The organism is Nannocystis pusilla (assembly GCF_020073745.1).
In the GTDB taxonomy this organism is placed as follows: Bacteria; Myxococcota_A; Polyangia; order Nannocystales; family Nannocystaceae; genus Nannocystis; species Nannocystis radixulma.
In genome coordinates this window covers 173,014-230,684 of record NZ_JAIRAU010000011.1, presented here as the reverse complement: position 1 = coordinate 230,684, position 57,671 = coordinate 173,014, and the positions used below count along the sequence as shown (strand labels likewise).

The following is a 57,671-nucleotide window of genomic DNA, read 5'->3' as shown; positions in this document are numbered from 1 at the left end:
GGCGGAGAGGGTGAGGCTGGGCGGCTGCATGCTACCGACCTTTCTGCTGGACCTGCACCTGCCAGCGCAGCGGACCGGGCGCGGCGAGACCGGCGGCGCGCAGCTCGGCGAGCAGGGCGTCGAGTTCGTTCGCGCCGACGGTGACGAGGTCCCAGCGGCGCGGGACGAGCCCCGAGTTCGGCGCCGCCGGCTCCGGCGGCTCGGCATCGACGCCGGGGTCCCAGCGGCGGGTACCGGACGTCGATCGCGAGATGTCCGGAGGGACAGGTCGTGGTGGGGCGCGCTCGCCGGGTGGCTGCACCGCCTGCAGGTTGAGTCGGGTGGCCCGCTCGGCGAGCTGTTGCAGCTGCCCGACGAGCGAACGCTCGTGTTCGCCGGCGTGGAGGAGCTCGGCGAGCTCGTCGAGCAGCGCTGCGGTCTGCGGCGGCGGGTCCGGACGCAGGTGCAGCTGTTCGAAGCTGGCGCGTACGAGGGCGGAGCCGAGCTGCTCGACGAGCCGGCCGGCGGTGGCGAGGCTGGCGCCCACGGCTCTGGCGCTGACATGCGGGGTGAAGCTCGCCAGGACCTCGACTTGCTCGAGCGGGCGCCGGCCGGTGAGGGCGCGGACCAGGTCGGAGGCCGAGCGGGCGATGTGCAGGCGCGGCGCGTCGTCCGGGAGGCCGAGGGCGGTCGACCAACCGGCGAGGAGGTCGGGGAGCGCGAGCGCGGCGGGGCCGAGCTCGCGGAGGCGCTGCTCGAGCGCGGAGCCGAAAGCCTGCAGGTTGTCGGCGGTGTTGGAGGCGCGGACCTGCAAGCCGAAGGCGGCGCCGGCCAGCCGGAGGGCGCGGCTCCATGGTTCGTCGCGCGGGAGCTCCGGCTTCTCGAGGACGACGAGACCGGGGAGCGTGGGACCGGGCGTCCACGGGCGACCGCCGGAGACCAGGGTCCGCGCGTGCAAGCGGGCGTAGCAGCGGACCAGCACGGCGAGGGCCTCGGGCTGGAGGCCGAAGCGAAAGCCCTCGCCGTGCCAGGCGGCGACCTCGTCGACGGTCGGGTTGTCGACCGCGGCCTGGTCGCGCCGCCGCTCGACACGCTGCAGCGGGCCGTCGGTGACGAGGTTGACGGCCGACTCGTTCACGCGCACCACGCCGAGTGGACCGAGAGTCCCGCGCAACACGTCGAGCTCGTCGCGCTTGAGCTCGGCGAGGCGGTGGTCGGGCTGGTCACACAGGACGTCGAACCAGTGCAGCACCGACTCGATCACCGACTTGTTGGCGAGGCGGAGCCCGAAGTGAGGATGGTGCGGCCAGCGGGTCTCGAGCAGCGCCGGGATGTAGCTGGCGAGCGCGGCCTTGAGGTTGGGGGCGAACAAGGACGGGGCGAGCCGCTCGCCGGGGACCAGCAGGCGGAGCGGCTCGGGGACGCAGCGGGCGCGGTCGAGGGCCGGGTCGCTGTCCTTGACCGGGGCGAGGCCGTAAGCCTTCTCGAGCGCGTCGAGGAGGAGCGACCGCTTCTCGCGTTGGAGGTTGAGCAGGAGGTTGCGGGCGGCCGCCTGCTTCTCGACGCTGAGGTGTTGCAGGTAGATGAGCGGCTCGCTCTGGACGATGTCGATCGCCACGAGGTCCTCGAGCGCGCGGTAGGTCTCGCCGGAGAAGAAGCTCGGCAGCCACACGAGTGTCCACGAGCCGGGCCCGCGGGCGGTGAACTCCTCGAGCGCGTTGATGTCGTGGAGCGGCCCGTAGCTGCCTTCGTCGAACGGGTAGTCGATGACGACGCGGAAGTCGTGCTCGTCGGGGCAGCGCAGTTGCTCGGGCGACATGCGCCGGACGTTGCCGAAGACCAGCTCGCCGCTGCGTCGGGTGTTGCGCCAGTCGAGCTTGTAGTCGACGACGGGGCGGAAGTCGTCGGGGAGCGCCAGCGCCTCGAACAACAGCGCGCCGAGGACGCTCTGGCACAGACCCGTCTTCACGCCCTCGCGGGCGCGGTTGACGATCGACTGCACGTCGACCTGATCGAGGACGATCGAGATGGAGGGGTCCGACTCGCGGCCGACCTCGATGTGGCCGGTGGCCTGGCCGAGGCGGCGCAATCGGGTGGCGACGTCCTGGATCTCGAGGCCGGGGATCAGGCTGCGGATGTGGCCGTGGTTGAGCTGGATCAGGCGCTTGACGGTCAACGCCTGGAAGGCCGGGAGCGCGGGGATCAGCGCGCTGATCAGGAGGGTCTTGACGATACGGTTGTCGTTGCGGCACGCCCGCACCGGACAGCCGGAGCAGCCGAGATCCTGACGCGCGCCGTCGCGGGCGCGCTGGCAGCGGTCGGGGGTAGTGGTGCCGTTGGCCTCGCGCAGGCGCGGCAGGAGGTCGTCGGTGTAGATCTGGCGCGCTGCCCGGAAGCGCGCGGCCTGCAAGTTGTCGTCGGGCGGGGGGCCGAAGAGCAGCGGGTCGAACAGGTCGCCGACGCCGACCAGATCGCCGAGCTCGACGTCGTCCATGTGGCCGTGCAAGAGCTCGACGAGGAGGCGCAGGGCGGTGCGCTGCCGCTGCAACAGCTGCGAGAGGCGGATGAGCGCGTCGACGAGGACGGGGCTGAAAGGGTAGACCTGGCGGAACGCGTGGCGATCGTGGCCGCCGCCGAGCAAAGTGTTCCAGCTGGCGCCGGCGCTCTTCTCGAGCGCGGCGAAGGTGCGGTCGATCGCCGCGACGGCGGCTGCGTCTCGTGGGATGAGGACCCGCTTCTCGACGATCGCGGGCAGGTTCTCGTCCTCGAGCCTGATCTCGCCGAAGCGCCCCTTGGCCAGCTTCAGGACCTCCTCGGCGTGGGCCTGCTCGGGCCCGACGTTCTCCTCGCCGATCATGAAGCGCAGCTCTTTTTGCCGGGCGACGAAGCTGACGAGCGGGATGTGACGGCGGGCGTGGTCGCCCTGGACGAGCTTGACCATGCGCCCGACCCAGGTGCTGATGAAGTCGGGGCTGCCGGCGTTCATGCTGAGCCAGAGGATCAGCTCGTCGAGGAACAGGACGACGGCGGCGTATCCCAGCGCCTGCGCGTGGCGGGTGAGCTCCTGCAGGCCGGTGTCGAAGTCGACGTAGGTACGGCGGTGCTCGTCGGCGATGCTGCGAAAGAAGGGAGTGCGCGCGAGGGCGGTGAGGAGGTCGGCCCGCTCCTGCGGCGAACCGGAGGTGCGGGCGGCGTCGAAGCGCGCGCGGTCCCAGGTGCTGTTCGCCAGCTTGCCCCACCGCCCCGTCTTCTGCGGAGGGCCGAGCGCGGCGAAGAAGGCGGCGTCGCCGAGTTGCTCGCGCAGCGCGTCGGCGTCGTTGAACAGGCCGGTGTCGGCGAACAGCAGCGGGAGAGGTGCGTCGGGGTGATGGACGCGGAGATGGCCGAGGTAGGCGCCGAAGATGGCGCCCTCGAAGCTGGGCTGGTCGAGCATGTGCAGCCGCAGCTGCAGGAGCTCGCGCTCGCCGGTCCACGGGTGGCCGCTGCGCAGGGAGGCGAGCTCCGGCAACGACCAGGCGTGGCGGTCGCCGGCGAGCAGGAGGCTGAGGAGGGCCATGAAGTGCGACTTGCCGGTTCCGAAGCTGCCGTGCAGATAGGCGGCCTGGCTGCGACCGTCGCGCAGCGCGGTGGCGACGAGGTCGAGGCTCTGGGTGAAGGCCCGCTGGAGCGCAGGCGTGACCCGATAGGTGGCGACGGTGTCCTCGGGCCGGCTGATGCCGTCGGCGAGGACGACGGTGAAGTCCATCGGGCGGATCTCCGCCGGGAGCTGGAAGAGGTCGCGGATCTGGGTCGACATGGTTTATCCAATCTCGGACTTGCTCGGCCGTCCGCGGCGCTTCTTGGCAGGGTCGTCGAGTGGGGTGGTGGAGGTGGGGGCGCGGGACGAATCGGGGACGGGGGTGTTCGCGGTCTCGTGCGTGCGACGACGTGTCTTGTTGGCGAGGGGTCCGTCAGGGGTCATGACATTGGCGGGAGCGGGCGCGCGCCGAGAATTGACATTCGCAGGCGGCGCGGCGCGGGTCCGGCGATGGTCGGGCGGGGCCCAGGTCTGCAGCTGGCCGCGGCTGACGCCGAGTTCGATGCAGCCGGCGGCGATGTGGGCGTCGAGGGCGTCGAGGTAGCGCTCGCCGGTGTCGGGGTGACGCTCGTCCGCGTGCCATTGCTTGATCCACGGGAACAGCTCGTCCAAACCGGCGAGGAGCGGGACGAGCCGATCGGGCGGCCAGCCCTCGTCGAGCTTGCGGTGATAGTAGAGCTGCAACAACGCGAGGGCGCGCTGGAGGTGATTCCAGCCGGCCCACCCGTAGACGGGGTGGCGATCGACGGCGCTGGCGGCGTCGGGATAGCTGATGAATCGCTCGTGAGGGACGTCGAGCTTGCCGCGCAGGCGAAAGTAGGCAGGGCTGCGGAAGTCACCGGGCTCGTACTTGCTGGGGACGGGGATCAGCTTGCGGACCTTGCGGTGGTGGTTCTCGGCCCACTCGAGCTCGTCCCGTGCGGCCTTCTGGGCGGCTTGAGCGGCAGCGGAGCGGGCCTCGGCGGCCTGCAAGGCGGGGGAGGTCGGAGCGGGAGGGCTGGGCGGCGACTCGTCGCTGGAGGTCTTCCGAGTCCGACCGCCGCGGACAGGGGCTCCGGCGAGTTTGCTGCGCTCCGCGACGGCCTGATCGCTGGCGATCCGGGCGGCCTCGCTGGCAGCAGCGAGGGCGTCGCGTAATCCGGGCAGGGCAGCCTCGCTGACGTCGGCGATCCGCTGGAGGTCCCAGACCTCGCGCCAGCGGGCGTGACGCTCGCGGCCGGAGGGACTGTAACGATAGCCGGCGAGGAACGGGACGGACTCGCGCTCGAGTCGATCGCGCAGCGGGTCGAGGCGCGGGTCACGGGCGACGAGGAATTCGCGGAGGGCTTGATAGCGCGGCTCGGCGTCGAGCTCGCGCTCGAGGTCGCGGGCGGTGAAGACGGTGGGCAGGCCACGCTCGCAGCGGGCGCGCAAGAGCTGCTCGGCGAGATCGGCGAGCTGCTCGGCCGCAGCATCTGCGACGCGCTCGCCGAAGGAGGCGACCTTGTGCGCAAACACGCCACGAGCACCCCACCAGCGCCGCTTGTTGACGGGGTTCTCGATCAGACGAAGATCGCGGGAGGCGGCGATCGCTGCGGCGCGAGCGTGCCAGAGGGCGCGATCGGCCTCGCCGAGGTGGTCAGGCGGGGTCGGAGACTTGAAAGGGCGCTGCTCGGGGGTCAGCTCGAGGTCGGGAGTCCAGCGGCCGGCCGTGGCGGGCGGGGCGAGCTCGAAGATGGCGTAGACGGCCCAGTCGAGGTCCTCCTGCACGCCGACCATGCGCGCGAGCAAGGCCGCGTCCTCGCGCTCGGCGCGGGCCGTGGCGGCGGCGAGATCCTCGCCGCTGGCGAGGGCGGTTTTAATGAGAGGGTGGGGGGCGAGGCGGTCGCGCTGAGCCTGGAGGTGCTCCAACTGGCGGGCGTAGGGGATGAGTGGGGTGAAATCCTCTGTTGCTGTTATCGGGAGCTCGCTGATTGCTGTCGCCGAAAATGCGTAGCGATTGCCCTCAGGGTCCCCTTTTTCGGGCCTTGATTCAGAATGGGTGCCCTTCGGGTAGGCCACTTGCTTTATCCAGAAACAGACTGTTGAGCTATTGAGATAGGCGAGAAGGGCTAAGTGCTCTTCCTCGGTTGTGGTTTGTGGGAGTTTGATGATCGGTGCGGTCCGGTTGAAAACTTTGCCCCCTCGATCGAGAACAAAATGATTATGAGATGCCACTTCTGCATATGTTATCGTCAGCCAAAAAGCGAGCTTTGAGGCTGCCAGCTCGTATAATTCGTACCAGACGCCATGACGCTTGCCATGAATAACCGCCGCTCGGTAGGGCCAGAGGAATTTGATTTCAAGCGCTAGTTCGATTTCGGGGCGAAGAAGATGAGTGTCGGGATTGTAGAGGAAAAGCACGGCGTCGTTTATGCTCATGCTCCAATCTCTGAGATTCTCTCCCGTGACCAATGGCATTCGCCCTCCGACGTTGAGGCGATTGGCGACAGCTTCGGACATTACGTAGAGTGAGTCCTCTCCGGTGACGCAAGATATCCCGATGCTGTGTGACATTTTTCGTAGAGAGGTGCGAGCTTTGCGTTCGATGCGAGCCTTAAGAGGGGCCGCTCCGCCACCCTCAAGAGGCCATGGATGAAAACGGAGAATGGATTGTAATATTGTTTCAACTGAAATAAAATCGTTCTCAAAGTTGTGTTCGGCGTAGTGATCTGCGATGCTGCGCCAGACATGGCCCCGTGCCGGTTCTGCGGGCACGCCTGGTTCGCCGCGTTTTGCGAGTACCGCGTCGACGTGGTCGCCGCTCGGGGGGCGATTGCGGCCGAAGATGAGGATCGTCGGCGTGCCGTGGCCAGGGATGAAAGCCCCCGCGGTGTTGACGATGAGCTCGAGATCGACGGTCGGAAGGACCTTCTCGATGAGGGCAGCTCCGAACTCGCGCTTGGTGAACGAGTTGGAGGTGATCTGCCCGACGTAGCCGCCTCCGCGCTTGGCGAGCTGGAAGAAGCGCTCCATGAACGGGGCCGAGAGGGCGTACTTGCCGGACGCAGATGTGTAGCGCTTGCGATAGTATTCCCGGAGCGCTGGGTCCTTGCAGGTGATGTACGGAGGATTGCCGACGACGGCGGCGTAGGAGCGCTCGACGAGGACGCGGCGGGCGGCGGCGGGGTCTTCGAGGGAGAAATTGGCGCCGTACCAGGCGGCGGTCTGTTCGCGGGTCTGGTGGGGGCGTTCGCCGAGGTCGCCCTGGCCGCCGGCGAAGCCGTAATACAGCGAGTCGGCGACGATGACATGGAGGACGGGGGCAGGGGCGCCGAGGAGACGGGTGTACTCGCCGCGCTCGAGGAACCGCAGGGTGAGGCGGAAGCGGGCGATGCTGACGGCGTAGGGGTTGATGTCGACGCCGTAGATCCGTTCGAGGGTCCTCGCGGCGAGTTCGCGGTCATGGAGGCCGGGGTGGGCGAGGCGGAGGTGGTCGAAGATCCGTTCGAAGGCGCCGAGCAGGAAGTGTCCGCTGCCGCAGGTCGGATCGATGACGTCGGCGTCGTCGACGCCGTACTCGCGGATCGCAGGCTCGAGCGTGCGGTCGAGGATGAAGCGCTCGACGAAGTCGGGGGTCTGGAGGAGGGCGAATCGTTCGCGGACGCCGTCGTCGAGGTCCTGATAGAGGTCGCCGAGGAAGCGGGTGTCGGGTTGGCCGAAGCGGAAGGCCGGAGCTTCGGGATGAGGGGAGCGGAACAGCTGGAGCAGCTGCTTGCAGCCCTCGGCCGACGGGCCGAGGCGCCAGACGAGGTTGTGAGCGGGGTCGAACAGGGCGGTCGCGGCCGGCAGATACGTGAGCTCGCGGAACACGATCCACAAGTACTCGCGCTCGCCCAGCGAGGGGGCGATCCGGAAGAACGAAGACTGGCCGTCGAGCGCGCCGGGCCCGGCGATCCGCGCTCCGACGAGGCCGCGATCCTCGAGCACGCGCACGAACACGCAGGACAGCAGCCAGGCGGCGGCGACCTGAACGACGACGCCGCGGCGCCACACTGCATAATCGTCGGCGGTGCGCGAGTCGGCGAGGTCGGCCTGATGATGCCGCTCGAGCGCGTTGCGGATGCCGGGGTCGGCGTCGGCGCGATGCAGCAGGTCGGCGGTGAGGCTGGCGAGGACCGGGCGCGCGACGCTCAGGAACGCGGCGGTGTCCAGCGGAGTGCGAGGGTCGGGCTGAGCGGGGAGGTCGTCCAGACGGAGTTTGCGCGGGCGGGACATACGGTCACGGGCGGCTTTCGGAGGGGACCCGAGGTGACCGGTGGGGACTCGCGCTGGCAAGAGAGCCTCGAGCCCACCGTATGGTCTCGAGGTCAAGTGTTGGAGGATGACGAATGATCGGTCCGGGCCCTGCGGCCCTCGTTGAGGAGCCACGGCTCGGGGATGTGAAGTCGTTGGGCTGCGGCGAGACCGGGGACGGGCAAGATGTCCTCGATCATGTGGGAGCGATGACATGGTACGAGGAACAGCAGAGACGCCGCGTCGCGGTCTCGGGTGCCCTGGACGGCGCGGTGAAGGAACGCGCTGAGGCGGTATCTGGCCAAAAGACCAGGTCGCGCGAGCAGCAGCGGCTCGCGGTTCGGGAACAGCTCGTCGGCGACATGATCGGCGGCCTCGGCGGCGAGGCGGCACAGGTTCGGCCACTCCGGGCTCGACTCGCCGGCGCGATCGGTCTCTTCGAGGACCGCGCGATCGATCTCGTAGGTGCGGGCGAGCGCCTCGATCGCGGCGATGAGGCGGCGATCGAGGAGGCAGGGCGGACGCCGGACGACGCGGGACAGCTCGGCGGCGGCGCGATCGGCGAGGCGCGGGCTGACGGCGAGCAGGAGCGTCTCGCGGCCGCGGATGGCGAACTCGAGGCGTGCCTCGAACTCGCGGCTGTGGACGGCCTCGTGGGTCGCGGCGGGGAGCTGGTGCGGGTGCGCCGTCGGGCGGCGCGTGGTGAGGCGCGCGTGGGTGTTCAGCGAGCTGCGGGGTTCGTCGCCGCGCCGGCGGTAGCGATCGCCGGTCCACAACAGGCCGAGCGGAGCGAGCAACGCGTCGAGCTCGGGGCGACACGGCAACGGTGCGGCTTCGGGGTAGCGAGCGCGTACGCGTTGATGGACTTCGTCAGGGGTGAGGTCGCCGGTGAGCGCGGGCGCGGCGTGGAGGATCGCGCGGTCGGCAGGAAGCTGCCGGTGATACAATTCGAGGCGGCTCGAGCAGACGGCGGTGCTGCTCGCCTGCGCGGCGAGATCGATGAGCCGACTCTGTGGGAGCTGCTCGAGCGGGGTGCCGCGGACGATCTCGTGGAGGGCGACCTCGGCCTCGCTGGGAGCGGCGAGGACGTCGCGGGCGGCCAGACCGTCGGCGGCGTGCCCGAGGCGACGCACCAATTCGCTGCGCTCGTGATCCCGGCTGACCCACGCCGCGGCCTCCGGTCGATCGTCGCCGAGGCGCACGATCCAGAGGCTGCGCGGCGGGGCGCTCGCGTCGAGGCTGTGTTGCGACAATTCGGCTGCCCAGCGAACGAGGGCAGAGGAGCGGGCGAGGGCGTCGCGGTCGTCGGTCGACTCCCCGAGGCCGGCTCGCAGGGCCTCGGCGGCGCGCCACAGGGGTGCGATGCCGCCGAGGTCGTCGACGACGCCGCAGACGAGCTCCGTGAGCTCGGCGAGCGCGGGGTGCTGCAGGGTGCGCTCGCGGGCGCGAGCGAGCTCTTTGTGGACGGCGCCGGAGACCGCGCCGGGAGCGACGGGAGCGCCGTCGAGCCCGAGCCAGCGGCGGACCAGCGGAGCATTCGGGAGGAGCGCGTCGATCCAGCTGCGGCTGGTGGTCGGACGTTCGCGGGTATCGGCGCTGCTGTGGCGAGCCTGGAGCTCGGCGCGGATGTCGGCGAGGTCGAACCCGTGGCGCCGCGCGAGGGTGAGGAGGTGCTCCTCGGGAGCCGAAGCGACGGCCGCTAGACGATCGAGGCCGGCGTCGGCGAGCGCCTGGGCGGCGACGGTCGGCAGGTCGGCGAGGTCGATCCGCAGATCGGCGCCGCGGTACTGCGGAAAGAAACTCGGCGTATTCGGAGCGGCGCGCTCACGCAACCACAACTTGCGGAGCTCGTCGATCTCGCGGGCGACCTTGCTGCCGGCGCCGCGGATCGCGGACAGGCGATTGTCGGGGAGCGAGAGCAGGTCGATGGCGCGGGTGAGTCCGGCGCGGTCGAGGGCGTTGCGGGCACGCACTCCGAGCGGCAAAGCGTCGAGCGGAGCGTCGACGGGTAGAGCGGCGAGCACCTGCCGACGAGCCTCCTCGGTCTCACAGAGGCGCTCGGGCCGGCGCGGGGAAGGCGGGGGGGAGCCGAGCTCCTCCCAGGCGCTGCGCATCGCTTTGGCCGATGCGAACCGCTGCGGTAGCTCGCGCGCGAGGGCCGTGGCGAAGAATGTGGTGAGTCGATCGCGGACGGCGGGCTCGAATCGTTCGCTGGCGATCATGAGGATCGCGTCGTGGGCGAGCGGGGAGATCCCGCGCGGCTTCCATGCGGGACGGACGCCGGTGAGCATCTCGTGCAGGACAATGGCGGCGCTCCACCGGTCGGCGGCGCTGTCCCACTGGCCGCGGAGCGGGAGGTAGGGATCGCGGTAAGGCTCGGTGCCGACATCAACCTGCGTCGCATCGGCGCCGACGAGCGAGAAGTCGAACAGCGAGAGTCTCTTGCTCTGCTTGCCGAGAGAGCCCTCGCCCAAATTGGCCGGCTTGATGTCGCGATGGGCGATGTTCTTGGCCTCGATGTGCTCGAGCGCGGACAGGAGATCGGAGCCGTAGCGGAGCGCGAGGTCGAGGTCGATGCTGCCTTGTTGGTCGATCGCTTGCTGCAGGGTGCGAGTGCCCGCGAGAGAGATCAGCAGGCACTGGCGCTCGCCGAGGACGAAGGATTCGTGGAGCTGGACGATGCGGGGATGACGGACCCGCTGCAGCGCGCGCGCCTCGTTGAGGAGGCGCTGGTCCTGAGCCGGGCCGAGGCTGACCTTGAGGGCGAAGCGCTGGCCGGCGCGCGAGACCTCGAGGACGCAGGCGCTCGCACCGCGGCCGAGCACACCGACGACCTCGAGATCGTCGCGCAGCCGATCGCCGGCGCGGGCCTGGAGCGGCGGCACGAACCCGTCCTCGGCCCGCGTCGGGCACAGCCCCGCCTTGATGCCCTCGATCCAGGCGCCGAGGTCGGCGCCGTGAGCGGTCGAGCCGCGGGCGCTGCGGGACAGGCGGGTGGCCTGGACGATCGCTCGGGCGACGACGTCGGGCACGCTGTCGGTGACGCTGCGCGGGTCGAGGGCGCCGTCGCGGACCAGGCGCTGCTGCAACTCGATCCCGCTCTGAGCGGGCGCTTGATTGGTGAATAGATAATAGGAGAGCGCGCCGAGGCTGAAATGATCCGTGTCTGCACCGATGGCGTCGGCGGCGCTGAACAGCTCGGGGGCTTGGTAGGCGCCTCCGGGCTCGGACGCGAAGCGCGAGCGATGGGCGGTCGGCGAGACGTCGAGGCTGCGTCCGGCCTGGAAGTTGTACAGGCGGACTTCCGGCGGCAGGTCGGGCGCCAGCTGGCGCACGAGCACGGCGTCGGGGCCGAGGCTGCCGTGATAGACGATCCGCCGGTGACAGTGCGCAAGCGCGAGCGCGATCTGCTCGAGGATCGCCATGCGATCGGCGAAGGAGAGGGTCGGCCGCCGCTCGAGGAATTCGCGCAGCGAGACGCCTCCTTCGAATGCGTCGAGCATGAGGACGGGACCGAGCGCGGCGTCGCCGACGTACTCGTGGAGGGCGAGGACGGCGGGGTGCTCGCGCACGCTCCACAACAGGCTGTGGTCGCGGTCGGCCTCGCGGCGCAGGGCGAGCCGGGCGGCCTGATCGGTCTGGTCGGGGACGAGGTAGATGCGCGCGCGCCGGCGCACGTTCGGCTGCTCGCTATGGATGGCCTCGCGATCCTGGTATCCGCGACCTTCGGCGAGCGCAGGGCCGAGCACATAGGCTCCGATGCGGATCGGGCCGCGCCGGGGACGGAGACCGATCGTGTCGAGCCCCGCTTGAATGGCATGCGCGCGGATCGCTGTGACGCGCTCGCGGCGTTCGGCGGTCGCGCCCGGGAATTCGTGGCGGCGAAGCGCAGCGGCGATTTCGTTGCGCTGGACGACGCACGCGCGGCCGGGGACGTTGAGACGAAGGTCGCTCGGCTCGGCGTTGCCGAGGAGCACGAGCGGCTGAATCGGGGGCAGCCGCTCGCCCCGGCGCAGGCTGCCTCGCTTGCGCAGAGCCGTGTCGAGGCGCGCGGCGAGGGCGTGGGCCCTGGCGTGCAGCGCTCGCAAGGGATGCTCGAGGTGACGGACCTGACCCTGCGGTGAGGTCCAGCACCAGGCGAGATCGTCGCCCTCGATGCTGCCCGGGCAGTCGCGGAGCGCGATCAGGTAGAGCGCAGAGTCGCCCAGGACCAGGATGTCGATATCGTGGACGGAGCCGGTGGCGGGGTCGCGGAGCTCGACGAGCGCGCGCGCGTGGAATGGATCCTGGTCGGGGAGCTGAGAGAAGACGAACTCGATCGTCTCGAGCTCCCAGGCCGAGGCCACGGTGCCGGTCACTGCGAAGCGTCGACTGGACATTCAGCGCTCCGTGAGGTCCGAGGTGATCCGCTGGTAGCCGGGGTGCTCGCTGTCCTCGGGGACATGCCCCAAGAGCTGGGTGGGACCCTGCTGGCTCAAGAGGCCGCCGGCCAGGGTGGCGAGCTGGCGCGCGAGGGCACGGACGCGGCGCTGGTGGGGGCGCAGGCCGTCGACGAGCGGGGGCTCGGCGATGACCACGACCTGCGTGTGCCAGACTGCGCCCTGGCTGGCGGAGAACGCCAGGAGCGCGGCCGCGACGGCGTTCGGGCCGTGCAGGAGCCAGCGGGAGCTCAACTGCAGTGCGGGGAGCCGCGGGGGGACGAATGCGACGTCCCAGACGGCGAAGAGGCGCGCGACGAGCCGGGCGAGATCGGGGTGCTTCGTGGCGGCGACGTCGCGCCACAAGGCGTGGGCCTCGGCGATCGGGGTCCATTCGGGACCGAAGGCGTCGTCCCGGGCGACGGCCGGGAGGTCGAAGACGACCCTCGCACCAAAGGCGCCAGGCCACTGGGCGTCAGCGTCGCGCAGGAGGAGCTCGATGCGGTCGGCGTCGTCGAGCACGCGGACACGCGTGCCGGGATGCCGGACCTCCCCGAGGTCTTCCCCGGCGAAGGCGCGCCACCGGGCGTCGGCGTCAGGTCCGAAGCGGCGGCGGCCGGTGCGCTCGTCGAGGAAGCGCAGGGCCGTGAGCGCGGCGACACAATAAGGCCTGGCGAGGTCGTAGTCTACCGACATATAGACACCATTCCTTGGTGTTCGAGAGCTGCGTACGTGCAGCTCGGCGGCGGCGCCGACCGTCGTGATCGATAGACGGCGCCGCAGCGCCGGCGTCATCCTTGACGCGATATTCACGATCGGTCGACGCCGCCGGAGGTTTGTCAGCGGGTTGGGAGCAGGACCGGTAAGCTAGGCGAGGGCTAATTCCGTGGCCGATCAGACAGGAGGGAGATCACCGAGGTTGTCGGCCCTGGTGTCGTTGGCGTCGGAGCGGAGGTAGCGCCCGTCGTTGACGCGGACGTCGGCGGTACGGCCGTCCTTGTAAGTCTTGGCGGTGTTGCGCCCGGGCGGATCGAGCAGCCGAATCATGTCGGCCTTGGACATGACCAGGCCGCTGACGGTCGGCGAAGCCTCCGAGGCCTTGAGCCTGACGATGGCGCCGGAGGAGTCCTTGGTGGCGTTGGTGATATAGTAGAGGGACATTCGCGGTTTATGGTGCCCGGAGATGACAGGATAGATCACGGACCCTGCCGCGGATCACGGAAAAATTCATCCGGGCCAGAGCGTAGAGCGTGGTCGGGGGAGCGAGCGGGTCGGCGAAGGCCTCGTGGATCGAGCGCGCGATCGTGTCCACGGCGATCGGCCTGTCGCTGATGAGAACGACCAGCGCGTGCGCGCCGGGCGGCTGTCCCTTGGACCATGCGAGGGTGTCGGCGTGTGCCAGGCCGTGCGCGAGCCGGGAGGCGAGCAGGAAGTCGTGATCGCAGGGTAGCATCAGGCCCTGGGGATGAGCCGGACTCAGCGGCGTCAGGCGGCCGTCCGGACCGAGGTGAAAGACGGCGAAGTACAGCCGGTAGGCGTACTTGCTCCTCCTCGTGCCGAAGGCGATCCACAGGTCGTCGTCGGAGCCGATTCGGCCGCCCTCCTCGGGGAGCTGGGTCAGGGTGTCGTGGTCGATGTGACCCCAGCGGAGGGCGAACGCTGCGGGAGGCAGCCGGGGGGAGAGAGCGATGGCGTCGAGGAGCTGCTGCCAGCGCGAAGGCGGGGGATGCCGGGTCGGCATCGTTCGCACGGCTCGCAGCGGGAGGCCGAGAGGCAAGGGTGGTGAGTCTCCGTCGGGGGTCAAGACTGCATGGTCGGGGCCCAGCTCGGTGACGCTCGCCAGCGGAGCGGCGGCACCGAGCGGAGTTCCGAGGGCTCGCATGGCGAATCGGTCGGTGGGGGTAATTCCGGCGAGTGCGCCGGCCTCGACGTGAATACCTGAGCGGAGGAGCGTGCAGGCGAAATCGTCGTAGTTCAGCGAGGATTCTCGCTCGCTGAACGGGACGCGGCGAGCGTGACGGCCGCCGAGGGTCGGGGACTGCTCGCGTCCGCCCGGGCGCGTGCGCATGCGCAGGCGCATCTCGTCGAGCACCTCGTGCCAGGCCACCTCCGAGCCGACGCAGTGCTCGAGGACGTCGGCGAGGGCGCTGGAGAACAGGCCGCAGGCCCGCTCGTGATCCTCGAGGGCGTTCTCCGGCGCCGCGGCGGCGAGCAGCTGGACGACGTGCTCGAGCGGAGCTTCGTCGGGAAGGGCCTCGAAGCGGTCGATCCGCTCACACTGGGCGGCGACCATCCGGCACAGGGCAGTGGCGTCGAGGTGCGAGGGATCTTCGAGCACGCCGGCGGCGTGGCAGCAGTCGAGCACGAGGGTGACGTTGCTCGTCGTGGGGAGAAGAGCGGCGAGCCGGGCGCCGAGCTCGAGACCGACGACGGGCCGCAGGCCGGGGCTCGGCCGGAGATAGCCGAGGCCATGGCGGTGACCGCCGTGGCCGACGTAGACGACGGCCACGGCGTCACCGACTTCGACGGTCGCCGCGAAGCGCTCCAGCCTGGCGAGGAGCGCTTCGGGGGCGAGGTCGAGGTGGCGCTCGATGGGGCGAAAGCCGTGCTTGCCCAGCGCAGCCTCGAGACGATCGAGGCTGCGCGGGACGTGCAGCAGCGAACCATACGCCGCACCGAGCAGGAGCGCCCGGTGGGTCATCGGCGCCGGCCGTCCGGATCGGGGCCTCCGGCGGTCTTGACGATGTAGTGTCCGCCCCGACGCAGGTTGACGCACAGGGGCTCAGTCAGCGGCAGGTCTTCGTCGACCGGGGTCAGCTCGACCTCGATGTAGAGCTGGCTTCCGGACGCGAACGGCACCGAGCAGAGATAGCTGCCGGAGGCCGACCACGGGCTGCTGGTCGTCCCGCCGATCGTGTGCGTGGCGGTGACGTTGAACGGACCGTGCACGGGATGGACGACCTGAGTCGGCACGCGAAACTGGACTTGATCCCGGCCCTGGGCCTCCGTGAGCGTGAAATCCCACGCATAATTGGCGGTCTGGGTGCTCCAGCGTGCGTCGGTTCCGGGTTGCATGGGGACGGTCCAAGCGGTGGATCCCGTCTCGAGGGAGAGGAGCACGTCGGCATTATGAACGGTGGGCATGATCGGTATACCTCCTGGTAACTCAACGCAGCCGGCATGCGGCCAGCCGCTGCTCCAGAGAGTGCCGCTCGCCGGCATCGTCGATCACGGAGAGCGAACGCCGTGCCTCATCAACCACTCGACGAGCCTCGTCTTCACGACCGGGGAGGTGAACGAGACTCTCGGCGAGTCCCGTCCAGGCGTAAGGTAGGAGATCGAATCCATTGTCACGCCATCCCCAAATGGCGACGGCCTGCTCGAATGGGAGTATGGCCTCACGCCAGCGACGCTGATCGTTCAGCGTCTCGCCGAGGACGAGATTCGCATTGGCCCTCAACAAGTGGTCCGGCGTCAGGCCGGCCTCGTCAAAAAAGACGAGAGATTGACGCGCGTGGCGCTCGGCGTCTTGATGGCGCCCTAGTCCACGGAGGGCTTCCCCGCGTTTGAGCGCGATGGAACCTCGTCGCTCGGCTCGGTGCTCGGCTGCACCGAGCAATCGTTCGGACTCGTCGAGGGCGGGGAGAGCTTCGGCGAAGCGCTCGGCGGCGAGCAGAGCCTGAGCGAGGTTCTGGAAGGCTTCGCTGCGCTCGTTTTCATCCGTGTATACATACACGGCGCCCTCGGCTGCTTTCACGGCGCTTTTGAAGTCACCCACGTGATCATATGCCATGACAAGTGTGGCGTAATATTCGCCGAGATACGGGGCGCTGGCGTCTAGTCCTTTTTTGGCCCGCTCCAGAGCGTCCTTGAGGTGGCCAAGGCCCCTGGCGGCGTCACCGAGGCTCATTGCAATGAGGCCGCGGTTACGCAGGTGCTTGGCATGATCGGGGTGTTCCGGTCCGACTGCTGTGGAGCGACGAGTGTCGGCCTTGGCGAGCGCATCCAAGGCCTCATCGTACCTCTCAAGCTTGTAGAGGACGCTGGAGAGGTTGAGATAGCTGTCGGCCTGTTCGGCGGTTTGGTCGCTTTCGGGCTGACGGAGCTTGATGGCTTCGCGTAGAAGCCGTTCGGCGCGGGGGAGATCGCCGATGCGACGCTCGGCGAGCAGGGCGCGGTTGTTCAGGACGTTGGCCTGAGCGGCCCGGTCTCCGTCGGAGATACGATACCGGTGATATTGAGAGTACCATTCGGCACGCGAGAGAGGGATCTGCTCCTCGAACGCGGCCAGCTTCACGAACCAGTGGTACGCCTCGGCGGTGGCGGTCAAGCAAGCGTTGTGCTCCGCGAGGTCGATAGCCTGTGTGAGGTGATGCAGGGCGCGAGGCTTGTCGCCTCGCGCGTAGGCGATCCGTCCGAGGAGGATGTTTGCCCGAGCGCGCGAGCCCATCGTGCCGCTGCTCTCTGCTTCTCGTAAGGCGTCTTTCGCTCGTGCGAGGGCGCGGTCGGTGTCTCCGACCAAAAGAGCAGTTGTACTGTCGATGCGCGCTTGCGCGGAGAAGCCGCTTTCGGCACAGTTGAAGCGGAGCCGGATGAAGTCGTCGCAGGAACTGACGGGCGGCAGATCTTTGAGGTTCTTCAGAAGTTCGGAGATGTGCTTCTGATCGCTGCGCTCGATCTGCTGGATGAGCGTGGCGAGCTCGCCCTTTCGGAGTTGAAAGCACTCGTCGCGGACGTCATCGGTCTCCCGCACTTGACCGCGAGCATCCTCCTTACATGCGTTGTGTTGGGCTGTCGCCAGACCTGTGACTGCCGCATTGAGAGCCTTGCCAGGCCCGTCCCCGAATGCACTGAGATTGGCTTTGACTTGAGCTCGCATTCTATCATCCCAGATCTGCGCCTCATACTCGTCTTGAGGGGGGCAGCGCTCGGGGCGGAGCGCGGCGTACATGCCGGTGGTGAAGGCCAGCACGCCGGCGATGCCGAGGAACGCGCGGCGTCGGCTGCGACGGGGGTCGCGGCGGAGCTCGGCGAGGAGCGGGTCCATGCAGTCGAAGCGGTCCTCGGGCGCGGGGGACAGGCCGCGGAGGAGCGCGGGGACGACGTTGGGCGGGAGGCCGGGGGGGACGCGCTCGGGGCGGCGGGGCGCGCCGACGAGGATCTGGTCGAAGATGGTGGCGCGGGAGGCCTGCTCGGCGTCGGCGTCGAAGGCGTTGGGGTTCTGGTCGGCGTTCGGGGTGTCGTCGCGCGACAAATAAGGATGGGCGCGGAACAGGGCCTCGTAGAGGGCGACGCAGAAGCTGAATTGATCGCAGCGGGCGTCGACCTGGCGGCCGTCGATCTGCTCCGGGGCCATGTAGCGCGGGGTGCCGGGGCGGTCGTCGGGATCGTCGGGACGACGCGACTCGGGCCGCACGGCGAGGCCGAAGTCGATCAACTTGACGACGCCGCCGGGGCCGACGACGGCGTTGGCCGGCTTGAAGTCGCGGTGGACGAGGCCGGCGCGGTGGACCGCGGCGAGGCCCTCGCCGGCCTGGATGAACTTGTGCAGGATGTCGCGGAAGTCGCGCGGGGCCTTGAGCCAGTCGCCGAGGTGCGGGCCGTCGACGTGCTCGAGCACGAGACAGGCGAGGCCGCGGTGCTCGACGAGCTCGAGCACCCGCACGACGTTGGAATGGTCGATGTGCGCGAGCGCCATGCCCTCGCGCCGCGGGGTGTCCGCGCCCGGTTCGTGCGGGAGCAAGCCGACGGGCAGGGCCTTGAGGGCGACGGTGCGGTCGAGGCCCGGATCGTAGGCGACGAATACGCGACCCATGCCGCCGCGGGCGCGGACCTCGGCGTTGATGTAACGATCGATCCTCAGGCCGTCGCCAGAGCTGTCGAGTGCGTCGCCCGTCAGCTGGGCGGCGAACTTGACGGTGATCCGATCGGTCTCCTCATCGTCGACGGGGTGCGGGAGCGGGGGATCGGTCGCGGGTATGTCGAGCATGGGCCATCGAGCCGAGCAAAATACGAGGTGCCGGCGCGCCGGGCTGTCGATCACGATGCCTCAAAAAGGTTTCAGCTAGGTGCGCTTGAGGCGCAGGGACTCGATATAGCGGATGAGTCCCTTGAGCCAGGTGTGCGTGGTCTGCGAGGCCGCCAGGACCTGCGGGTCGCGCTCCTGGGCCACGATCTCGCGCTGTAGCTCGACGAGCCCGAGGCGCAGGAGGCCGCGCACCGTGCCCTCGGGCTCCCCGAGAATTTCGGCGATCTCCCGCCCGCTCATGCCCTCGAAGTAGTGCATCTCGAGCGCCATGGCCCGCCGGAGCTCGAGCTTGCGCATCGCCCGGAGGACCAGGCGGGTCTCCACCCGCTGGTTGGCGATGAACGAAGACTCGTTCGTGTCGAGGGCGATGAGGGTGCTGTCCATGGGGTCCTCGAGGTTGTGATGACGCTCGCGGTAGTGGCGGAACAGCGTAAACTTGGCGACGCCGAAGATGTAGGCTCGCACGGTGGTATGGACCTTCTTGGGCGCCTTGGTGAGCTCCTCGAGGAAATCGCTGACGAGCTGCTCGACGCGGGTGGTATCGTGGACCTTGGCCTGGAAGAACCGGGTTACCGGCTTGAGGTACGTCCTCACGAGGAGGTTGCCGGCCTTGCGGTCGCCGGCGACCCACGCGGCCATCAGGTCGAGCTCGGACCGCTCGAGCGACTGACGCGCCGCCCGGGCCGCGCCGCCCTCGTCGCGCTCGAGATCTTGGTCATGCACAAACCTGTCGTCGAATCGGTCGTCGCCACTCACCCTCGACGAGTACCACGTGGCCCGGGCGGCGAAAAGACCGATGACCTCCGCGCCGGGCGAGACGCGGCCGACGCGAAGTGGTAAGGTCCTCCTTTCTAGGAGTGAACGATGACCTTTCTGAAGTTGTCCGGCGCGGAGCGCCAGCGGCTCGTCGATGTGTTGCTGACGACGCACGGCGGTGAGGACCTAAAGTTGTTGGTAGAGCGCGAGGTTCCCGAGATCGCGGGTCGGGTCCGATGGGGGCAGCCCGTCGCGTACCTGTTCCACGCGGTGGTCGAGCAGGCGGAGCGGTTCGGCGCGACCAGCGAGCTGCTGCTGGCCGCGGCGAAGGAGCGCGGGAGTCGGCCCGAGTTATTGTCCCTCGTGATCGAGCTGTGCGAACGCCAGCCCGGGCGAATGGCGGCGGCACAGGCGTATGGGAGGTCGCTCGAGGAGGTGGTGCATCCATTTGCAGGCTTCCTCGATCCGACGGAGCTCGCCACCAAGCTGGTGTGCCACGAGCGCCACGTATGCGCCGTCGAGGTCGGCGAGAAGGCTGGCACGGGGCTGTTGGTAGCGAGCGACCTGGTGTTGACGAATTACCATGTGGCCGCGGACCTGATCGCGGGGTCGGTCGGCGCCGACGACGTGGCGTGTCTGTTCGATTATCGGATGGGGCTCGATGGCGCGGCGAAAGCTCCGGTGCGCGTCCGCCTCGATCCGGACTGGTCGATCCCGCATCGCCCGCACGAGACGAAGGAGCTGCCCGCGGCGACCGAGCTCGATTATGCGTTGTTGCGCCTGGAGCAGAAGATCGGCGACCGGCGGCCGGCAGGCGAGGACACGCCGCGGTGCTGGTTCGATCTGTCGCAGCCGCCGCCGGAGCCGGTGCGCGAGCGCCTGGCGTTCGTGCTGCAACACCCGCGGAAAGAGATGTGGCGGCCCGGGGAGCCGCGCCAGCAGCCGCTGCGCGTCGCGCTCGGGCTGCCGGGCTTCGACGGCTACAACGGCAACGGCACGCGGCTGCGCTACCGCGTGAACACGCTGCCCGGTTCGTCGGGGTCGGCGGTGTTCGACGAGCGGCTGCGCCTGGTGGCGTTGCACAGCAGCCGCGGTCAGCCGGTCGGGACTTCCGACGGCCGCGTGGTCAACAACCAGGGCGTTCCGCTCAAGGCGATCCTCGCCGACCTCGAGCCGGCGATCCGCGGGTTGCTGGTGAAGCCGACGTGTCGGTGTTGAGGCCGCGAGTGGTGAGCGTGCCGCGCGCGGACCCGACGCGGGGGGCATGTGCCAGTGGCTCGCGGCGCCGAAGTGCGCGAGGCATGCGCGTGCGGGAGCGCCGACGGGGCCCGGAGGGGGGCGCACGATGGCGAATTCGCTTGGCCCGCCGCGGGTTCCCCGGCACACTCGCGCCGTGTCACGCATCGCCAAGTCCGAGGTCAACGCAGCGTTCGAGTGGGCGGCCGCCCAGATCACCGAGGCCGGGGGCCGCGACGGGATCACCAGTCGTGCGGAGATCCGGCGCAAGATCGCCGAGCTCACCGGAGCCGAGCGCGATCTCGTCGACTTCTTCTACCGCTTCATCGTCCGCCGCGACGGCAACCCGAGCGAGCGCGTCGACCGGGGCGACATCGAGGCGGCCCTGAAGGCGGCCCGCGAGCAGCTGGTGGCGGCGTTCGATACCAACGACAACGGGCTGTCCGCCGACGAGGTCGCGGCCATGCCGCCGCTCGGTCGCCTCGCGGTGAAGGTGGCGCGCCACCGCCAGCGCAGCGGCGAGGAGCTGTCGCTGCACTTCGAGGCGCTGGCGTTCAACCTGGTGCTCGACGACTTCGGCACCGAGCTGACGAACGAGCACTTCCTGAGCTTCCACGCGCCGGCGCAGCTCGAGAGCCTCAACGCGCACAGCTTCATCGCCACGCTGGGCCTGAAGACGGACGACCCGAAGGACCGGATCGCCCGCATCGAGTCGGCGGCCGACTTCTTCCGCCGCCTCGTCGATCACCACACGCCCGGTCAGACGGCCCAGGCGGTGGCGCTGGCGCAGGCGATGCAATCGACGCTGGCCGACCTGCACGTGTACATCCTCGGCCAGGACCCGGAGGGCGGGCCGATCCACCCGGTCTACATCGTCGGCGTGGCGCCCGACGGCAGTCTCGCGGGCCTGCGCGCGCGCGTCCGCTGGAGCTGAGGTGTGATTCGCGGCGCGCGTCGCTGGGGCGCGCGCGGTGGTTGGAGCAGTGACCGCGAGCGCGCGCTCGCGGTTCGCTGGCAGGATGATGCAGGTGCGATGTCCGAGGGCGGCCGGTCGCTGCGGTCGACGCTGAGCGTGCCGTGAGCCGGCGAGCTGCGCGGGCGATGCTCGCGTCGCCGGTCATGCAGCGCCGCGATGGGTCGCGCGGGCATGCATCTGCATGCGCGCTCGGGGTGAGCCTGATTTTCCGGGGCGTGCGAATTCGGGAGGCCCCGCGCTTGACACATTCCCATATCGGAATATGATGGCGGAGTGGCTCGCACGCCCACGACCACCGATGTCTTCAACGCCGTCGCCGAGGCGAGTCGGCGCGAGCTCCTCGATGCTCTGGGCAGCGGGGAGGCGACCGTCGGCGAGCTGGCCGAGCGGCTCGGCGTCAGTCAGCCGACGGTGTCCAAGCACCTCGGCGTGCTGCGGGCGGTGGATCTGGTGCTCGTGCGCGTCGACGGGCGGCATCGCTGGTACCGGCTCAACGGGCCGGCGCTGAAGCCCATCCACGACTGGGTGCGGACGTTCGAGCGCACCTGGAACACACGTCTCGACCGGCTCGACGACCTGCTCGCCGAGCTCAAGAACCAGGAGGAAGAGCAGTCATGAACAGCAACAAGATCGTCAGCAATCGCCATGGATCGGCCGTCGTCACCTTGCCGTCGGACACCGAGATTCTCATCACCCGCGCCTTCGATGCCCCGGCGGCGCTCATCTTCAAGGCCTGGACCACGCCCGAGCTGGTCAAGCGCTGGTGGGGCTTCGAGACGTCCGAGTGGCTGGTCTGCGAGGTCGACCTGCGCGTGGGCGGGCGCTGGCGCTGGGTGATCCGCGAGCGCGAGATGGAGGTCGGCTTCCACGGCGAATACCGCGAGATCGAACGGCCGCACCGGCTGGTGTCGACCGAGGTGTACGAGGGCTTCCCCGACGGCGAGGCGGTCAACATCATGACGCTCACCGAGGTCGACGGCGTGACGACGATGACGACGCTAATCCACCACTCGTGCAAGGAGCACCGCGACGGCCACATCAACTCGGGCATGGAGGGCGGCATGCAGGTGTCGTACAACCGCATGGAAGACGTGGTGGTGGAGCTGCAGCGCGCGGCGACTGCGGCGTGAATCGTCGGGCCCGGTCGCCGAGGCCGCCTTGCCGTATCGCTGGAGATGTCTATCGAGGCATGTTTTAAAGGGTATGTCTTTTGAGACATGTACCAGGGACATCCCGGCCCGGCGCAGCTCGCGGGGCGAGGGCGTCGAGGGCGGCGACCTCGGGCCAGGCGAGCTGCAGCCGGCCGGCAAGGTGGCGCGTGCCGGCGGCGGCGAGCTCGGTGGCGGCCTCGCCGATCTCGCGGTGCACTCGGCCGCGGGGGCGAGCTGGGCGACGCGCTGCTGCGCGGGCTGACGCAGGCGCCGGGGGCGGGGCAGATCGAGCGGCCCGACATGCCCGATCGGGCATGTCCTCGGCGACAGGAAGGCCGAGGCCGCTGGCTGGCCGGTGGAGGGCCGCGCGGCGCCGTGCTAGGGTGCGGCCGGAGTTGCCATGCCCGAAGCGCTCGTGATCCCTGGACTCATCGCCATCGACCCCCACCGGTGGGACGGGCGCGGGCAGGCGGAGCTCGTCCGCGGGGCCCTGGCGGGCAAGACCGATCTGCCCGAGCTGTCCGACTGGAAGCGCGAGCTGTGGCTGATCCCCCGCGAGGTCGCGCGGCGCCTCGCGGTGCGCCCGCCGGAGGAACGCGCCGATCTGTCGTCATGCCCGCGGCTGCAGGCTCGGCTGGCGGAGGCGGCCCTCGTCGTGGTCGACGAGGCGACCGCCGGCAAGGCGGCGTTCGCCGGCTACATGACGATCTCGGTGTCGTACCACCGGGTCGCCTCGGGCGGCAGCGTCGAGGTCCACGACGGCGAGGGGGTGCGCGGCTTCTCGGGTGAATACGGCGACCTGCTGGGGCAGGTCGCCGGTGACGGTGACGAGGTCGACGACGAGCGCCGGGACTACCGCGCGCTCGAGCGGGCGTTCGACCGCGTGCTGCGAGCGCTGACCGGCGGGGCGCTGTCGCTGTACGATGTCGGCTTCGCCGACCTCGCGGCCCACCTGCGAGCGCCGGAGTTCGCGGCGCTCGAGGCGGAGCTGGCGGAGATCGAGGCGCAGGGGGCCGAGCGGCGGCCGCTGGCAGAGTCGCTGCTGGCGGCGCTCGACGCGGCGACCGAGGACGAGGTCGCGCTGCCGGGCGGCTACGTGGCCCGGCGTGTGCGCGAGCCGGCCTTCACGCTGCGCCCGCGCGGGGTGCTGACGGTCTCGGGTGGACCGATCGCCGTGCCCGCAGACGAGCGCTGGCTGGTCGACGACGTGGAAGCGTTCATGCCCGCGGCCCGCAAGGCGCGCATCGACCAGTCGTTCGCCCGGCGTCGGTCGCAGGCGGAGGCGTCGCGGCGCGTCAGGCTCGCGGTCCTGGTGGCGGTGGCGGTGGTCGTCTGCGCGGCCCTGCTGCTGCGCTGAAAAAGGCCGCGGCTGCACGGGCTGCCGCGCGTTCGTCGGGCGACGAACGGCGCAGGAGCCACGCGCAGCCGCGCGCGACAGGTCGGGACGAGGGACGATTGATATGTCCGAAGATACAGGAATATGAATAGGTCAGCGGCGGAGCGATCGGGGACGATAGATGCGAGCGTGGTCCGGCGCGCGGAGGCCGGCTTTGTCGCCGGCCTCGACCGGGAAGTGTCGCCTGGCGGCCGATCAATTGCTCGCGCCGCAAAATTGCGTGAAGCGGCCGCGAGCAGGCCGCGCGAGGCGGAGGAGTCATGGAATTCCCCAGTGAGACTCGGGATCCCTGACGGCGGAGAACGTCCTCGTCGAGGTGAGCTCATTGTCCGCAGCGCGGCGCGTGCGAACGGGTATTCACATCAGGCGGGCAGCCGCGCCAGCCACTGCGCCAGGCCGCGACCGATCGCGTGCGGATGATCTTCATGCACGAAGTGCAGGGTTGGTGGAGGGTCCCGAGGATCCGGCGCAGGTCCGCGACGAAGTCGCGGCGGCTGCGAACCTCGGGCTCGCGCCGGTAGAAAGCGGTGACCTTGCGCGCCTCGGACACGGAGGCGATGTGGCTGCGCAGCTGGACCAGCGATTCATCGGCGGGCACGTCGCGGCCGGGGGGCCACGCGGCCGAGCGCGCGGGCGCGGTCGAGGCGCGGTGACAGGCGCACGAGCGGGGCGCTTCATGGTGGCCGCGGATTAGACCGCCGGCCCGCCAGGCTCGTGACCGAAAATCGTACCGCGGCACGAGCGCCGGTTCGCCGGGCTCGTCGGCGCGCGCCGCCACAGGCCCGCGGCGGGTCGGGCTGAGCCGGTGCGCACGCGGCTGGCGCGATGAATGTCGGCACCCGCCGGCGGGGCACGGCCGAGCGCGCTCGACCCGCGCACGATCGTGGGTATGTTGACCGTCTGCACCGAGGGATTCCGATGAGTAGCGACCGCTTCACCCTGTTCCAGGAGACCCTGCAGACGTCGAGCAAGTGGATCCGCGAGATCACCGCGGCGCTCCCGTCGGCCGACGAGCAGCAGGCGTATCATCTGCTGTGCGCGACGCTGCGGACGCTGCGCGACCGGCTCCGACCCGACGACGCGATCCACCTGGCGGCGCAGCTGCCGGTGCTGATCCGCGGGCTCTACTACGACGGCTGGCGCCTGTCCGACGTGCCGATGCGGATCCGCACCCGCAAGGAGTTCATCGCCCACGTCGCCACCCGCTACCACGCGCGGCCGATCGAGGACCTCGAGCCCGGCGTGCGGGCGGTGCTCGCGACCCTGAGCCGCAACGTCGACCTCGACGAGACGACGTCGATCCTCCGCACGCTGCCGGAAGAGCTGCGCGAGCTGTGGCCGCCCCACCTCGTCGAGGCGGCGTAGGATGGCTGTCTCTCGGGACATGTGATTGCCTTCGTTCGGTGGGCCGCGGCGGCCCGCCGACGCGTCTCACTCGAGACAGGACGACTCCCGTTACGGGTGTCAAGGAGCGACATCCTGACGCCGGGTCCCGGGAGCTACTTCGCTCCATGAGCGATGGGGCGCGTCGGCGAGCTTGCGAGGCAGCGCCGGCGAGTCGGGTGAATTCGTGCGTCGCGCAGGCTGTCGTGATTGCGGCGACGCGTTCGCTGTTCATCGCGTCCGCGCCGGGCGGAAGCGGGCGCGGAGCGGAGGAGCGCGGTCCTGTCGTGCTGTGATTCCCGCCGCAGCGCTGTGCTTGCTTCATCGACATCTCGTGCGGCGGGTTCACCGTTAGAGCCTGCGCGCGGGAGCAGGAGGCACGTCATGGGTCGGGGCGAGGGCGGACACGGGGAGGCGACGGCGACGCGGGCCGGGGGCTGGCAGGTCGCTCCCATCGAATTCACGGTGTTCCCGCCCGGCGCGCCGATCACCGATGTGGTGTGGCAGACACCGACGATCCTGGTGGCGCTGGCGGTCGGGAGCGACGGGCGCATCACCGTCATCTGGCTCGACACGAGCATCCATCCGCAGCAGTGGGCGGTCGCCGGCTTCGGCCCCGCGACGTTCGTGCCCGGGACGCGGATCACCAATTTGGTGTGGCAGACGCCGACGATCCTCGCGGCGCTGGTGGTCGACGGTCAGGGGTTCGTCAACGTCGTCTGGCTCGATCTGGAGCAGCAGCCGCAGAGATGGCAGGTCGCGGCGTTCGGGCCCGCGGTGTTCTCGTCGGCCGGGCGGATCACCGCGCTCGTGCGCCAGACGCCGACGGTGCTGGCGGCGCTGGCGGTCGACGTCAACGGCTACGCCAACGTCGTCTGGCTCGACGTGGACAACCCCCCGTGGCGGGTGTCGCCGTTCGGGCTGCCCGTGTTTCCGGCGGGCGCGTACGTGACGGATCCGGTGTGGCAGACGCCGACGATCCTCGCGGCGCTGGCGGTCGACATCGGCGGGCGCGGGAGCGTGATCTGGCTCGACCTGGCGCAGGCGCAGGGGTGGCGGATCCATCCCTTCGAGCAGGGGACGTTCGTCGCCGGCGGGCCGATCAGCGGGCTGGGGGGGCAAGCCAGCGGGGTGCTCGCGGCGCTGGCGATCGACGCGAGCGGCAGTCCTGCGGTCCTCTGGCTCGATCTTCATCAGGCTCAGGGCTGGCAGGCCGCGACGTTCGGGGCGCCGACCTTCCCGGCGGGCGCGCCGGTCACCGATCTCGTGCAACAGTCGCCGACGGTCGTCGCGGCGCTGGCGATCGACGTCAATGGCCAGGCCAACGTCGCCTGGACCGACAGCGGACAGCAGCCGCAACAATGGCGCGCGGCCGCGTTCGGGCCGGCGAGCTTTTCGCCGGGCACGAGGGTCTCGGAGCTCGCATGGCAGACGAGCGAGATCCTCGCGGCGCTGGCGATCGACGCCCAGGGCCTGGCCAATGTGCTGTGGCTCGATCTGAACCAGCAGTCGCCACAATGGCGAGTGGGGGCATTCGGCGCGGCGGTGTTTCCGGGCGGGGCCGCGATCACGCGGCCGACCTGGCACAGCCCGACGCGGCTGGCGTCGCTGGCGATCGACGCGAGCGGCCGCGTGAACGTGCTGTGGCTCGATCTGTCGCCGTGACGCGCGGGTACGACGGCGAGTTCCTCGGAGGTTCTCGGAGTCCGCACGCGCGTCCGGGTCGGGCGCGCCCTCGCACGCGGCGACGTGATAGCGTGCGCCGGGCGAGGGCTCGACGACGATGCGGCGATGGGGATGGGGCGTGCTGGTGGGTGTGCTGGGCGGGTTCGGCTGCGGTGATGACGGGCGGGACACCGGCGCGGCGACGCAGGGCCCGGGCGCGACGATGACGGCGCCGGGCACGACCGACGAGACGACCACGACGGGCGCGACGGCGCAGCCGACGACGAGCACCACCGAGGGCGGCTCCGAGGCGAGCGCGACCGCCTCGACGACCGGCCCGACCGCGGGGACCGCGAGCGAACCGACGTCCACCACCGAGCCGGCCGGCTGCGGCCCGTGCAGCGAGCCCAATCAGCAGTGCGTCGACGGCGAGTGCGTCACGACCTGCCAGGGGCGAGATCCGGACCCATGTCCGATGGGACAGGTCTGCGACGTCATCTCCGGCAGCTGTCACGCGCCGGCCGACGCGTGCACCCTCGCCGGCGCGAGCGAGCCGTGCGGCGCGCAGAAGTGCGGGCCCGGCAGCGTGTGCGACGGCCAGGGCGCCTGCGTGCCGGTGGCGCCGTGCGCCGGGGTGGCGTGCACCGGCGACGAGGCGTGCTGGGGGGTCGCCTGCGCCTGCGATCGACCGGTGCAGTGCGCCGACCCGGGGCTCGACCTGCTCAACGGGCCGTTCGCCGAGAAGATCATGGGCATCGACTTCGCCGACGACTGCACCGCGTGGATGGTGACGCTGCGCAGCGGCACCGACTACCTGCGGCGCCTGCGGCCCGATGGCGAGCTGACCGAATGGGCAGGTGTGTCCAACCTCGACATGGGCGAGGTCAAGGTGCTGCGGCGATTGACGATCCCGCAATTGCACGAGGTCCCGCCGGTGGCCGGAGGACCGGTCGAGCCGCCGCAGCCGGTCGAGGGCCTGGGCGAGGTCGCGGTCACGTACACGTGCATCGGCGGCTGCTTCGGCGACGTCCCGCAGGGCGTCGCGCGGCTGGTCGAGGACGACCCCGTCGACCCGCTGCCGATCGTCATCCCGGCGATGACGACCACCGGCGACGGGCCGTTCATGGCGGCCGTCGCCGACGCCGGGCCGCAGGGCCTGACGTGGGGCGAGGACCGCGTGCTCTACGTGGGCAACAGCACCGCGAACGGCGAGTACAACACGGCCGACCTCGAGCTGGCGACGGTCGACGTGGTGCACAACTTCCCGGCCCGCGTGACCGCCTCGGCGGCGGTCAGCCCGGCGCACCTGCTGGTCGCCCTCGAGGGCGGTGCGCTGTACCGCTACAACGTGTTCACCAAGCAGTCGGAGCTCGTGACCGAGCTCGGCGCGCACGTCACCGGTCTCAGTCACGACTCGTTCTCCGGGCTCGTGTACGCGTCGATGTCGTCGCTCGAGGTCCTGGCGATCGAGCCGTTCACCGGCACCTTCGAGGTGTTCGCGATGATGCCCGACCGCGGCCGCGTGGCCGTGAGCCCGAGCGGCAAGCTGTACTACGTGCCGGCCAAGTACCTGCAGGTCCAGGAGGGCATGGTCACCAGCTGGGACCTGCCGGCGTCGTTCTGACGGCGGTCATGCGAGTGAAGTCGGACGCGCTCATGCCCCCGGCGCCGCCCACTCGATCCGGTGCGCGAAGGCCTCGGCCTGGGCCTTGGCGCCGAGGCGGAGGAACAGCGGCAGCATGCGGTCGCGGAACCATGCGGCCACGGGCCCGGCTGGCGCCTTGCCGTCGCCGTTCTTGCGCGCCTGGCGGACGATCGCCTCGACGCGGCCGCGGCGTTCAGCCTCGAAGCGGGCGAACGCCTCCTGCGGCGCGTCGGCGTCGCGCAGGCAGCGGGACAGCACCAGCGCGTCCTCGAGCGCCAGCGACGCGCCCTGGCCGGCGCTCGGCGACGTCGCGTGGGCCGCGTCGCCGAGCAGGCACACGCGCCCGGCGTGCCAGCGCGGCATCGTCATGATGTCGTGCAGCGCCCACGGCCCGAGCAGCGTCGGCGTCGCGCGCACGACGTCGGCGATCCACGGCGAGTCGTCGCGGTGGAGCGCGAGGATCGACGCGCGCCGCTGCTCCGGGTCTGGCGCCTGCATCGCCGCGCGCGCGCCGTTGTTGTGGAACCACCACACCTCGCCGCCGGGCGCCGCGAACGCGCCGAAGAAGGCGCGCCGGCCGAAGGTCATCACCGTCCAGCCGGGCTCGAGCGGCGCCTGGGGGCAGCGCGCGAAGCCGCCGACGTCGCACAGGCCGGTGTAGGCCGGCGCCGGCGCGTCCGGCAGGGTCAGCGCCCGCACCTGCGAGCGGACCCCGTCGCAGCCGAACAGCACGTCGGCCGCCAGCTCCTCGCCGCTGTCGAGCCGCGCGACCACCTCGCCCGGCCGCTCGTCGAGCGCGACCACGCGCGCGCCGAAGCGGCACTCCGCCGCGCGCCCGGCCGCCGCCTCGATCAGCGCCGTGTGCAGCGCGGCGCGCCGGATCATCATCATCTGCGCCCCGTAGCGCTGCACGTGGTCGCGGTGGTCGATCACGCCGATGCAGCGGCCGCGCGCGTTCTCGAAGCGCATGCCCTGGCACGCCGCTCCGCGCGCGGCGATCGCCCCGGCGAGCCCGAGCTCGGCCAGCACCTGCAGCCCGTTCGGCGCCAGGCCGAGGAACGCCCCGACGTCGCCGCGCTCGCTCGTGCGCGCCTCGAGCACCGTGGTCGCGACCCCGAGCCGGCGCAGGAACAGCGCCAGCGTCGGCCCGGCCACCCCGCCGCCCACCACCAGCGCCCGTCGCACCCGCGACCGCGGCGCGCCCGCGAGACCGTTCGAATTCGTCAAATCGTAACCTCCTGGCCGGCAGGATTCGCCCACGCGACATTCATTGCAAGTGATGATGTGTGACGGTAAACATCACTTGCAGTGAACATCTCGGCGCTCGACCTCAACCTGCTGCTCGTGCTCCACACCGTGCTTGCCGAGCGCAGCGCGGCCGCGGCGGCGCGGCGGCTGCACGTCACGCCCTCGGCCGTCAGCAACTCGCTGGCCAAGCTGCGCGCGCAGCTGGGCGACCCGTTGGTGGTCCGCAGCGGCCGCGGGCTGACCCCCACGCCGCGGGCGCTCGAGCTCGAGCCCCACCTGCGCGCGGCGATCCGCGAGCTCGAGCGGGTGGTCGCCGGCGCCGAGCGCTTCGACCCGCGGACCACCACCCGCAGCTTCGCGCTCGCGCTGTCCGACGCCCACCAGATCACCGATCTGCCGCGGGTGGCGCGGGTGTTCGCGCGGGCGATGCCGCGGGCCCAGCTGCGGGTGATCAGCGTCGATCACTTCGAGGCCGTCGGCGGCCTGGCCGGCGGCGAGGTCGACGCGGCGATCGCCCCGGTGAGCGAGCCGCGGCCCGGGCAGCATTCTCAGCACCTGTACGAAGAGGCAGGTGTGATGACGGTCCGCCGCGACCACCCGGCCGCCGGCAAGCCGATCACCCGCGAGCTGTGGGCCGCGCTGCGCTTCGTCGACATCCACCTCGCGCTCGGCCGCGGCGGCATCGGCCACCGCGCGGCGCGGGCCTGGCTGGCCGCCGAGCGCCTCTCGCTCGACATCGCCGTGGTCGTGCCGAGCTTCCTCGCCGCCGCGGTGGTCGCCGCCAACAGCGACTACGTCGCCGGCCTGCCGCGCCGCGTCGTCGAGGCTCTGGCCCCCGTCACGCCGCTGGTGCCGCTGGCCGTGCAAGGCCCGCCGATGGCGTTCTCGATCGAGCTCGTGTGGCACGAGCGCACCCACCGCGACGCGGGCGCCCGCGCCTTCCGCGAGCTGGTGATCGCCGCGCTCTCGCCCCCACGCGCGGCGAGCAAGCGAGGCCCGCGCGCCCGCGCGTGAGCGGCGAGGGCATGTTCCGCGCGTGACGGGCCGCGCGCGGCTGCGTTATCGTCGGCGCATGTCGTCGCCGCGCGGACTCTACGCCTACGCCAGCCTCGACGCCGCCGGAGAGGCCGAGCAGGCGGCCCGGCGCATGGAGGCGCGCGCCGAGCGGCCGGCCTCGGCGGCGATGTTCGCCGCGCTGGTGCTGCCGCTGTTGCGCCCCGGTCAGGTCGTGGTCGAGGTCGGGTGCGGCAGCGGCGGGCTCGCGCGCCGGATCGTCGCTGCGCACGACGACCTCGAGGTGTGGGCCACCGACAAGAGCGCCGGCATGCTGGCGTTCGCGCGCCGGGCCGCCGCCGACGCGCCCGCGCGCCTGCGCTTCTCACAGTGGGAGGCCGGCACCCCGTGGCCGGCCGAGCTGCCCGCGCGCGCCGACCTCGTCGTCTCCGCCGTGACCACCCCGTACCTCGACGAACCGGCGCTGCGCCGGCTGCTCGCCGAGCTGCGTCAGAGGACATGTCCCGGCGGACATGTCCTGTTCCTGGAGCAGGACCTCGCCAGCGCCACCGTCGCGCACCCCGATCCCAACCTCGCGGAGCGGATCTCGAGCGAGCACGTGCGCGTCAAGCGGCCGTGGCAGGGCCTCGGCCTGCGCCGCTACGTGCGCGAGGCCGGCTTCTCGCTGCTGCCGCGGCAGTCGTTCCTGTGGACCGACGAGCGCTTCAGCCCCTACCTGCGCGACCTCATGACCCGCTACGCCGACGACGCCGTGCTCGACGGCCTCCCGCCCGCCGAGGCCGCGCGCTTCATCGCCGGCCTCGAGGCGCTCGACGCCGAGGGCGAGTGTTATTACGGGATGGTGTACCACCGCGTGCTGGCGCGCGTGCCCGACGAGACCGCCGGGTGAACGCGCCCGGGGCGGCGGGGAGCGCGGGCCACGGACGCTCGCCCTTGACCCCTCTGCTGGAGCGAGTGGAGAGTGACAATATCCCACCACATGTCTCAATGGCCATGTGGCCAGTGTAGGTGTGGGCAATGAAATATCGCCGGTGTCAAGTGTCCGCTCGATGCGCCGGCGCTTCGGCCGACCCCTCGCATTGCGGCGAGGCGCGCGCGCCACCGGATCGGGGAGGCAGATCACGCCCGCCCTGCGCGGCGTCCGCTGGGCTCGGTCGGCCGGAAGACCGTCGTGGAGGCCGCGCGGGGGGTCGTGGCGCTCGATCCGCCGCAAGCCCTCGCGCGCCGCCTCGTGACGCGACCGCCGCGTGCCCCGGTCGCGCCCGAGGCATCGACACAAGCTGGGATCGCCGCGGGTATCGCGGCAAAAGGACGATCGATATGGCGAGCGTAATTCGTAGGCTCTGTATCGCCGCGCTCATTGTCGGCGCCGGTGGCTGTCACCACGAGGACGATTCCGCGGAGCTCCGCTACCTCACCTCGTCGAGTCCCGAGGGCGACGGCGAGGAGGAGCCCGAGGGCAGCGGCGAGGAGGACCCCGGGGACAGCGGCGACGAGCACCCCGGGAAGGGCGGTGGCACGAAGGACGGCGGCGGGGAGTCCGTGTGCGGCTACCACACGCATACCCAGGGCGGCTGGTCGAGCACGTGCAGCGGCGGCAATCCGGGGTGCGAGCGGGACGAGTACTTCGACGACGTATGCCCCTATCCCGACTATCTCGTGATCGGCTGCGGTTCGAATACGGCGACCTTCACCAGCTCGGAGGCCGTCCGCAAGGCGCTGCCGGCCGGCGGCGACGCGCGCCCGCTCAAGAAGGAGGAGATGAAGATCTTTCACGGCGTGAACGACCCGCCGCTGGGTACGGTGCTCGCCGGGCAGGCGCTGGCGCTCAGCCTCAACGTCCGCTTCAGCGCTGTGCACGAGTTCGTGTCCCAGGACCGCGCGCCGTTCCCCTCGCTCGTCATCGCCGACGAGGACAGCCCGTGCCGCGGCATGTCGGTGCAGGACGTGCTCGACGAGGTCAACCACACGCTCGGCGGCTGCGACTCGAGCCTGACGCCGGAGGAGGCCAACGTCTGCGCCACGCGGATCAACGAGTCGTTCGTCGGCGGCGAACCGCACTGCAGCACCTGGTACCGAGAGTCGCCGGACCCGCGCCTCCCGCTGGCCGTCGCCCCGTCGCGCGACGTCCGGGCCGTGAAATAGCGGGCGAGGGCGGGGAAGGGCGAGACGATTCGTCCGCCGCGCAGTTGTTGTAGGATCTGTCGTATGCCACGTCTCGCCGTGCGCGCGATCCTCATCGAGGACGACCGGATCCTCCTCGCCCACTTCGTCGACGCCGGCGGCCCCTGGTACGTGACCCCCGGCGGCGGCGTGCAGCACGGCGAGACCATCGAGGAGGCGTTCCACCGCGAACTCCACGAGGAGCTCGGCGCGCGCGCCGAGTTCGGCGCCGTCGCCTGCATCCGCGAGATCATCGCCGACCGCCTCGAGGCGACCAACCTGCCCGCCGGCTTCCACCAGGTCGAGATCTTCGTGCACGGCCGCCTGCTGCCCGGACAGGAGCTGCGCATGATCGACCCCGACCCCTCGCAGGTGGGCCTCGTCTGGGTCCCGCTCGCCGAGCTCCACACCTTGCCGTTCTTCCCCCGCGGCCTCATCGCCGAGTTCCAGGCGCGTTCGTTCCCGCAGTTCTACTACGGCGCCCGGCGCTGACGTCCCGGCGCCATCGATGTGTCTTTTTAAAGTATGTCCAAACGGACATGATCTGTGCGCGGGTCGCCGGGGCGACCCGTCGAGCTCGCCGAGGCGCCGTGTCCGTGGTGATGCAACGAGCGGGAAGTGGTACACCTCGGCCATGCACCACAGTCGCCTCGCCGGCTTCATCATCGACTGTCAGGACACCCCGCCCGACGACGCCGCCGCCTTCTGGAGCCGCGCCCTCGGCATGAATTCGGAGGGCGACGACGGCCACGGGTACGCCGTGCTCGACGCCAGCGCCCGCGACTTGCACATCGAGGTCCAGCGGGTCACGCACCCGAGCCGCGTCCACCTCGACATCGAGACCGACGATCAGCCGGCCGAGGTCGCCCGGCTCGAGCGCCTGGGCGCGCGCCAGGTCGCGAAGGGCGCGCGCTGGGTGGTGATGGAGGCGCCGACCGGCCAGCGCTTCTGCGTCATCAACGCCCGCCGTCCGCTCGCCGGAGCGCCGGGCACCAACGTCTGGCCGTGAGCCCGCCGCGCAATCGCGGCGAGCTCCGAATGTTCACACCCCGCGCAGGCGCCGACATCGGTCGCGGGCCGGCGCGTCTGTGCGGGCCGCCCGACTTGCCCCGAGCAGCGCGGATCAGCGGTACCCGCCGGCGGCCCCGATCACCTCGCCGGTCAGCCACCCCGACGCGGGCGACGCGAGGAACACCGCGATCTGGGCGATGTCGTCGGGCTGGCCCAGGCGACCGAGCGGCGTCTGGGCGGCGATCTGATCGCCCCACTCGCTGCCGATCACGCCGAGCGAGCGCGCGCCCTCGGTGTCGACCGCGCCCGGGTTGATCGAGTTGACGCGGATCTTCCGCGGCCCCAGCTCCCCGGCGAGGGCGGCCGTGATCCCGTCGAGGGCGTGCTTGGTGGCGGTGTAGACGACCGACTGCGGCGGCGCTTTGCGGGTGACCGAGGAGCCGATGTTGATCACGCTGCCGCCCTCGGGCCCGAAGTGCTTCAGCGCCTCCTGGGTCGTCAGCAGCGGCGCGAGCACGTTGGTGCCGAATTGGCGGTGGAACTCGGCCTCGCTGAACTCCGTCAGCGGCTCGAAGCGGAACACCCCCGCGTTGTTGACCAGCACGTCCAGGCGGCCGAACAGCCGCTTCGTCTCGGCGAACAGCCGCTTCACGTCGGCCGCCTTCGACACGTCGGCCTGCACCGCGAACGCCTTGCCGTCGGTCCGCACGATGTCGGCGACCACCCGCTCGGCGCCCGCCTTGTCGCCGGCGTAATTGACGATGACCGCGGCGCCGGCCCCGGCCAGCGCCCTGGCGATCCCCGCGCCGATGCCCTTCGACGCGCCCGTGACGATGGCGACCTTGCCCTTCAATACATCCACCATGTTCGTTCTCCTCGCTGTCTTCAGTTAGACAGTTCGACAAGAATCTAAATGTGAACCAGGCGAAGTCAATTCCGGGGTCGCGAATTTCTCGTCAGCGCGGCCGGCGCGTGACCACCCACACGCCCCGCGGCCGGCTGCCCCCCCGGCGCCGTCCGTGCTACGCTGAGCCCGATGACTCGCTTGACAGACCGCGAGTTCCAGCGAATCTCCAGCGCCCTGGCCGAGCCGCGCCGCTTCAAGATCTTGCAAGACCTGGCGGCGGCCGGCAGCGTGCCGATGGCGTGCGCCGCGATCGTCGAGTGCCACGCCGTCAGCCAGGCCACGATCTCGCACCACCTCAAGGAGCTCGAGACCGCCGGCCTGATCGAGATCGTCCGCGAGGGCCGGTCCGCCAGCGTGGTGTTCCGCCGCGACGTCTGGCGCGCCTACCTCGCGCGCCTCGGCGAACTGTGAGCCCCGCCGGCGACCCAGGCCCGCCCATCGTCCGTTTCCTGACATTTCGACGCCTAGATGAACGTCTAAATGACGCCAGCGCGGAAGTCAAGCTGCCGCGCGAATGTGACGCACGTCCGGGTCGACGATCGAATCGCCGCGGCCGATCATGCCAGGGTCCGATCAAGCGCGGATTGGGCTCGCCGGACCTGCGTCGACTCGAGCCGCACGTCGTCGATCGCGCCGAAGAACGGTGCGCCGAGGCCGTGGGCTCGAGGTCGCCTGTGCGTGTGCGCGGCGATCAGGCCGGGCAGCGAGCTCAGGTCGCGGCCGTCGACCCGCGTCGCCGGGTCGACCACGCGGACGTCGGGATCGACGGCGACGATCGTGTCGCCCCCGACAGCCACCGACGTGCGCTCGACCAGCTCCTCGCCGTCGAACAGTCGCACGTCGGCGCTGACCGGCGTGGCGGCGATCGCCGCCGGCTCCGGCGGGACCGGGCCCGTCTGCGGTCCGGGACAGGCGGGCAGGGCCAGGCCGGAGAATGTGAGGACCGTGCGGGCAGGCGAGGGCGCATGGGCCCCGGGGCCCGACCTCCCGCGCGGCGGGCGGCCCGTCCTGCGGTCGCGCGAAAGCCCTTCTCCGGCGATCCCTGATCGTGGTATTTCCGGGCGATGCCCGTGCGTCGCGCCGCGTCGCTTGTCCCTGCGCTCTTGCTCGCGTGCAACTCGATCGCGCCGTCGGTGACCACCCTCGGCGCGTTGAGCAGCTCGACGGGCAACGGTCCGGTGACGATGGGCGACGTCCACGCCACGCTCGGCTTCACCCGGCCCGGCGAGCCGGTCGGCGACCTCATCGGCTGGGACCTCGGCCGCGGGACCACCTACGCGCCGGAGGGCGACCCGCTGCACCCCGAGTGGCGCACGCCGGTCGTGGTCGCGGCGGCGCAGGCGTTGGCCGACGCGCGGCCCGGCCACGGGCGCGCGCCGCTGATGCGCTTCTCCGATCAGATCGACGGCGTCGGCGGCGGCGACGGCTATCACTTCTACCGCTACGTCGAGCCCGGCCACGCGCCCGCGGCCGGCGATGCGATGGCGACCTTCGAGTACTTCGCGCTGATGCAGGACGCCGACGCCGCGCCGATCGTCGGCCTGAACTTCGGGTCAGGTACCGCCAGCGAGGCCGCCGCCTACGTCACGCACCTCAACGGCAGCGACGCCGCCGACGTCAACGTCGCCGCCCGCCACCACTGGGGGCAGGACCAGCCGTATCGGCAGACCCAGTTCGAGATCGGCAGCGAGAGCTACGCGCCGTGGACCACCGGCTATGACGCCGCCGACGCCCCCTATTCGTACGCCAACCCCGCGGCGGCGCACGTCGGCGATCCCGGGTGGCACAATCGGCCCAGCTCCTCGGCGGCCGACTACGCCGCGCGCGCGCTCGAGTACGTCGCCGCCGTGCGGGCCGTCGAGCCCGAGGCGCGCTTCTGGGTCCCGCTGTCGCAGGCGTCGATGGACGCGTGGGGCGGGGTCGAGGCGGCCGTGCAGGCGCTCGCGCCGCTGCTGCAGGAACCCGCGGTCGCCGGCGCGGCGATCCATCAATACCTCCTCGACGACGCCAGGCCGCTCGGCTGGGACGACCCCGACGACCTGTTCTTCGCGCTCGCCGGCGTCGAGGCGTTCCGCCCCGGCTTCGCGCGCGCGCGTGCAGCCCTCGACGCGGTCCGGCCCGGCCTCGAGCTCGTCGTCACCGAGTACCACCTCGCCGGCGCCGCCTTCCGCGGTCGGTTCACCCGCGGTCGGGAGGCGGTCGTCGGCCTCGGCGTCGCCGGCATGCTGCTGTTCTACGCCCAGCTCGGCGTCGAGGCCGCGTGCCAGCACGCCGCGCTCGAGTTCGAGACCCTCGACGCGCCCGACCGCGACCCGCTGCTCGAGCCCTGGTACAACCCGTTCCGCCGCGGCCCGAACGGCGCCGCCGCGCCACAGGCCAGCTACGTGGCCACCCGCCTCGTCGGCGAGCACCTGCTCGAGCGCACCGCCCCGCTCGAGTTCAACAAACAGGTCCATCAGGACATGTCCGTCGGGTCAGGCAAGCTCTCCGTCCCGCTGGTCCACGCCGCCGCGTTCGTCGACCCCGCCGGCGAGGCTGGCACCCTGGTCGCCCTCCACCGCGACCTCGAGCGCAGCCACACCCTCTCGCTCGACCTCCCGCCCGGCTGGACCGCCTCCTCCGCCGTCCGGTGGGCCCCCCCGGCCGCCGACCACGACACGCACGCCCACCCGATCGACGTCGAGCCGACCGAGTTCGCGCAGGACGGCGGGCGCGTGCAGGTGACCCTGCCGCCGCACAGCCTGGTCGCCCTGCGCTTCACCGGCGCGGCCCGTTGAGCCGCTCCGGCGCGTGAGTGACCGGCGCGTGCGGGTGCGCTGGGCTGGCCTCGCCCCGACAGGCTATGCTCCGCGGATGCATTTGGCTTGCCTTCCTCGCCATCTCCCCGCGGCGGTCCTCGTCGCACTCGTCACCCTCGCGTGCGGACCCGAGCCCGGCGGCGGCGACACCGGCTCGACCGGCACCGCGACCACGAGCACCTCGACGGACACCGGCTCGACCACCACCACGCCGGAGTGCACCCCAGGCGAAACCAACGAGGGCGACGGCGGCTGCGACTTCTGCGTCTGCTCCGACGCGGGCCAGTGGGAGTGCAACCGCTGCGCTCCGACCAGCGGGCCCGAGACGACCTTCGAGACGACGCTGGCGACGACCAGCGACACCGGCGACACCGGCGACACGACGAGCACGACCAGCGCCGACACCGGCGACACGACCGCCACGGGCTCGGACACGGCCGACACGACGAGCACGACCACCGACGGCACGTCGACCACCGGCGACACCGGCGGTGATGCCTTGCCCAATTGCACCGACCTCGGGGCGGGTGACCCGTTCGACATCAACACGGCGAAAATCGTCGGGGATGAGCTGGTGCTCGAGGTCGCCTACGGCGGCGGGTGCGAGATCCACGAATTCACCCTGTGCTTCGACGGGGTCGTCCTCGACACCGACTTCATCAAGCTCGCCGTCCACCACGACGCCCACGGCGACGCCTGCCTGGCATTCATCAGCGAGGAGCGCGCGTTCGACCTGACGCCGACGCAGAGCTTCGGCCCCTCACCGGTCGACATCCAGCTGCTCGGCTGGGACCCGGCGCTGCAATACGTCTTCTGAGCGAGGCCGACGCCGGCAGCGGTGCCGACATCCCCGTCAACCTCGTGGGCGGCAGCGACTCCGAGCGCTCGTGAGTGCTGGGAATCTCTGCCGGAAGTCGACTCTCTCCTACTGCTCGAAGCAGTAGATGCGCCGCGAAGAGGAGCACGGATTAGGACTCGCGCTCTTCGACCAGGTCGAAAGGGCCGAGGAGGAGGTGCCGACATCGCCGTGGTAGGTCTCGGTCGTGGTGAAGCCCTGGCACATGTAGAGGCCCGCGGTGCCGTCGGGGTTGGTGCCGGTCCACACGCTGGAGGAGACAGTGACGCCGAACTCGGTGAGGCTGATGGGCGCGTCGAGCGTGCCGTCGAGGAGGTCCGCCCAGTCGTCGGCGATGATCACGCCGTCGACCCGCGCGTAACCGGTGGTCGTCGGGGTGAAGCGCGTCTGCGGGGTGCTCGTGGCGCTGCTGAGCCAGGCGTCCCAGGTGCCGCCGAGGCCTGCCGCGGCGGCGCGAGCGTTGCAGGCCGCCGCGGCGCCGGCGAGCCCGCCCATGTTGCCGGTGTACACGGTGCTGGAGACGAACACGCGCTTGGGCAGCGTGCAATTGGCGTTGCAACCGTCGCCGCTGACGTTGTTGCCGTCGTCGCAGGCCTCGACGACCGCGAGGATGCCGTCGCCGCACAACGCGGGGGTGCAGTTGATGCGGCAGGCCCCATTGGGGCCGTTGTCCTCGCCGTCGTCGCATTGCTCGCCGGGATCGAGGACGCCGTTGCCGCACTCCTCGAATGCACACAGGGGGCTGCAGTCGTCGCCGCTGACGGCGTTGCCGTCGTCGCACTCCTCGTCCGGGCCGAGGTCGCCGTCGCCGCACACGTTGAGGACGCACCCGGCGAGGCAGGCGTGGCCGGGGCCGTTGTCGACGCCGTCGTCGCACTCCTCGACGCCGCTGCCCTCGATGTGGACGCGGCCGTCGCCGCAGGTGGCGAGGGCGCAGGCGAGGGTGCAATCGCCGGCGTCGCTGTTGCCAGGGCCGGCGTCGCAGGCCTCGCCGGGCTGGACGAGCCCGTCGCCGCAGACGGGGGCGGTGCAGTCGTTGCGGCATTCGTCGTCGTCGACGGCGTTGCCGTCGTCGCAGTCCTCCTCGGCCTGGACGACGCCGTCGCCGCAGGTCGGCAGCGCGCAGGTGTTGCTGCACCAGTCGTCTTCGTCGTCGTTGCCGTCGTCGCAGACCTCGTCCGGACCGACGAGGCCGTCGCCGCAGACGTTGTGCTTACATTGGGCGGTGCAGGCGGCGTCGTTGCCGTTGCCCTGTCCGTCGTCGCACTCCTCGTGCGGGCTGAGCTCGCCGTCGCCGCAGGTGTTGAACTGGCAGTTGGTGCGACAGACCTGGCCGGGGCCGTTGGCCGCGCCGTCGTCGCATTGCTCGCCGGCTTCGAGCAGGCCGTTGCCGCAGGTGCCCCAAGACGGGCCGGACGGCCCGTCGACGTTGATCGAGACGGCGACCTCGCCGTCGCAACCGGGGGTGACGAACTGCAGCGCAGCCGCGAGGAGACCGGCGTGGAAGGAGTGATGAATGCTGAACTTCGTGGACATGGTGTCGTTTCTCGTGGTGTCGTTCAATTCGGAATGGTCACAGTGGAGAACTTCGCGGCGCCGAGGTCCGCTCGCGGCCGCCGTCGGCGCAGCCGAACGTGGGCCGTATCAGGCTGGTTCGGACGTCGCCCGGGCAAGGCGCGCGAGGATCCTCGCTCGCCGTCTAGCGCATACAGCGCGGGGCCGAACGACGCGGGGATCGCGGCTCCCGTGATCGCGGTCGACGTGCCGGCCGTGCAGATTGGCGCTCAAGAAGATCTTCGTGGCGATCGAACGAATCCTCATCAGACGCTTCTCGTGCGTCTCGCGCCGGAGAGCGGGGCGAGCAAGACAGGAGTCGTCGGTGAGGCGAAGTTGATCCCGAGAATTTTTGGCGAGCTGCTCCGGGCCCGGCGCGAGCGATTCGCGCGGTCCGCTCCCGGGGACCCGGACGGGCTTTTCGGGGTCCCCGCTGGGGCGTCGCCGAGGCGGCACGGGCTGGAGGATTCGATGCCGTCGTGCATCCAGCTCGATCACGCCCGTGTAGCGATCGCCGGCGTCGCAGCGGAGCTCTGATGCGCGCCTATCATAAGATATGTCGAATTAAACATGTCTTGAGGACCATGCATCACTCGGCCTCGCACAGCCGCCGCAGCGCCGCGCGGATCTCGTGCAGGTTGCTGCCGTCGTAGCGGATCGCGTTGGGGTGGGAGAAGCCGCGGTTCCACGGCTGGGCCGGCAGCACCACCAGCCCGCGCGGTCGCCACTCCAGCCAGCGCTCGACGTAGGGCGGGTAGTCGTCGACCAGGACCTTGCCGTAGACGAGGCCCTTGTCCATCGTGATCGTCACCGGTACGCCGGGCAGGTGCTGCTGGCACCACTCGAGCTTCTCGGTCCAGGCGCTCGGCGTGTTGACCGGGCCCTTCGTCAGCACGTGGATCTCGAAGCGCAGCGCCTGCAATTCGGCGAGTACGTCGAAGCCGAGCTGGTGCCGCGGCAGCGAGCGCCACCAGCCGGGCTGACGCCGGATCACCGTCTCGCGCGCGCGCAGCCACGGCGGGCTGTCGTCCTCGCCACCCAGCGGCGGATCGGCGGGCCCCCGCAGGGTCTCCAGGTCGCGCACCAGCGCGCCCTGGTAATCGCAGAGGGTACCGTCCATGTCGATGAGCGCGACCAGCCCGACCTTCGCCATGAGCGCACTGTAGCCCGCGGCTCGCGCGAGCGCCACGCGGCTTTCGTCCGCGGCGCCGGCGTGATACCTGGGTCGTCATGATGAAGCGCGTATCATGGATGTTTTCGCTCGCGCTCGCGTGCGGCGGCAGTTCCGGCGAGACCGACACCGGCACCGGGACGAGCACGAGCACCGACGCGAGCGAGACCGACGCGACCGGCAGCGACACGACGACGACGACGACCGGCGCCACCGACACGCCGACGTCGACCGCGCCGACGAGCACCGCGGACCCGACCACCGGCGAGCCGCCGACCACCGCCACGACCAGCACGACCACCGATCCGACCGGCACCAGCACCACCGGCGCGGTCGACCCGCCGATGTCGCTCGCCGACATCGTCGACGGCGAGCTCGAGCTCATCGCCGACGGCCACATGTTCACCGAGGGCCCGATCTGGAACCCCGAGGGTTACCTGCTCTACAGCGACATCCCGGCCAACACGATCTTCCGCTGGGCCGAGGGCGAGCAGCCGAGCGCCTTCATCACGCCGAGCGGCAACTCCAACGGCCTGGCCTTCGACGCCATGGGGCGCCTGGTGGCCGGCGAGCACGGCGGGCGACGGATCTCCCGCCGCACGATCGGCGACCCGGACGCCGAGACCGTCGTCGACGAGTTCGAGGGCCAGCGCTTGAACAGCCCCAACGACCTGGCGATCCGCTCCGACGGCACGATCTACTTCACCGACCCGCCCTACGGGATCCAGCCCAACCAGCAGGAGCTCGACTTTCAGGGCGTGTTCCGCGTCGACCCGCAGGGCCAGATTTCGCTGGTCGCCGACGACTTCGACCGCCCCAACGGCATCGCCCTGTCGCCCGACGAGAGCCTCCTGTACGTCGCCGACACCAACGGCGAGCACGTCCGCGTGTTCACCGTCGAGGCTGACGGCCACGCCGTCGGCGGCGAGGTGTTCGTCGATCTCCAGAGCGACCTGCCGGGCAACCCCGACGGCATGGCCGTGGACGCCTTCGGCGACCTCTATGTGAGCGGCGGCGGCGGCGTCCGCGTGGTCACGCCCGACGCGACCGTGCTCGGCACGATCGAGGTCCCGGAGCAGGTGACCAATTGCAAGTTCGGCGACCCCGACGGCAAGGCTCTGTTCATCACCGCGCAGGCGCGGGTCTACCGGATCCGCCTCAAGGTCGCCGGCGCCTGAGCGAACCTGTCTCGCGGGACAGCTTCGCAGCCGTCCCGCGAATCATCGTAGTCAGCGCGAGCGGGCGAGGCGGAACCCGAGGTCGTCGATGCGGAAGGTCGGGTGGCTCTTGCGGCGGCACGAGGCCCGGCAGCCGCGCGGTGGGTCGTTCCAGCCGCCGCCGCGGAACACGCGGTAGGGTCCGTAGACCGAGGGGTCGTAGACGTCCCAGCACCACTCCCACACGTTGCCGATCGTGTCGTACAGGCCCCACGCGTTCGGGGCCCGGGTCGCGACGTCGTGCACCCGACCGCCGGAGTTGTCGTGGTACCAGGCAATCTCGTCGAGCTCGCCGTAACGCACGTCGGCGCTCCCGGCCCGGCACGCGTACTCCCACTCCGCCTCGGACGGCAGGCGATACCCGTCGGCCCGCCAGTCGCACACCACGTCGCGCCCCTCGGGGTCGTCGCCGAGCGTGTAGCAGGGCTGCAGCCCGACCGCGCGCGAGAGCGCGTTGCAGCACCGCACCGCCTCGTTCCACGACACCTCCGTCACCGGCGTGCGCGGACCCGCCGCGCTCGCGGGCGCCTCGCCGGCGATGGCCGCATAGAGCTCACGGGTCACCGGAACCGCGGCCAGGCGAAACGCCGCCAGCTCGACCCGCCAGTTGGTCTTCGTGCCCTCGTCGCGCAGCACGATCGCCCCGGCGGGGAGCTCGATCATGCTCTCGGCGAGCAGCTGGAGTGGCATCGATTCGGGGCGCGTCACGGAGCGCATCCTACACGATCGGCCCCAGCATGACGCGCTCCTGGCTTCGACGGCAGCCGCGTGGCCGGGCGCGATGCGACCTTGCGCGGCACGATCGCAGTCCACCGCAGACGCGAGCGACAATCGCGGCGACCTCGACGAGTGCGCTCGTCGCTCGAGCGCAGGCGGGCCCGGTCCGCCACGTCAGCGCCGGCGGGCAACTGTCCCGCAGGACAGCAGCGGTTCCCAGCACCGACAGCCCGGGACCTCGCAGTCCAGAGCCGAGTGATGTCGGCTGTCCTCTGGGACCGCCGGTCCTGCGCGCATCAGGTTCCGCTGCAGGGACCGTTCGGGCTGATGAGCCACGGATCGAAGTCGACCTTGGGGCCGACGCCGACCCCGTTGCCTCCCCCGACGAAGCCGGGGCCGTTGGCGGCGCCCCACCAGTTGCAAGTGCCGTCGACCCACCCGGGCACCGGGTTGAGGTTCGAATGCAAGGCGATGCCGAGAGCGACCATCTCGAACTGGTTCTTGTTGACCGGGACTTGAGTGAACGAGGGGTTGGCTTCGAAGAACACCGCCACCTCGTCGAGCGGCGCCGTCAGATCCCGGATGTCGGAGATCTGGTTGTGGAGCACCTTCGAGGCCGGCGTGTCGCACTCGAGGCCGATCGCGTGGGCCCAGCCGGTCGTCACCAGCGGATCGCTACCGCCGATGATGTCCTGGATCTTGTTGTCGAGGATCTCGATGGACGCGCCCCCGCCGTTGACGACCCCGGCGCCGTTGTTGGCGAGGATCGCGTACCCGCCGCGGCCTCTGCTCTCGATGTCGTGGATCTCGTTCCTCTTGATCAGGATGCCCACGCTCCCGTCGACGGAGCTGGAATCGCCGATGAAGATGCCCTTGGTCGAGCCGAAGCCTTCGATGCGTGAGATGTCGTTGCAGACGATGGCGACGTCGTCGGGTCCGTTCTCGAGGTAGATCCCCTGGGCGTTGTCACTCGTGGTGCTGCCGTCGGACACGATGCCATGAATGATGTTGTTGACGATCGCCGCGTTGTCGCCGTCGATCTGGACCCGCACCCCGACTCGGAAGCCCGAGCCGGACGGCTCGACCGTCAGCGAGAAGCCGTCGAGGGTGACGTCGGGCGCCGTGATGGTGACTCTGCCATTGATAAGCGACTCGTAGGCTGAAGCGAAGTCCCGTTCGGGCCCACATGTCCCGGCGCCCTCGCCGCGGAGGGTGAGCGGAATCGGAATGGTCACGTCCTCCACGTACTCGCCGGCGAACACGAAGATGACGTCGCCTGGCTCGGCGTCGTCCACGGCCTCCTGGACACTGGGATAGCAGTGCTTGGTGCCGCCCGGGTTGACGCACAGATCGAACGCCGGCGGCTTGTAGTCGGGCTTGTCGTGCTCGTCGTGCTTGTCGATATCGACGACATCGACATCGACATCGACATCGCAGTCGCGGAGGGCGGGGACGGCGAGCGCCAGGCTCGTGCAGAGGATAGTTGTGTTGTGGAGGATCATAGGTGCTCCGTTCTCGTGGGTTCGTCGATAGAGGCGTACCGAGATAACCTCGGACCCCCATTGTGCGAAGGTGACTCCGCCTCGCAACCGCATGGATTGCGTCATGCCACAGCGATGCCGAGTCCGTGCTGCCGATACCGCTCGCGCGAATCACAGTACACCGGCTCAGAACGAAGATCTTGCGCGAGCCCGTCATGCGGAGCCCGCACGCGGGGTAGTGGTCCCCATGATATTATGCGTGTTCGATATTCGATCGAACGCACACACGCGGCGACCCCGGCTTCGTGGGTGGCCGCGCCTACAAGATGGGGCGCCTTGCCCTCACGCGTGCGGCAACCCTTGACCCTCGACCAGGCGTACCGTCCATCGACCAGCGGATCGTACGATCCTCACGGGGGTGCTGGCATATGTCTCTCGAGACATATCGACGAAGAGCATCGGCACCCCGGCGCGAGGCGCGAGGCGCGCGGGGCCGGGCGGTCGTGCCCCCGTGGACCGGGCAGGGGAGGGCGCCGCGTCGGGCGCGCCCGGGCTCGCCTTTGACGTCGCGCCCGGGCCCGGCGTATCGTCGCGCGCCGGATGACCGACCCCACCGCAACGGCCGGGAGCACGCGCTGGGGCTGGCTGCGCGGCCACCGGGGCATGTTCGTCGTGTTCGCGGCGATCCACGCCGGTCTGGTGCTGAACGCCATCCCGCTGCGCGTGGTATTCGGCGCGCAGCCGTTCAGCGGGCCCGACTACCAGACCCACTTCCAGCACACGCACACGCTGACGCGCGCGCTCGCCGAGGGCCGGCTGTGGGTCTACGACCCGATGATGCTGGCCGGCTACCCGGCGGGCCTGTTCTTCGACGTCGACAACAAGGCCCACTTCCTGTTCTGCACCGTGTTGCACCGGCTGGGCCTGCCGCTGCACGTGGCCTTCAACCTCTTCACGCTGGCCTCGGCGATCGCCATGCCGATCTCGCTGTGGCTGGCCGCGCGGCTGCTCGGCGTGTCCGCGCGGGCGCAGGCGTGGAGCTTCGGGCTCGGCGTGCTGCTGTGGCACTTCGAGTCGCTGATCCGCTTCTTCTGGGGTGGCGGCATGATCTCGTTCGCGACCGCGACGCACCTGTGCGTCCTCGTGCTCGCGCTGTTCTACCGCCAGCTGTGCGGCCCGCCGGTCCGCGGCGGTTACGCGGCGCTGCTCGTGCTGCTGCCGCTGGCCCTGCTCACGCACGTGTGGAGCTTCGCCGCGCTGGCCGGGCCGATGATCGGGCTCTACCTCGCGCGCGCGCGCGTCCTGCCGCTCGCCGCCCACGCGCGCGTGTGGGCGCTGGCGGTCGTCACGGTCGCCGTCAATTCGTACTGGCTGGTGCCGGCGCTGACGCACATGGAGCTGATGGCGCCGTCGCACAAGCTCGGGCAAGCCACCCCCGACTTCGCGCTCTACGACCTGCTCGAGGTGTTCGTCGATCCGCTCACGACCGGGTTCGTCCGCCAGCGCACGCTGGTCCGCACCGTCGCCGTGCTCGCGGCCATCGGCACCCTCGTCGCCTGGCGACGCGCGCGCGAGCCGGCCCTGCGCTACGCGGGCGGCACCCTGCTGTGGCTGTTCGGACTCACCTACGCCGGCGCCCTGCTGCCGCTGGTGCCGGCCACCGAGCCGTACCGGTTCGCCGCGCCGATGGCCTGCTGGGCGGCGGTGCTGGCCGGTCCGTGGCTCGCCGACAACCTGACCCGAAGGACATGGTCGCAAGTGCCGGCGAGCCTGCGCGGGCTCGCCGTCGGCCTGTTGATCCTGCTGGCCCCGCGGGTCTACGCCCAGCTCGCCACCTTCGTCCCCGGCCTCGACGTCTCGTCGATGGGCTTCCTCAAGAGCGCCGTGCAGGAGGAGCAGTTCTTCCCCAGCATGCGGCTCAAGCCGATCAGCGACGAGTTCCAGGAGGTCGCCGCGTGGGTCGCGGCCCAGCCCGACGAGGGCCGCTTCCTGGTGCATTACTGGGCCCTCGGCGAGTACCTGCGCTGGGCCACCGACCGCCCGATCCTCGGCGGATTCCCGGACCGGCGCACCACGCACGAGCAGAGCAACCTGTTCCACTTCCTCGACAGCGACGAGCGCTACAACGAGGGCCTGGAGCGCTATCTACAGACCTTCAACGTCGCCTACATTCTCATGTCCGTGCCGCACATCCCGGCGATCGAGCGCCGCCTCGACCTGCTGGAGCCGCGCGGCATCGTCGGCAGCAGCTACCGCGCCTATCGCGTGCGCAAGCCGGCGGGCTGGGTCGCCCGCGGCAGCGCGCAGGTGCGCGCGGGGCTCGGGCGGATCGAGGTCTCCGCCGCCGAGCCGGCGCCCGGGACGGAGGAGCTGGTGCTGCGATACCACTGGTTGCGCGAACTGACCTGCCGCAGCGCCGTTCAGAACGTCGATTGTCGGCTCGAGCGCGAGCCGGTCGAGGGCGACGAAACAGGGTTCATCCGCGTCGTGGGTGCGCCGAGGCTCCCCGCCGAATTCGTGCTGGAACAAGCGCGCTGACGACCGCGGGTCAACGCTGTACGGACCCTGGACCCCAGGGCGGTCGGTATCACACAGGTAGGGCAGAGGCGGTGGCGGTCCGCCGCAGGCTGTTCATCATTGGCGGTACCGAGGGTCTGTCCATGCGCAGTATCTTTATCGTCCGTCCGCGGATGCTCGGGCCCGCGTTATATGCAGGCCTCTCCGTCGCCACTATCTCCGACGCGGAGGCGAACGACCTCCCTATCAAAACAGCCCATATCACGACCAAGATCGCGCTCGCTGGCACCGTGGTCGACCGCCAGGGTCAACCGGTCAGCGGCGCGACGGTCCAGGTCCTCGCATTCGGGGCCGGGGCCGCCAACGCCGGCCGCACCGCCTCGACAGGCGCTACGGGCGGGTTCGAACTGCAAGACCTCGACCGGCGCTCCGTGCTCCTCAAGATCACGCGCGCCGGATATTATACGGAGATCATACCCGCCGACCTGCATCGACCCTTGAGCGAGGCGTCGAGCAGCGTCGGCAACCTTACGCTCACCGCGAAGAAGACCGGCCGCGTGCGCCTGATGTTCGTCGGCGACACGATGTTCGGCCGCCGCTTCACCGACGAGGACCAGGACGGCCTGCAGGAGGCCGGCGACCTGATCCGCGCCAACTCGCGCGTCGCCGACGCGCAGAAGGTGGTCAGCTACGTCGCCGACGCCCTGAAGTCCGCCGATTACGCGCTGGCCAACCTCGAGTGCGCCGTGTCGGCCGACCCCGTGTCGGAGCACCCCTACAAGTCCTATACCTTCTATTCGCACCCCGACACGCTCGCCGGCCTCAACACCGCCGGGATCGACGGCGTCAGCCTCGGCAACAACCACGTCTTCGACTACATGGACGACGGGCTCTACGACACGATCAACGCCGTCGCCGACCACGACCTCGACTTCACCGGCGCCGAGATGAGCGAGTCCGCGGCGCTCGACACCGTCATTCGTCGCACCATCTCCGGCGTCCCGCTGTCGCTGCAGGGCTACACGAACCTGCGGGCCGACGGCACCAGCCTGACGGACTACCTGCTGGTCGCGCTCGACCCCGACAAGCCGGGGGCGCTCTACGCCCACGCCGACAACTTCGAGTCGTTCTTCGCCGGGGAGGAGGGCCGCTTCCGCGTGCCCATGATCCACGGCGGCGCGGAGTACAGCAGCTACCCGATCGACAACATGCGCGCGCACTTCGTCGACCTCGTCGACCGCGGCGCCGGCCTGGTCGTCGCCCACCACACCCACACGATGCACGGCATCGGCCTCGTCGACCCCGGCGACGGCCCGAAGTTCGTGCTCATGTCGCTCGGCAACTTCATCTTCGACCAGAGCACCTTCGTCACCACGCAGTCGCTGATCGCCGTCGCCGACGTCGACCAGACCGCGAACGGCTTCGACGTCGCCCGCCTCGAGCTGATCCCCGTGCACGTCGAGAACTACGTGCCCAAGCTGCTGGCCGGCCGCGCGCTCGAGCGCCACGCGCGGCAGCTCGGCCACCTGTCGTCGACGCTGCCGCTCACGCCGAGCGGCAGCAGCCAGCCCGACGGTCTGCGCGGCGCGGTGGTGTTCCCGTGGCGGCAGCGCGTGGTCGCCCTGCGCGACGCCTCGCAGTACCTCACCCACGCCACCGCCGAGTCGGTCAGCCTGACGGTCAAGTCCGGCAGCGCCGGCCCGATCGCGTTCACCCGCAAGAACGCCACCGACGCGCTCGTCGGCGTCAAGACCGGCGCCGCGGCCAAGGTGGAGGTCGGCCGCGACATCTTGCTGTACGGCGACTTCGAGGACGTCGACGTCGACGGCGACTGGCTCGAGGGCTTCGCCTGGGACCAGAGCGAGTACCGCCACGTGCAGAGCTCGCAGGTCTACAGCGGCGTCGGCGCGGCCGTGCTGATCCGCCGCGACGACCACAAGAACGACACCGAGATGCCGGTCCGGCGCACGATCCCGATCCCCGGCGGCGCCAAGCTGACCCTGCGCGGCCACGTCCGCGCCGACACCGGCGGCACCTTCAAGGTGATGACCCAGTTCTACGACGCCGACGGCGACTCGCTCGGCACCAGCGAGCGCTATACCCATTCCGGCGGCACCTACGACTGGACGCAATTCACCGCCTCGTTCACCGCCCCGGCCGGCGCCGCCTCGATCCGCGTGTCGCTCAAGCAGTCGCCGCCCGAGGACGGCGAGGGCCGGGTGTACGTCGACGACCTCGCGCTGATCCAGTGGGACCCGAAGCCCGCCGACGGCAAGGCCGGCCTCGCGCTGCCCGGGCCCAACAACTACTCGTACTTGCGCTTCTCCGACATCGCGGCCGGCGCGACCCGGCTGGCCGTCACCATGACCCACAAGACCTACGCCGCGAAGTGATGCACCGCCGCGTCCGCGTCGCCGGAGCCCGCGGCGGCGCGGGCGCGGAGGGCGTCAACCGAGCCAGGCCGCGTGCAGCAGCGCCGCCGCGGCCGCGCCGACCAGCGGCCCGACGATCGGCACCCACGCGTAGCCCCAATCGCCGTCGCCCTTGCCGCGGATCGGCAGGACCGCGTGGGCGAGCCGCGGGCCGAGGTCGCGCGCAGGGTTTATCGCGTAGCCGGTCGGCCCGCCGAGCGACAGCCCGATCGCCAGCACCAGCAGCGCCACCGGCAGGGCGTCGAGCGCCCCGAGCCCGTGCGTCGGCGCGGCGATCTGCAGCACCCCGAGCACGAACACGAAGGTGGCGATCGCCTCGGTCAGGAGGTTGTGGCCGGGGTCGCGGATCGCCGGCGCGGTGCAGAACACCCCGCGGATCGTCGCCGGCTCGGCGGTCGCCTCGAACTGCCGCCGGTACGCCAGCCACACCACCACCGCGCCGGCGAAGGCGCCCAGCAATTGCGCGCACATGTACGAAGGGACAGCCGCCCACGCGAACTTGCCGCGCAGCGCCAGCGCCAGGGTGACGGCCGGGTTCAGGTGGGCCCCGCTGACCGCCGCGACCGCGTAGACCGCCACGAACACCGCCGTCGCCCAGCCGGTCGTGATCGCGATGAGCCCGCCCCCGTGCCCGTGCGTGCGCGCGAGCGTGACGTTGGCGACCACGCCGTCGCCGAGGACGATGAGGATCGCGGTCCCGAGGAGCTCGGCGGAGAACGGGGTCATCGCCGGCGAGGATAGACCGCCGCGCGGGTCCCGGTCGAGTTTGATGTCGGATGGCGCGAAGGGCGCGGTGGCGGCGAGGCATGTCCCTGGCGACATGTCCTCACAGCCAGCCAGGCGTCACGGCCGCTGCGCTGCCTGCCCGCCGTCAGGGCCCGCCGCCGCGCGGACGCGAGCCAGCCGAGAATGAGAATGGTCAACATGAATCCCTCGCGCACTCGCCCGGGTCCGGGCGGTTCGAATGTCATGAGTCCGGACGGACGATCGCCGCGCGGCGGAGTGGCCGCGCCGTCGACGTCCGCCGCCGGTCGACGCCGATCAGGCCGCACGCCGACAGCGACAGCGACGACAACACGCCCGCGCTGCGCCGGAGGTCAGGCGGCGAGCGAGCGCCGCGGACCCTTCACCCGCATCGAGCCTGTCTGTGCCGCCGTGCATCTGGTGAAGAGAATTCCATTAAGATGAAAAATTGCAAGCGAAGGCGTTGCGGACCGTGCGGGGCGGTATCGCGCATCATTTCACGCTGAGCAGGCAGGGGCGCGGCAGATTGCGACTGGCCGGCAGCGTGCAGACTCCAGTTCACTACCGAGTAGTCTATTATAGTGAATGTCTTGATCCGGCCGTTCCTCGCGGGCTGTCCGGATATGTCCCCGAGGACACATCTTCTCCGCGCGTCCGATCGCGGTCTCATCCGCGCGTGCCCCCGATCCGGCACGGTTGTCTCATGCACCATCGCCGGCTCCTGTTGGCTCCCTCCCTCGTCCTGTCGCTCGCGTGCGGGCCCGGGGTGCTCGACGGCGACACCGAGGGCAGTTCGAGCTCGACCGGCGGGTCCGGCCCGGGGTCGAGCAGCGGCACCGAAGGGCCGGGGGAGCCGACGACCACGGCGGACCCACCGGCGACCACGGCCCTGCCGACCACGAGCGGCGGCGAGCCGTCAGGCTGTCCCGAAGGACAGCCGTGGAGCCCGCTCGGGTCGAGCGTGCTCGGCGTGCCGGAGGGCTTCGCGGCGAGCACGTTCGCGGACAACATGGTGGTCCTGGCCGACGGGCGGATCGCCGTCGCCGGGGTGCTCGAGAGCATGCCGGGGGTGATGGAGGCGCCGGCGGTGCTGTTCCTGTCGCCCGCGGGCGAGGTGCTCGGGATGACCACCGCCGAGCCGAGCCAGATCGTCTCGGTGTCGGCGCTGCGGCGCGCCGCCGACGACAGCCTCGTGCTCTGGCTGACCCGCCTCGATCCGATGATGCTGGCGCCGGGTGTGCTGCGCCTCGCCCCCGATGGTTCGGTGCTCGGCGAGGTCCCGCTGGCGGAGTCGGTCGTCGGCGCGGGCTTCGAGCTGGCCGACGACACGGCGGTCATCGCCGGTCGCGATCGGTTGACGTCGATCCCGACGGTGGCGAAGTTCGCGATCGAGACCGGCGCGATGGTGTGGCGCGTCGCGCTCGACGAGCCGGACGTGGTGGTGCCCAGCGAGGTCGTGGTCACGCCCGAGGGCGACATCTTCGTGGCCGGCGGCGGCGACCGGGACGTCGATGCCAGCTTCACGGTCGTGCGCCTGTGGAAGATCCGCGGCGACGGCCAGATCGAGTGGGCCAGCTCGCTGGCCAGGCCGCCGTTCGGCCTCCTCACCGCGTTCGAGCGCCTGCCCAACGGACAGCTGGCGGTGCTGCGGCGCGGCCCGGACGACGACCAGACCATCGAGCTGCTGGCGGTCGACGCCGCCGATGGGTCGCCGGCGTGGGAACTCCCGCTCGCCGCGCCCGACGCGTCCGAGGAGCCCTACGCGCGCGCGCTGCTGGTCGACGCCGACGCGCTGTCGATCCCGGTGATGCGCAGCGAGCATGAATTCAGCGCGCTGCGCTCGATCGCCGTCCAGCGCGTCAGCTTCGGCGGGAAATTGCTCGAGGTCGTGCCGCTCGACGTCCCGGCTCGCCCGTCGCGCGGCTGGACCACCGTCAGCGTGCGCGGCAACTGCGACGAACTGGTGCTCCTGTCCGGCGAGTTCGAGGAGCTGTGGCTCGGCTCGTTCGCGCCGTGATCGCGGGGGCGTGATGATTCGTCCGCGAGCGACCGGACGAGCGCGCGGCGACTGCGACGAGTGGTGGGCGGCGCCGTGATGATTCGTCGCCGGCTCACTTGCGCGGCTTGCCGAACAGGCGCCGGCGCAGCAGCGAGCGCTTGACGGGCTGCTTGCCGGCGTCGTCCGGGGGCTCGCCGTCGCGGGTGATCCGCAGCTGGCCGCCGGCGACCCACACCTTCTTGAGGTGCGCCAGCAGCTCGTCGGGCAGCTCGGCCGGCAGCTCGACCATCGTGTACTCTTTATAAATTTCGATGCGGCCGATCTGCTTGCTCGTCAGCCGCGCCTCGTTGGCGATCGCGCCGACCAGGTTGCCGGGCTTGAGGCCGTGGACGAAGCCGACCTCGACGCGGTAGGCGGCCATGCCGGGCTCGGGGCCGCGCTCGGCGAGCGGCTCGCGGGCGGGCTCGGTGCGCTCCGGCGCGAGCAGGAACGGTTCGCCGCGGCGGACCAGCTTGGCCAGGCCGGCGGCGATCTCGAGCGCGGGGATGTTGTCCTCGCGCTCGAGGTCCTCGATGACGGCCTGAAACTGCTCGAGCCCGCCGCCGGCGATGCTGTCGCGGATCTGCTGCTTGAACTTGGCCAGGCGGACGTCGTTGACCATCTTGACCGTCGGCAGCTCCATGCGCGCGATCGGCTGGCGCGTGGCCCGCTCGATCATCCGCAGCAGGTTGCGCTCGCGCGGGGCGACGAACACGATCGCCTCGCCGCTGCGACCGGCCCGGCCGGTGCGGCCGATCCGGTGGACGTAGCTCTCGGGGTCGGTCGGCACGTCGTAGTTCATGACGTGGCTGATCCGCTCGACGTCGAGGCCGCGGGCGGCGACGTCGGTGGCGACGAGGATGTCGATCGCGCCGTCGCGCAGCATGGCGATCGAGCGCTCGCGCTGGGCCTGCGGGACGTCGCCGCTGATCGCCGCGGCCGCGAACCCGCGCGCCTGCAGCCGCTCGGCCAGCTCGTCGGTGGCCAGCTTGGTGCGGGTGAACACGATCATCGCCTCGAACGGCTCGGCCTCGAGGATCCGCGTCAGCGCGTCGAGCTTGTGCATGCCGCTCACGACCCAGTAGCGCTGGCGGATGTTGTCGGCGGTGCGGGTCTTGCTGGCGATCGTGACCTCGACCGGCTTGCGCAGGTGGGTCTGGGCGATCCGCCGGATCGGCGGCGGCAGGGTGGCCGAGAACAGCGCGGTCTGCCGCGTGTCCGGGGTCCGGCGCAGGATCGTCTCGACGTCGTCGATGAAGCCCATGCGCAGCATCTCGTCGGCCTCGTCGAGCACGAGGTGGCGCACGTGCGAGAGGTCGAGCGAGCCGCGCTCGAGGTGATCGATGATCCGCCCCGGAGTGCCGACGACGACGTGCACGCCGCGCGCGAGGGCGTTCAGCTGCGGGCCGTAGCTCTGGCCGCCGTAGATCGGCAGCACGCGGAAGCCGGGCAGGTGCGTGGCGTAGCGCTGCAGCGCCTCGGCGACCTGGATCGCCAGCTCGCGCGTGGGCGTGAGCACCAGCGCCTGCAGGCTCGGGCGCGCGCGATCGAGGCGGGCGAGGATCGGCAGGGCGAACGCCGCCGTCTTGCCGGTGCCGGTCTGGGCCTGGCCGAGCAGGTCGTGGCCGGCGAGCAGGTGCGGGATGGTCTCCTCCTGGATCGGCGTCGGCGACTCGTAGCCGAGGTCGCGCAGCGCTCGCAGCAGCGGCTCGGGCAGGTCGAGCGCGGAGAATCCGGTGGGCGTGGCGCTGTCTTCGTCTTCGCGCATGAGCAGGAACGTCTACCCGTTTTGCCCGGGCGCAGGGGCGGCGGCGGCGTGCTGATGAGCACGCGGCGACTGCGGCGGAGCGCCAGGCGCCGCGCCGGAAACACGCTTGCGAGCGCGCGGGGCGAGTCGTTGCGAGGCCGCGAGATACCGCACTCCAGCCGCCGCACCACGCGTCCGCTCGCCAGTTCGCTGCGGAAGCGGTGGACGGCGCGAGCGACGATCGTGACAGTCACGGGGCCGGGCGGTAGGCCTCGGACTCGAACGAGACCAGCAGCTCGAGCGGGGGGAGCTCGTCGAGCGGCCCTGCCGGGGTCCCCCGCAACACGATGTCGAACGCCCCGGTCTCGAAGTCGCCGCTGACCTCCATCAGGTCGACCGCCTGCACCGCGAAGACCAGCGAGTCCTTCATCTCCACGCCGTCGACGATCGCCGCCGCGCCGAGCTGCTGCGAGTGACCGGATTCGGTCTCGGCCCACAGCTCGAGATCGCCGGTCCAGAAATGCGACCAGGGGACCTCGGAGTCGCGGACCACCAGCGAGGCGCCGTCGCAGGTGATCGCGCGCCGGGTCGCCCCCTCGTCGACGGCGAGCTTGAGAAAGTGGCCGTAGGTGAGCCGCGGCTCGCCCGGAGGGACGCCGGGGAAGTCGACGTCGTCGACGAATCGGCGATGAACCACTTGCTGTCCTTCGGGCGTCCAGGTGTCGACCGAGTAGAGGAAGAACTGCGCGTTGACGTACGGTTCACAGGCCGCGAGCGCGGCGGCTGTGATGATTGCGGGGATCGGAGCGTGGGTGCGCATCGAAATCTCTTTCTCGCGGCCCGACCGGGGCACGCGTGAGATCCACCCGCGAGCGCCACGAATGTTTCCTGCGATTCGCAGCGACTCGCTCGCTGCGCCGCTCACGGGCGCGACGAAAGCGGCCGCCGCCGTGCAACACGGGTCCTGCAGGTCAAGACCGGCAATCAGGGCGCGTAGTCGGCGGCGCCGGCCGGCTCACGTCGCGTGGCGGCGGATCCACGCGACGTAGCGGTCCATCCAATTCTGCAAGAATTTTCGGCTGCCCGGGCCGATCTGGCCGGCCTCGTCGAACAGGCCCTCTTTGGCCTGAATGAACGCCTCCGGCTGGCCGAGCGTCGCCACGTCGAGGTAGGCGAGCACGCCGCGGAGGTGCTGCTGGGCGACGGCGGTGCCGATGGCCCCGGGCGACACGCCGATCACCCCCGCCGACTTGCCGGTGAACGCGCTCTGTCCGTACGGCCGGGAGGCGTGGTCGATCGCGTTCTTCAGCACGCCCGGGATCGAGCGGTTGTACTCCGGGGTGACGAACAGCAGGCCGCTCGCGGCCTGGATCTCCGCCTTGAGCCGCTTCACCGGCGCCGGTTGATCGGCGTCGTCGTCCTGGTTGTAGAGCGGCAGGTCGCCGATCTCGAGCTGCTTGAACGTGAACTCTGGCGGCGCGAGCCCGGCGATGGCGGTCGCCAACCTGCGATTGAACGACTCCCGGCGCAGGCTGCCGACGAGGACCGCGATGTTGTATCGGCTCATGGAAGACCCCCGTTTCCGGCGAAAGCGAGGAGCTCTTACCACGCTTCGCCGGGCGTGCAACCGCGGCGGCCGCGTCCGCCGCGTCCACATCTTGTGCCAGTCGCGTTCCCGCAACCTAGCCTGGCAAATTGCATAGCTCGCCACGCCGACGCGCCGTCCGAGCCGAAGGCCGATCGCCCGGGCGAGCGATCGCGTTCACCTGTCCCGAAGACCTGGCGCCATCAGGCCCCGAGGGCCGGCGCGCCTGATACACTGCGCGCCGAGATGCTGCTCAAGCCCGACCGCTTCCGGCGCCTGTGCCGCGCCCGCGACCTGCTGCGCGAGGTCCCGGTCGACCCCGTCACGATCGCGGACATCGCCGGCGAGGTCGACCTCTCGCCGTTTCAATTCATCCGCCAGTTCGAGGCCGTGTTCGGCCGCACCCCGCACCAGTACCGCATCGAGTCGCGCCTCGAACGGGCCCGACACCTGCTCGCCGGCGGCCACCACTCGGTCACCGAGGTGTGCATGGAGATCGGCTTCTCGAGCCTCGGGAGCTTCAGCGCGCTGTTCACGCGACGCACCGGCGCCACGCCGTCGGCCTACCAGCGGCGCTTGCGGGGCCTCGTCCAGGTCCCGGGCGCGCTCCGGCGGCAGCTGTTCCCCGGCTGCTTCTGGCTGATGGGCGGTCTGCCGCCGGGCGCGCTCCGCAGTTTTCGAGAAGCCTGACCGGCCCGCCCCTGCCAGACTCCCGCCGGTTTCCCACGGAGGAGAGACATGCGGATCAAGCTCAACAGCATCGTCGTCGACGATCAGGACAAGGCGCTGAAGTTTTACACGGAGGTGCTCGGCTTCCGGAAGAAGCACGACCTCCCGGTCGGCGTGTACCGGTGGATCACCGTCGTGTCGGCGGAGGGCCCGGACGACCTCGAGCTCGTGCTCGAGCCGAACGCCAACCCCGCGGCGCAGACCTACCAGAAGGCGCTCTTCGATCAGGGCATCCCGCTGACCGCGTTCGAGGTCGACGACCTCGCGGCCGAGGTCCGGCGGCTGAAGGGCCTCGGGGTCGCGTTCACGCAGGAGCCGACGCCGGTGGGCGCGGTGAGCATCGCCGTCTTCTCGGACACCTGCGGCAACCTGATCCAGCTGTACCAGCCGACCTGACGCGGCCCGGCGCGCCGGCGGCTGGTGTCAGCGCCGGCGTTCGCCGTGCACGACCGCCGGCATCCGGCCCGGGAGCAGCAAGGCGAGGCCGAGCGTCATGAACAACGCCCCGGCGAAGATCGAGAGGACCACGGCGTGCTCGTGCATGACGACCTCGGCCGCGGGCTCGTCGGTCAACACCACGCCGAGCACCGTCAGGCCGGCGATGCCGCCGATGTAGCGCATCGTCGAGGTCAGACCCGCGGCCATGCCGCTCTTGTCGCCGGGGACGTCGCTCATCGCGGCGGATTGCGAGGGCGCGGAGGTGAGCCCGAGCCCCGCGCCGAGCAGCACCAGCGGCGGGATCGCGTCACTCAGCGAGTGGAGCGGCAGCATCGTCAGCAGCAGCATGCCGGCGAGGGCCAGCGAGCAGCCGATCAAGGCCACCCGGCGCGGGCCGAAGCGGTCGGTGAAGCGCCCGGCGAACGGCGATGCGACCACCATCATCCCCATCATCGCCAGCAGCGTGGTGCCGACGTCGCGCGGCCCGACGTGGAACAGTCGGCCCGCCACCTGGGGCAGCTCGAAGATCGTCGAGTACATCGCGAAGTTCTGCAGGGCGATGATCAGGCTGCCGCCGACGAACGCGGGCCGCCTGAACAGCGAGAAGTCGACCACCGGATCGGCGGCTCGTCGCTCCCACCCGGCGAACAGACCGAGGCCGACGATCCCGAGCCCGGCGGCCCAGCGCAGGTCGGCGTGCTCGAGCCCCAGCGCGAGCCCGAGCAGCGAGGCGCCCAGCAGCAGCGAGCCGACGAGGTCGAAGCGAGGCTGCGTCACGGCGGACCTGCGGGCGGCCGGGCCGACGTGCGCGAGCGCGGCGGACAGCGCCAGGAGCGGGAC

At 70.7% G+C, this 57,671-nt stretch carries 47 protein-coding genes (2 of these 47 only partly in view); 24 read left to right on the top strand and 23 right to left on the bottom strand.

Annotated elements, in window-relative coordinates:
• The 10 genes from pglZ to K7C98_RS12460 form a co-directional block, all read right to left on the bottom strand.
• On the bottom strand, positions 1-30 hold the 5' portion of the coding sequence (pglZ, locus tag K7C98_RS12505; RefSeq protein WP_224191849.1) for a BREX-2 system phosphatase PglZ. The gene continues 2,742 nt to the left of window position 1, outside the view; 30 of the gene's 2,772 nt are visible here — the first part of the coding sequence; it begins with the start codon at positions 28-30; its stop codon lies off the left edge, out of view.
• A gap of 1 nt (position 31) precedes the next feature.
• Positions 32-3,775: a hypothetical protein gene (locus K7C98_RS12500; protein WP_224191848.1), complete on the bottom strand. Its 3,744-nt coding sequence runs from the start codon at positions 3,773-3,775 to the stop codon at positions 32-34.
• Between the two features lie 3 nt (positions 3,776-3,778).
• On the bottom strand, positions 3,779-7,792 hold the full coding sequence (pglX, locus tag K7C98_RS12495) for a BREX-2 system adenine-specific DNA-methyltransferase PglX (protein ID WP_224191890.1): 4,014 nt from the start codon (positions 7,790-7,792) through the stop codon (positions 3,779-3,781).
• Positions 7,793-7,884: 92 nt separating this feature from the next.
• Positions 7,885-12,189, bottom strand: a complete 4,305-nt coding sequence (locus K7C98_RS12490; protein ID WP_224191847.1) for a protein kinase domain-containing protein — start codon at positions 12,187-12,189, stop codon at positions 7,885-7,887.
• Positions 12,190-12,924, bottom strand: coding sequence for a hypothetical protein (locus K7C98_RS12485; RefSeq protein ID WP_224191846.1), 735 nt, complete (start codon positions 12,922-12,924; stop codon positions 12,190-12,192).
• Positions 12,925-13,122: 198 nt separating this feature from the next.
• Positions 13,123-13,389 carry a DUF3892 domain-containing protein gene (locus K7C98_RS12480; RefSeq protein WP_224191845.1) on the bottom strand — a complete coding sequence of 89 codons (267 nt, stop codon included), beginning with the start codon at positions 13,387-13,389 and terminating at the stop codon, positions 13,123-13,125.
• A 7-nt stretch (positions 13,390-13,396) separates the two neighbouring features.
• The gene (locus tag K7C98_RS12475; RefSeq protein ID WP_224191844.1) at positions 13,397-14,929 is read right to left on the bottom strand and encodes a caspase family protein; all 1,533 of its coding nucleotides are present in this window, start codon (positions 14,927-14,929) and stop codon (positions 13,397-13,399) included.
• Positions 14,926-15,348, bottom strand: coding sequence for a hypothetical protein (locus tag K7C98_RS12470; protein ID WP_224191843.1), 423 nt, complete (start codon positions 15,346-15,348; stop codon positions 14,926-14,928). Before K7C98_RS12470 ends, K7C98_RS12475 begins: the two co-directional genes overlap by 4 nt.
• Positions 15,349-15,394: 46 nt before the next feature.
• The gene (locus K7C98_RS12465; RefSeq protein WP_224191842.1) at positions 15,395-18,217 is read right to left on the bottom strand and encodes a protein kinase domain-containing protein; all 2,823 of its coding nucleotides are present in this window, start codon (positions 18,215-18,217) and stop codon (positions 15,395-15,397) included.
• Positions 18,218-18,292: 75 nt separating this feature from the next.
• Entirely contained in the window at positions 18,293-18,979 is a 687-nt protein-coding gene (locus K7C98_RS12460; RefSeq protein WP_224191841.1) for an RNA polymerase sigma factor, read from the bottom strand.
• 141 nt (positions 18,980-19,120) lie between these two features.
• On the opposite strand from K7C98_RS12460, the gene K7C98_RS12455 reads away from it, so the two are divergent.
• From K7C98_RS12455 to K7C98_RS12430, 6 genes are all read left to right on the top strand, one after another.
• Positions 19,121-20,230 carry a trypsin-like peptidase domain-containing protein gene (locus K7C98_RS12455; RefSeq protein WP_224191840.1) on the top strand — a complete coding sequence of 370 codons (1,110 nt, stop codon included), beginning with the start codon at positions 19,121-19,123 and terminating at the stop codon, positions 20,228-20,230.
• A gap of 175 nt (positions 20,231-20,405) precedes the next feature.
• Positions 20,406-21,182: a nuclease A inhibitor family protein gene (locus K7C98_RS44720; RefSeq protein ID WP_224191839.1), complete on the top strand. Its 777-nt coding sequence runs from the start codon at positions 20,406-20,408 to the stop codon at positions 21,180-21,182.
• 315 nt (positions 21,183-21,497) lie between these two features.
• The gene (locus tag K7C98_RS12445) at positions 21,498-21,842 is read left to right on the top strand and encodes an ArsR/SmtB family transcription factor (RefSeq protein ID WP_224191838.1); all 345 of its coding nucleotides are present in this window, start codon (positions 21,498-21,500) and stop codon (positions 21,840-21,842) included.
• Entirely contained in the window at positions 21,839-22,354 is a 516-nt protein-coding gene (locus K7C98_RS12440; protein ID WP_224191837.1) for an SRPBCC family protein, read from the top strand. The genes K7C98_RS12445 and K7C98_RS12440 overlap by 4 nt, the downstream gene beginning before the upstream one ends.
• 73 nt (positions 22,355-22,427) lie before the next feature.
• Positions 22,428-22,637: a hypothetical protein gene (locus tag K7C98_RS12435; RefSeq protein ID WP_224191836.1), complete on the top strand. Its 210-nt coding sequence runs from the start codon at positions 22,428-22,430 to the stop codon at positions 22,635-22,637.
• Positions 22,638-22,775: 138 nt separating this feature from the next.
• On the top strand, positions 22,776-23,732 hold the full coding sequence (locus K7C98_RS12430) for a hypothetical protein (RefSeq protein WP_224191835.1): 957 nt from the start codon (positions 22,776-22,778) through the stop codon (positions 23,730-23,732).
• 361 nt (positions 23,733-24,093) lie between these two features.
• Here K7C98_RS12430 and K7C98_RS12425 read toward each other — a convergent pair whose 3' ends face one another.
• Positions 24,094-24,369: a hypothetical protein gene (locus K7C98_RS12425; RefSeq protein WP_224191834.1), complete on the bottom strand. Its 276-nt coding sequence runs from the start codon at positions 24,367-24,369 to the stop codon at positions 24,094-24,096.
• A gap of 320 nt (positions 24,370-24,689) precedes the next feature.
• Between K7C98_RS12425 and K7C98_RS12420 the strand changes: the two genes are divergently transcribed.
• From K7C98_RS12420 to K7C98_RS12410, 3 genes are all read left to right on the top strand, one after another.
• On the top strand, positions 24,690-25,136 hold the full coding sequence (locus tag K7C98_RS12420; RefSeq protein WP_224191833.1) for a DUF2267 domain-containing protein: 447 nt from the start codon (positions 24,690-24,692) through the stop codon (positions 25,134-25,136).
• 402 nt (positions 25,137-25,538) lie between these two features.
• On the top strand, positions 25,539-26,819 hold the full coding sequence (locus K7C98_RS12415; protein ID WP_224191832.1) for a hypothetical protein: 1,281 nt from the start codon (positions 25,539-25,541) through the stop codon (positions 26,817-26,819).
• A gap of 118 nt (positions 26,820-26,937) precedes the next feature.
• Positions 26,938-28,443: a hypothetical protein gene (locus K7C98_RS12410; RefSeq protein ID WP_224191831.1), complete on the top strand. Its 1,506-nt coding sequence runs from the start codon at positions 26,938-26,940 to the stop codon at positions 28,441-28,443.
• Between the two features lie 30 nt (positions 28,444-28,473).
• On the opposite strand, the gene K7C98_RS12405 is transcribed toward K7C98_RS12410, so the two are convergent.
• Positions 28,474-29,691, bottom strand: a complete 1,218-nt coding sequence (locus K7C98_RS12405) for an FAD-dependent oxidoreductase (protein ID WP_224191830.1) — start codon at positions 29,689-29,691, stop codon at positions 28,474-28,476.
• Between the two features lie 81 nt (positions 29,692-29,772).
• On the opposite strand from K7C98_RS12405, the gene K7C98_RS12400 reads away from it, so the two are divergent.
• From K7C98_RS12400 to K7C98_RS12380, 5 genes are all read left to right on the top strand, one after another.
• Positions 29,773-30,726: a LysR family transcriptional regulator gene (locus K7C98_RS12400; protein ID WP_224191829.1), complete on the top strand. Its 954-nt coding sequence runs from the start codon at positions 29,773-29,775 to the stop codon at positions 30,724-30,726.
• Between the two features lie 58 nt (positions 30,727-30,784).
• Complete coding sequence (locus K7C98_RS12395) at positions 30,785-31,615, top strand: methyltransferase domain-containing protein (protein WP_224191828.1); 831 nt, start codon at positions 30,785-30,787, stop codon at positions 31,613-31,615.
• Positions 31,616-32,046: 431 nt separating this feature from the next.
• A complete protein-coding gene (locus tag K7C98_RS12390; RefSeq protein ID WP_224191827.1) occupies positions 32,047-32,871 on the top strand; it encodes a hypothetical protein in 825 nt (274 codons plus the stop codon).
• A gap of 63 nt (positions 32,872-32,934) precedes the next feature.
• Entirely contained in the window at positions 32,935-33,381 is a 447-nt protein-coding gene (locus tag K7C98_RS12385; protein ID WP_224191826.1) for an NUDIX domain-containing protein, read from the top strand.
• A gap of 142 nt (positions 33,382-33,523) precedes the next feature.
• Positions 33,524-33,898, top strand: coding sequence for a VOC family protein (locus tag K7C98_RS12380; protein WP_224191825.1), 375 nt, complete (start codon positions 33,524-33,526; stop codon positions 33,896-33,898).
• A 114-nt stretch (positions 33,899-34,012) separates the two neighbouring features.
• Here the strand turns inward: K7C98_RS12380 and K7C98_RS12375 are convergent, their stop codons facing one another.
• The gene (locus K7C98_RS12375) at positions 34,013-34,762 is read right to left on the bottom strand and encodes an SDR family NAD(P)-dependent oxidoreductase (RefSeq protein ID WP_346660278.1); all 750 of its coding nucleotides are present in this window, start codon (positions 34,760-34,762) and stop codon (positions 34,013-34,015) included.
• A 174-nt stretch (positions 34,763-34,936) separates the two neighbouring features.
• Between K7C98_RS12375 and K7C98_RS12370 the strand changes: the two genes are divergently transcribed.
• Positions 34,937-35,218, top strand: a complete 282-nt coding sequence (locus K7C98_RS12370; RefSeq protein ID WP_224191823.1) for an ArsR/SmtB family transcription factor — start codon at positions 34,937-34,939, stop codon at positions 35,216-35,218.
• Positions 35,219-35,364: 146 nt separating this feature from the next.
• On the opposite strand, the gene K7C98_RS12365 is transcribed toward K7C98_RS12370, so the two are convergent.
• On the bottom strand, positions 35,365-35,646 hold the full coding sequence (locus tag K7C98_RS12365) for a hypothetical protein (RefSeq protein ID WP_224191822.1): 282 nt from the start codon (positions 35,644-35,646) through the stop codon (positions 35,365-35,367).
• Positions 35,647-35,871: 225 nt separating this feature from the next.
• Between K7C98_RS12365 and K7C98_RS12360 the strand changes: the two genes are divergently transcribed.
• Both K7C98_RS12360 and K7C98_RS12355 read left to right on the top strand, forming a co-directional pair.
• Positions 35,872-37,584: a hypothetical protein gene (locus tag K7C98_RS12360; protein WP_224191821.1), complete on the top strand. Its 1,713-nt coding sequence runs from the start codon at positions 35,872-35,874 to the stop codon at positions 37,582-37,584.
• A gap of 76 nt (positions 37,585-37,660) precedes the next feature.
• Positions 37,661-38,422 carry a hypothetical protein gene (locus K7C98_RS12355; protein ID WP_224191820.1) on the top strand — a complete coding sequence of 254 codons (762 nt, stop codon included), beginning with the start codon at positions 37,661-37,663 and terminating at the stop codon, positions 38,420-38,422.
• Positions 38,423-38,530: 108 nt separating this feature from the next.
• Here K7C98_RS12355 and K7C98_RS12350 read toward each other — a convergent pair whose 3' ends face one another.
• Positions 38,531-39,997, bottom strand: a complete 1,467-nt coding sequence (locus K7C98_RS12350) for a DUF4215 domain-containing protein (RefSeq protein ID WP_224191819.1) — start codon at positions 39,995-39,997, stop codon at positions 38,531-38,533.
• 210 nt (positions 39,998-40,207) lie between these two features.
• Here K7C98_RS12350 and K7C98_RS12345 point away from each other — a divergent pair, with 210 nt between their 5' ends.
• Entirely contained in the window at positions 40,208-40,552 is a 345-nt protein-coding gene (locus K7C98_RS12345; RefSeq protein ID WP_224191818.1) for a hypothetical protein, read from the top strand.
• 52 nt (positions 40,553-40,604) lie between these two features.
• Here K7C98_RS12345 and K7C98_RS12340 read toward each other — a convergent pair whose 3' ends face one another.
• A complete protein-coding gene (locus tag K7C98_RS12340) occupies positions 40,605-41,168 on the bottom strand; it encodes a 5' nucleotidase, NT5C type (RefSeq protein ID WP_224191817.1) in 564 nt (187 codons plus the stop codon).
• An 80-nt stretch (positions 41,169-41,248) separates the two neighbouring features.
• On the opposite strand from K7C98_RS12340, the gene K7C98_RS12335 reads away from it, so the two are divergent.
• A complete protein-coding gene (locus tag K7C98_RS12335) occupies positions 41,249-42,364 on the top strand; it encodes an SMP-30/gluconolactonase/LRE family protein (protein ID WP_224191816.1) in 1,116 nt (371 codons plus the stop codon).
• A gap of 51 nt (positions 42,365-42,415) precedes the next feature.
• Here K7C98_RS12335 and K7C98_RS12330 read toward each other — a convergent pair whose 3' ends face one another.
• Positions 42,416-43,066, bottom strand: coding sequence for a formylglycine-generating enzyme family protein (locus tag K7C98_RS12330; RefSeq protein WP_263429450.1), 651 nt, complete (start codon positions 43,064-43,066; stop codon positions 42,416-42,418).
• A 350-nt stretch (positions 43,067-43,416) separates the two neighbouring features.
• A complete protein-coding gene (locus K7C98_RS12325; protein WP_224191814.1) occupies positions 43,417-44,622 on the bottom strand; it encodes a hypothetical protein in 1,206 nt (401 codons plus the stop codon).
• A 579-nt stretch (positions 44,623-45,201) separates the two neighbouring features.
• Here K7C98_RS12325 and K7C98_RS12320 point away from each other — a divergent pair.
• Together K7C98_RS12320 and K7C98_RS12315 are read left to right on the top strand one after the other, a co-directional pair.
• Positions 45,202-47,139, top strand: coding sequence for a hypothetical protein (locus K7C98_RS12320; RefSeq protein ID WP_224191813.1), 1,938 nt, complete (start codon positions 45,202-45,204; stop codon positions 47,137-47,139).
• Positions 47,140-47,261: 122 nt separating this feature from the next.
• The gene (locus K7C98_RS12315) at positions 47,262-49,511 is read left to right on the top strand and encodes a CapA family protein (protein ID WP_224191812.1); all 2,250 of its coding nucleotides are present in this window, start codon (positions 47,262-47,264) and stop codon (positions 49,509-49,511) included.
• A 54-nt stretch (positions 49,512-49,565) separates the two neighbouring features.
• Here K7C98_RS12315 and K7C98_RS12310 read toward each other — a convergent pair whose 3' ends face one another.
• Entirely contained in the window at positions 49,566-50,276 is a 711-nt protein-coding gene (locus tag K7C98_RS12310; RefSeq protein WP_224191811.1) for an MIP/aquaporin family protein, read from the bottom strand.
• Positions 50,277-50,997: 721 nt separating this feature from the next.
• Here K7C98_RS12310 and K7C98_RS12305 point away from each other — a divergent pair.
• Positions 50,998-52,311, top strand: a complete 1,314-nt coding sequence (locus K7C98_RS12305) for a PQQ-binding-like beta-propeller repeat protein (RefSeq protein WP_224191810.1) — start codon at positions 50,998-51,000, stop codon at positions 52,309-52,311.
• A 94-nt stretch (positions 52,312-52,405) separates the two neighbouring features.
• Here the strand turns inward: K7C98_RS12305 and K7C98_RS12300 are convergent, their stop codons facing one another.
• From K7C98_RS12300 to K7C98_RS12290, 3 genes are all read right to left on the bottom strand, one after another.
• Positions 52,406-54,100: a DEAD/DEAH box helicase gene (locus K7C98_RS12300; protein ID WP_224191809.1), complete on the bottom strand. Its 1,695-nt coding sequence runs from the start codon at positions 54,098-54,100 to the stop codon at positions 52,406-52,408.
• A 229-nt stretch (positions 54,101-54,329) separates the two neighbouring features.
• Positions 54,330-54,899 carry a hypothetical protein gene (locus tag K7C98_RS12295; protein ID WP_224191808.1) on the bottom strand — a complete coding sequence of 190 codons (570 nt, stop codon included), beginning with the start codon at positions 54,897-54,899 and terminating at the stop codon, positions 54,330-54,332.
• A gap of 195 nt (positions 54,900-55,094) precedes the next feature.
• Entirely contained in the window at positions 55,095-55,646 is a 552-nt protein-coding gene (locus K7C98_RS12290; protein WP_224191807.1) for an NADPH-dependent FMN reductase, read from the bottom strand.
• 264 nt (positions 55,647-55,910) lie between these two features.
• On the opposite strand from K7C98_RS12290, the gene K7C98_RS12285 reads away from it, so the two are divergent.
• Both K7C98_RS12285 and K7C98_RS12280 read left to right on the top strand, forming a co-directional pair.
• Positions 55,911-56,354 carry a helix-turn-helix domain-containing protein gene (locus tag K7C98_RS12285; RefSeq protein ID WP_224191806.1) on the top strand — a complete coding sequence of 148 codons (444 nt, stop codon included), beginning with the start codon at positions 55,911-55,913 and terminating at the stop codon, positions 56,352-56,354.
• Between the two features lie 48 nt (positions 56,355-56,402).
• On the top strand, positions 56,403-56,789 hold the full coding sequence (locus K7C98_RS12280) for a VOC family protein (protein ID WP_224191805.1): 387 nt from the start codon (positions 56,403-56,405) through the stop codon (positions 56,787-56,789).
• A 27-nt stretch (positions 56,790-56,816) separates the two neighbouring features.
• Here K7C98_RS12280 and K7C98_RS12275 read toward each other — a convergent pair whose 3' ends face one another.
• Positions 56,817-57,671, bottom strand: partial view of an MFS transporter gene (locus K7C98_RS12275; protein WP_224191804.1) — the 3' portion only. Its footprint extends 516 nt past the window's final position; the window shows 855 of its 1,371 coding nt (coding positions 517-1,371); the start codon falls outside the window, past its right edge; it ends in the stop codon at positions 56,817-56,819.

Bases quoted from the DNA above. Each gene is read 5' to 3' on its own strand.
- K7C98_RS12500 (WP_224191848.1), bottom strand. From the start codon at position 3,775: ATGTCGACCCAGATCCGCGACCTCTTCCAGCTCCCGGCGGAGATCCGC.
- pglX (WP_224191890.1), bottom strand. From the start codon at position 7,792: ATGTCCCGCCCGCGCAAACTCCGTCTGGACGACCTCCCCGCTCAGCCC.
- K7C98_RS12490 (WP_224191847.1), bottom strand. From the start codon at position 12,189: ATGTCCAGTCGACGCTTCGCAGTGACCGGCACCGTGGCCTCGGCCTGG.
- K7C98_RS12485 (WP_224191846.1), bottom strand. From the start codon at position 12,924: ATGTCGGTAGACTACGACCTCGCCAGGCCTTATTGTGTCGCCGCGCTC.
- K7C98_RS12480 (WP_224191845.1), bottom strand. From the start codon at position 13,389: ATGTCCCTCTACTATATCACCAACGCCACCAAGGACTCCTCCGGCGCC.
- K7C98_RS12475 (WP_224191844.1), bottom strand. From the start codon at position 14,929: ATGACCCACCGGGCGCTCCTGCTCGGTGCGGCGTATGGTTCGCTGCTG.
- K7C98_RS12465 (WP_224191842.1), bottom strand. From the start codon at position 18,217: ATGCTCGACATACCCGCGACCGATCCCCCGCTCCCGCACCCCGTCGAC.
- K7C98_RS12455 (WP_224191840.1), top strand. From the start codon at position 19,121: ATGACCTTTCTGAAGTTGTCCGGCGCGGAGCGCCAGCGGCTCGTCGAT.
- K7C98_RS12440 (WP_224191837.1), top strand. From the start codon at position 21,839: ATGAACAGCAACAAGATCGTCAGCAATCGCCATGGATCGGCCGTCGTC.
- K7C98_RS12435 (WP_224191836.1), top strand. From the start codon at position 22,428: ATGTCTTTTGAGACATGTACCAGGGACATCCCGGCCCGGCGCAGCTCG.
- K7C98_RS12430 (WP_224191835.1), top strand. From the start codon at position 22,776: ATGCCCGAAGCGCTCGTGATCCCTGGACTCATCGCCATCGACCCCCAC.
- K7C98_RS12420 (WP_224191833.1), top strand. From the start codon at position 24,690: ATGAGTAGCGACCGCTTCACCCTGTTCCAGGAGACCCTGCAGACGTCG.
- K7C98_RS12415 (WP_224191832.1), top strand. From the start codon at position 25,539: ATGGGTCGGGGCGAGGGCGGACACGGGGAGGCGACGGCGACGCGGGCC.
- K7C98_RS12410 (WP_224191831.1), top strand. From the start codon at position 26,938: ATGCGGCGATGGGGATGGGGCGTGCTGGTGGGTGTGCTGGGCGGGTTC.
- K7C98_RS12395 (WP_224191828.1), top strand. From the start codon at position 30,785: ATGTCGTCGCCGCGCGGACTCTACGCCTACGCCAGCCTCGACGCCGCC.
- K7C98_RS12390 (WP_224191827.1), top strand. From the start codon at position 32,047: ATGGCGAGCGTAATTCGTAGGCTCTGTATCGCCGCGCTCATTGTCGGC.
- K7C98_RS12385 (WP_224191826.1), top strand. From the start codon at position 32,935: ATGCCACGTCTCGCCGTGCGCGCGATCCTCATCGAGGACGACCGGATC.
- K7C98_RS12380 (WP_224191825.1), top strand. From the start codon at position 33,524: ATGCACCACAGTCGCCTCGCCGGCTTCATCATCGACTGTCAGGACACC.
- K7C98_RS12370 (WP_224191823.1), top strand. From the start codon at position 34,937: ATGACTCGCTTGACAGACCGCGAGTTCCAGCGAATCTCCAGCGCCCTG.
- K7C98_RS12360 (WP_224191821.1), top strand. From the start codon at position 35,872: ATGCCCGTGCGTCGCGCCGCGTCGCTTGTCCCTGCGCTCTTGCTCGCG.
- K7C98_RS12355 (WP_224191820.1), top strand. From the start codon at position 37,661: ATGCATTTGGCTTGCCTTCCTCGCCATCTCCCCGCGGCGGTCCTCGTC.
- K7C98_RS12350 (WP_224191819.1), bottom strand. From the start codon at position 39,997: ATGTCCACGAAGTTCAGCATTCATCACTCCTTCCACGCCGGTCTCCTC.
- K7C98_RS12340 (WP_224191817.1), bottom strand. From the start codon at position 41,168: ATGGCGAAGGTCGGGCTGGTCGCGCTCATCGACATGGACGGTACCCTC.
- K7C98_RS12335 (WP_224191816.1), top strand. From the start codon at position 41,249: ATGAAGCGCGTATCATGGATGTTTTCGCTCGCGCTCGCGTGCGGCGGC.
- K7C98_RS12330 (WP_263429450.1), bottom strand. From the start codon at position 43,066: ATGATCGAGCTCCCCGCCGGGGCGATCGTGCTGCGCGACGAGGGCACG.
- K7C98_RS12325 (WP_224191814.1), bottom strand. From the start codon at position 44,622: ATGATCCTCCACAACACAACTATCCTCTGCACGAGCCTGGCGCTCGCC.
- K7C98_RS12320 (WP_224191813.1), top strand. From the start codon at position 45,202: ATGACCGACCCCACCGCAACGGCCGGGAGCACGCGCTGGGGCTGGCTG.
- K7C98_RS12315 (WP_224191812.1), top strand. From the start codon at position 47,262: ATGCGCAGTATCTTTATCGTCCGTCCGCGGATGCTCGGGCCCGCGTTA.
- K7C98_RS12310 (WP_224191811.1), bottom strand. From the start codon at position 50,276: ATGACCCCGTTCTCCGCCGAGCTCCTCGGGACCGCGATCCTCATCGTC.
- K7C98_RS12305 (WP_224191810.1), top strand. From the start codon at position 50,998: ATGCACCATCGCCGGCTCCTGTTGGCTCCCTCCCTCGTCCTGTCGCTC.
- K7C98_RS12300 (WP_224191809.1), bottom strand. From the start codon at position 54,100: ATGCGCGAAGACGAAGACAGCGCCACGCCCACCGGATTCTCCGCGCTC.
- K7C98_RS12295 (WP_224191808.1), bottom strand. From the start codon at position 54,899: ATGCGCACCCACGCTCCGATCCCCGCAATCATCACAGCCGCCGCGCTC.
- K7C98_RS12290 (WP_224191807.1), bottom strand. From the start codon at position 55,646: ATGAGCCGATACAACATCGCGGTCCTCGTCGGCAGCCTGCGCCGGGAG.
- K7C98_RS12285 (WP_224191806.1), top strand. From the start codon at position 55,911: ATGCTGCTCAAGCCCGACCGCTTCCGGCGCCTGTGCCGCGCCCGCGAC.
- K7C98_RS12280 (WP_224191805.1), top strand. From the start codon at position 56,403: ATGCGGATCAAGCTCAACAGCATCGTCGTCGACGATCAGGACAAGGCG.